The organism is Shewanella sp. UCD-FRSSP16_17 (genome assembly GCF_001675935.1).
Taxonomy (GTDB): Bacteria; Pseudomonadota; Gammaproteobacteria; order Enterobacterales; family Shewanellaceae; genus Shewanella; species Shewanella japonica.
Genome location: NZ_LZFV01000046.1, coordinates 288,358 through 346,028, shown reverse-complemented (window position 1 = coordinate 346,028; position 57,671 = coordinate 288,358). Strand labels below are relative to the sequence as shown.

48 protein-coding genes and 2 riboswitches (1 of these 50 running past the window's edge) are annotated in these 57,671 nt (G+C 40.3%); of the genes, 25 read left to right on the top strand and 23 right to left on the bottom strand.

What is annotated here, in order from left to right:
• The first annotated feature begins 9 nt into the window (after nt 1–9).
• Both A9267_RS18645 and A9267_RS18640 read left to right on the top strand, forming a co-directional pair.
• Nucleotides 10–1,929 carry an alpha/beta hydrolase family protein gene (locus tag A9267_RS18645; RefSeq protein WP_231919217.1) on the top strand — a complete coding sequence of 640 codons (1,920 nt, stop codon included), beginning with the start codon at nt 10–12 and terminating at the stop codon, nt 1,927–1,929.
• 470 nt (nt 1,930–2,399) lie between these two features.
• Nucleotides 2,400–4,352 (top strand): BCCT family transporter, encoded by a 1,953-nt coding sequence (locus tag A9267_RS18640; RefSeq protein ID WP_065110278.1) that lies wholly within the window; start codon nt 2,400–2,402, stop codon nt 4,350–4,352.
• Nucleotides 4,353–4,467: 115 nt separating this feature from the next.
• On the opposite strand, the gene A9267_RS18635 is transcribed toward A9267_RS18640, so the two are convergent.
• The 6 genes from A9267_RS18635 to A9267_RS18610 form a co-directional block, all read right to left on the bottom strand.
• The gene (locus tag A9267_RS18635) at nt 4,468–5,388 is read right to left on the bottom strand and encodes a helix-turn-helix transcriptional regulator (protein WP_065110277.1); all 921 of its coding nucleotides are present in this window, start codon (nt 5,386–5,388) and stop codon (nt 4,468–4,470) included.
• 505 nt (nt 5,389–5,893) lie between these two features.
• On the bottom strand, nt 5,894–7,519 hold the full coding sequence (locus A9267_RS18630) for a UvrD-helicase domain-containing protein (RefSeq protein ID WP_065110276.1): 1,626 nt from the start codon (nt 7,517–7,519) through the stop codon (nt 5,894–5,896).
• Nucleotides 7,516–9,222 (bottom strand): ATP-dependent nuclease, encoded by a 1,707-nt coding sequence (locus A9267_RS18625; RefSeq protein WP_065110275.1) that lies wholly within the window; start codon nt 9,220–9,222, stop codon nt 7,516–7,518. Before A9267_RS18625 ends, A9267_RS18630 begins: the two co-directional genes overlap by 4 nt.
• 190 nt (nt 9,223–9,412) lie before the next feature.
• Nucleotides 9,413–10,051 carry a hypothetical protein gene (locus tag A9267_RS18620; protein ID WP_065110274.1) on the bottom strand — a complete coding sequence of 213 codons (639 nt, stop codon included), beginning with the start codon at nt 10,049–10,051 and terminating at the stop codon, nt 9,413–9,415.
• A gap of 64 nt (nt 10,052–10,115) precedes the next feature.
• Nucleotides 10,116–11,867 carry a hypothetical protein gene (locus A9267_RS18615; RefSeq protein WP_065110273.1) on the bottom strand — a complete coding sequence of 584 codons (1,752 nt, stop codon included), beginning with the start codon at nt 11,865–11,867 and terminating at the stop codon, nt 10,116–10,118.
• Nucleotides 11,864–13,600, bottom strand: a complete 1,737-nt coding sequence (locus A9267_RS18610) for a hypothetical protein (protein WP_065110272.1) — start codon at nt 13,598–13,600, stop codon at nt 11,864–11,866. The genes A9267_RS18615 and A9267_RS18610 overlap by 4 nt, the downstream gene beginning before the upstream one ends.
• Nucleotides 13,601–14,189: 589 nt before the next feature.
• Between A9267_RS18610 and A9267_RS18605 the strand changes: the two genes are divergently transcribed.
• Both A9267_RS18605 and A9267_RS18600 read left to right on the top strand, forming a co-directional pair.
• Nucleotides 14,190–15,158, top strand: a complete 969-nt coding sequence (locus tag A9267_RS18605; RefSeq protein WP_065110271.1) for a hypothetical protein — start codon at nt 14,190–14,192, stop codon at nt 15,156–15,158.
• Nucleotides 15,155–15,646, top strand: coding sequence for a Panacea domain-containing protein (locus A9267_RS18600; protein WP_065110270.1), 492 nt, complete (start codon nt 15,155–15,157; stop codon nt 15,644–15,646). The genes A9267_RS18605 and A9267_RS18600 overlap by 4 nt, the downstream gene beginning before the upstream one ends.
• A 201-nt stretch (nt 15,647–15,847) precedes the next feature.
• On the opposite strand, the gene A9267_RS18595 is transcribed toward A9267_RS18600, so the two are convergent.
• Nucleotides 15,848–17,266 carry a DEAD/DEAH box helicase gene (locus tag A9267_RS18595; protein ID WP_065110269.1) on the bottom strand — a complete coding sequence of 473 codons (1,419 nt, stop codon included), beginning with the start codon at nt 17,264–17,266 and terminating at the stop codon, nt 15,848–15,850.
• A 5-nt stretch (nt 17,267–17,271) separates the two neighbouring features.
• Nucleotides 17,272–17,811 carry a response regulator gene (locus A9267_RS18590; RefSeq protein WP_065110268.1) on the bottom strand — a complete coding sequence of 180 codons (540 nt, stop codon included), beginning with the start codon at nt 17,809–17,811 and terminating at the stop codon, nt 17,272–17,274.
• 128 nt (nt 17,812–17,939) lie between these two features.
• Here A9267_RS18590 and A9267_RS18585 point away from each other — a divergent pair, with 128 nt between their 5' ends.
• Nucleotides 17,940–18,146 carry a helix-turn-helix domain-containing protein gene (locus tag A9267_RS18585; protein ID WP_065110267.1) on the top strand — a complete coding sequence of 69 codons (207 nt, stop codon included), beginning with the start codon at nt 17,940–17,942 and terminating at the stop codon, nt 18,144–18,146.
• Between the two features lie 304 nt (nt 18,147–18,450).
• Here A9267_RS18585 and A9267_RS18575 read toward each other — a convergent pair whose 3' ends face one another.
• Nucleotides 18,451–18,765, bottom strand: a complete 315-nt coding sequence (locus tag A9267_RS18575) for a hypothetical protein (RefSeq protein ID WP_065110265.1) — start codon at nt 18,763–18,765, stop codon at nt 18,451–18,453.
• A gap of 332 nt (nt 18,766–19,097) precedes the next feature.
• Between A9267_RS18575 and A9267_RS18570 the strand changes: the two genes are divergently transcribed.
• The 5 genes from A9267_RS18570 (at nt 19,098) to A9267_RS18550 (ending at nt 22,994) form a co-directional block, all read left to right on the top strand.
• Nucleotides 19,098–20,060, top strand: coding sequence for a hypothetical protein (locus tag A9267_RS18570; protein WP_065110264.1), 963 nt, complete (start codon nt 19,098–19,100; stop codon nt 20,058–20,060).
• Between the two features lie 32 nt (nt 20,061–20,092).
• Nucleotides 20,093–20,659: a hypothetical protein gene (locus A9267_RS18565; RefSeq protein WP_065110263.1), complete on the top strand. Its 567-nt coding sequence runs from the start codon at nt 20,093–20,095 to the stop codon at nt 20,657–20,659.
• A gap of 200 nt (nt 20,660–20,859) precedes the next feature.
• Nucleotides 20,860–21,453 (top strand): multiubiquitin domain-containing protein, encoded by a 594-nt coding sequence (locus tag A9267_RS22285; protein WP_065110262.1) that lies wholly within the window; start codon nt 20,860–20,862, stop codon nt 21,451–21,453.
• Nucleotides 21,428–22,603 carry a ThiF family adenylyltransferase gene (locus A9267_RS18555; protein ID WP_065110261.1) on the top strand — a complete coding sequence of 392 codons (1,176 nt, stop codon included), beginning with the start codon at nt 21,428–21,430 and terminating at the stop codon, nt 22,601–22,603. The genes A9267_RS22285 and A9267_RS18555 overlap by 26 nt, the downstream gene beginning before the upstream one ends.
• A complete protein-coding gene (locus A9267_RS18550; protein WP_197495563.1) occupies nt 22,593–22,994 on the top strand; it encodes a DUF6527 family protein in 402 nt (133 codons plus the stop codon). The genes A9267_RS18555 and A9267_RS18550 overlap by 11 nt, the downstream gene beginning before the upstream one ends.
• Before the next feature lies 1 nt (nt 22,995).
• On the opposite strand, the gene A9267_RS18545 is transcribed toward A9267_RS18550, so the two are convergent.
• From A9267_RS18545 to A9267_RS18510, 8 genes are all read right to left on the bottom strand, one after another.
• On the bottom strand, nt 22,996–23,901 hold the full coding sequence (locus A9267_RS18545; RefSeq protein ID WP_197495562.1) for a DUF2971 domain-containing protein: 906 nt from the start codon (nt 23,899–23,901) through the stop codon (nt 22,996–22,998).
• Between the two features lie 271 nt (nt 23,902–24,172).
• Nucleotides 24,173–24,598: a hypothetical protein gene (locus tag A9267_RS18540; protein WP_065110258.1), complete on the bottom strand. Its 426-nt coding sequence runs from the start codon at nt 24,596–24,598 to the stop codon at nt 24,173–24,175.
• Nucleotides 24,591–26,675, bottom strand: coding sequence for an integrase (locus A9267_RS18535; protein ID WP_065110257.1), 2,085 nt, complete (start codon nt 26,673–26,675; stop codon nt 24,591–24,593). Before A9267_RS18535 ends, A9267_RS18540 begins: the two co-directional genes overlap by 8 nt.
• An 8-nt stretch (nt 26,676–26,683) precedes the next feature.
• Nucleotides 26,684–28,354, bottom strand: coding sequence for a hypothetical protein (locus A9267_RS18530; RefSeq protein ID WP_231919213.1), 1,671 nt, complete (start codon nt 28,352–28,354; stop codon nt 26,684–26,686).
• Between the two features lie 25 nt (nt 28,355–28,379).
• Complete coding sequence (locus A9267_RS18525; RefSeq protein ID WP_065110255.1) at nt 28,380–29,579, bottom strand: site-specific integrase; 1,200 nt, start codon at nt 29,577–29,579, stop codon at nt 28,380–28,382.
• A 94-nt stretch (nt 29,580–29,673) separates the two neighbouring features.
• Nucleotides 29,674–31,026 (bottom strand): glutathione-disulfide reductase, encoded by a 1,353-nt coding sequence (gene gorA / locus A9267_RS18520; protein ID WP_065110254.1) that lies wholly within the window; start codon nt 31,024–31,026, stop codon nt 29,674–29,676.
• Nucleotides 31,027–31,299: 273 nt separating this feature from the next.
• Nucleotides 31,300–31,863, bottom strand: a complete 564-nt coding sequence (locus tag A9267_RS18515; protein ID WP_065110253.1) for a hypothetical protein — start codon at nt 31,861–31,863, stop codon at nt 31,300–31,302.
• A 141-nt stretch (nt 31,864–32,004) separates the two neighbouring features.
• Entirely contained in the window at nt 32,005–32,739 is a 735-nt protein-coding gene (locus A9267_RS18510; RefSeq protein WP_156669198.1) for a hypothetical protein, read from the bottom strand.
• A gap of 296 nt (nt 32,740–33,035) precedes the next feature.
• On the opposite strand from A9267_RS18510, the gene prlC reads away from it, so the two are divergent.
• Nucleotides 33,036–35,090: an oligopeptidase A gene (prlC, locus tag A9267_RS18505; protein ID WP_065110251.1), complete on the top strand. Its 2,055-nt coding sequence runs from the start codon at nt 33,036–33,038 to the stop codon at nt 35,088–35,090.
• 196 nt (nt 35,091–35,286) lie between these two features.
• Nucleotides 35,287–35,958 (top strand): flagellar brake protein, encoded by a 672-nt coding sequence (locus tag A9267_RS18500; protein ID WP_082972452.1) that lies wholly within the window; start codon nt 35,287–35,289, stop codon nt 35,956–35,958.
• A gap of 81 nt (nt 35,959–36,039) precedes the next feature.
• Here A9267_RS18500 and ribB read toward each other — a convergent pair whose 3' ends face one another.
• Nucleotides 36,040–36,696, bottom strand: coding sequence for a 3,4-dihydroxy-2-butanone-4-phosphate synthase (ribB, locus tag A9267_RS18495; RefSeq protein ID WP_055026400.1), 657 nt, complete (start codon nt 36,694–36,696; stop codon nt 36,040–36,042).
• Between the two features lie 93 nt (nt 36,697–36,789).
• Nucleotides 36,790–36,965: riboswitch (FMN riboswitch) on the bottom strand.
• Nucleotides 36,966–37,204: 239 nt separating this feature from the next.
• Here ribB and A9267_RS18490 point away from each other — a divergent pair.
• Nucleotides 37,205–37,759, top strand: coding sequence for a thioesterase family protein (locus A9267_RS18490; RefSeq protein ID WP_055026398.1), 555 nt, complete (start codon nt 37,205–37,207; stop codon nt 37,757–37,759).
• A gap of 46 nt (nt 37,760–37,805) precedes the next feature.
• Nucleotides 37,806–38,495 (top strand): DNA-3-methyladenine glycosylase I, encoded by a 690-nt coding sequence (locus A9267_RS18485; protein ID WP_065110249.1) that lies wholly within the window; start codon nt 37,806–37,808, stop codon nt 38,493–38,495.
• 7 nt (nt 38,496–38,502) lie between these two features.
• Here A9267_RS18485 and A9267_RS18480 read toward each other — a convergent pair whose 3' ends face one another.
• On the bottom strand, nt 38,503–39,123 hold the full coding sequence (locus tag A9267_RS18480; protein ID WP_065110248.1) for a TetR/AcrR family transcriptional regulator: 621 nt from the start codon (nt 39,121–39,123) through the stop codon (nt 38,503–38,505).
• Between the two features lie 105 nt (nt 39,124–39,228).
• Between A9267_RS18480 and A9267_RS18475 the strand changes: the two genes are divergently transcribed.
• The 4 genes from A9267_RS18475 (at nt 39,229) to A9267_RS18460 (ending at nt 45,753) form a co-directional block, all read left to right on the top strand.
• A complete protein-coding gene (locus A9267_RS18475; protein ID WP_065110247.1) occupies nt 39,229–40,320 on the top strand; it encodes an MBL fold metallo-hydrolase in 1,092 nt (363 codons plus the stop codon).
• A gap of 378 nt (nt 40,321–40,698) precedes the next feature.
• Complete coding sequence (locus A9267_RS18470) at nt 40,699–41,844, top strand: efflux RND transporter periplasmic adaptor subunit (protein ID WP_055026394.1); 1,146 nt, start codon at nt 40,699–40,701, stop codon at nt 41,842–41,844.
• Between the two features lie 9 nt (nt 41,845–41,853).
• Nucleotides 41,854–45,015 carry an efflux RND transporter permease subunit gene (locus A9267_RS18465; protein WP_065110246.1) on the top strand — a complete coding sequence of 1,054 codons (3,162 nt, stop codon included), beginning with the start codon at nt 41,854–41,856 and terminating at the stop codon, nt 45,013–45,015.
• Nucleotides 45,016–45,291: 276 nt separating this feature from the next.
• A complete protein-coding gene (locus A9267_RS18460) occupies nt 45,292–45,753 on the top strand; it encodes a TlpA disulfide reductase family protein (protein ID WP_156669203.1) in 462 nt (153 codons plus the stop codon).
• 83 nt (nt 45,754–45,836) lie between these two features.
• Here A9267_RS18460 and A9267_RS18455 read toward each other — a convergent pair whose 3' ends face one another.
• Nucleotides 45,837–47,465: an AbgT family transporter gene (locus A9267_RS18455; protein ID WP_065110245.1), complete on the bottom strand. Its 1,629-nt coding sequence runs from the start codon at nt 47,463–47,465 to the stop codon at nt 45,837–45,839.
• Between the two features lie 588 nt (nt 47,466–48,053).
• On the opposite strand from A9267_RS18455, the gene A9267_RS22280 reads away from it, so the two are divergent.
• Genes A9267_RS22280 through A9267_RS18440 form a run of 3 tightly spaced genes read left to right on the top strand, consistent with a single transcriptional unit; the run spans nt 48,054 to nt 50,935 of the window.
• Complete coding sequence (locus tag A9267_RS22280; RefSeq protein ID WP_443018808.1) at nt 48,054–49,250, top strand: lytic transglycosylase domain-containing protein; 1,197 nt, start codon at nt 48,054–48,056, stop codon at nt 49,248–49,250.
• Nucleotides 49,251–49,258: 8 nt separating this feature from the next.
• Nucleotides 49,259–50,638, top strand: a complete 1,380-nt coding sequence (locus A9267_RS18445) for a M28 family metallopeptidase (protein WP_065110244.1) — start codon at nt 49,259–49,261, stop codon at nt 50,636–50,638.
• Between the two features lie 36 nt (nt 50,639–50,674).
• A complete protein-coding gene (locus A9267_RS18440; protein WP_082972451.1) occupies nt 50,675–50,935 on the top strand; it encodes a hypothetical protein in 261 nt (86 codons plus the stop codon).
• 210 nt (nt 50,936–51,145) lie between these two features.
• Here A9267_RS18440 and A9267_RS18435 read toward each other — a convergent pair whose 3' ends face one another.
• Complete coding sequence (locus A9267_RS18435) at nt 51,146–51,988, bottom strand: 23S rRNA (adenine(2030)-N(6))-methyltransferase RlmJ (RefSeq protein WP_065110243.1); 843 nt, start codon at nt 51,986–51,988, stop codon at nt 51,146–51,148.
• Between the two features lie 150 nt (nt 51,989–52,138).
• Between A9267_RS18435 and A9267_RS18430 the strand changes: the two genes are divergently transcribed.
• Nucleotides 52,139–52,894 carry a class I SAM-dependent methyltransferase gene (locus A9267_RS18430; RefSeq protein WP_055026389.1) on the top strand — a complete coding sequence of 252 codons (756 nt, stop codon included), beginning with the start codon at nt 52,139–52,141 and terminating at the stop codon, nt 52,892–52,894.
• A gap of 150 nt (nt 52,895–53,044) precedes the next feature.
• Here A9267_RS18430 and A9267_RS18425 read toward each other — a convergent pair whose 3' ends face one another.
• Nucleotides 53,045–53,602 carry a TMEM165/GDT1 family protein gene (locus tag A9267_RS18425; RefSeq protein WP_065110242.1) on the bottom strand — a complete coding sequence of 186 codons (558 nt, stop codon included), beginning with the start codon at nt 53,600–53,602 and terminating at the stop codon, nt 53,045–53,047.
• Nucleotides 53,603–53,693: 91 nt separating this feature from the next.
• A riboswitch (yybP-ykoY riboswitch) is annotated at nt 53,694–53,814 on the bottom strand.
• Nucleotides 53,815–54,015: 201 nt separating this feature from the next.
• On the opposite strand from A9267_RS18425, the gene dmeF reads away from it, so the two are divergent.
• From dmeF to A9267_RS18410, 3 genes are all read left to right on the top strand, one after another.
• Nucleotides 54,016–55,011: a CDF family Co(II)/Ni(II) efflux transporter DmeF gene (gene dmeF, locus A9267_RS18420; protein ID WP_065110330.1), complete on the top strand. Its 996-nt coding sequence runs from the start codon at nt 54,016–54,018 to the stop codon at nt 55,009–55,011.
• 3 nt (nt 55,012–55,014) lie between these two features.
• Nucleotides 55,015–55,431: a MarR family winged helix-turn-helix transcriptional regulator gene (locus tag A9267_RS18415; RefSeq protein ID WP_055026387.1), complete on the top strand. Its 417-nt coding sequence runs from the start codon at nt 55,015–55,017 to the stop codon at nt 55,429–55,431.
• Between the two features lie 195 nt (nt 55,432–55,626).
• Nucleotides 55,627–57,456, top strand: a complete 1,830-nt coding sequence (locus A9267_RS18410; RefSeq protein WP_231919211.1) for a tetratricopeptide repeat-containing diguanylate cyclase — start codon at nt 55,627–55,629, stop codon at nt 57,454–57,456.
• A 195-nt stretch (nt 57,457–57,651) separates the two neighbouring features.
• Here the strand turns inward: A9267_RS18410 and A9267_RS18405 are convergent, their stop codons facing one another.
• On the bottom strand, nt 57,652–57,671 hold the end of the coding sequence (locus A9267_RS18405) for a hypothetical protein (protein WP_065110240.1). 436 nt of this gene lie beyond the right edge of the window; only the last 20 of its 456 coding nucleotides appear in the window; its start codon lies off the right edge, out of view; it ends in the stop codon at nt 57,652–57,654.

The window sequence follows — 57,671 nt, the reverse complement described above, 5'->3', positions numbered from 1 at the left end:
GGAGTTTCCATGATGTACATCAAATTGATGATATGGGGAATGCTATTGTGTATTTCAAATATTTGTCTCGCCGCTTCTGTCGAAGACTATTCACGCCATAGTGATTACTACAATGTAAAAATATCCCCTGACGGCAAGCATTTAGCTGTTTTAATGAATGATGAAGGTCGAAAGAGACTTGCCTTTTTACGCACCGACAACTTTGAAGTTACTTTTGCGCTCAATTCCAGTGGTCGGGATCAACCTGCAGAATATTACTGGGTCAATAATGAACGTGTCATCGTTCAAGTGGTACAGAGCCGTGGCAGATTAGAATTACCGATTAATTTAGGTGAAATCTTTGCCGTTAATTATGACGGCAGTAAGCGTAAAATGATTTTCGGTATCCGATCTCAACCAGGTATTGTGCTGTCGGGATACGGTGGTTTTTTATTGGATAAACTTGAAGGTGATAACAAGCACGTCTTAATTACCAAACGTTTGCTAAGTCGAAATGGCGATGTGCTTCCAGAAGTGACTAGACTTAATGTCTATACAGGCAAGGAGCGTAAAGTTAAACGTGCGCCAATCTCTTACAGTCAGTTTTTAGTTGATAATGATAGTGTGCCTAGGTTTGTTGTGGGAGTAGATAAAAACCATGACACTAAAATGTACTACTCAGAGGGTAAAGGAGAAGATTGGCAAGTGTTTAATACAAAGTTTGACGGTGAGTTTACTCCGCTGACTTTTAGTAGTGATAATAAGTCAGTTTACGCATTAAAAACTGAAGAAAATAAACCGAAAGGCCTGTATCGCTACGATTTAGATACTCAAAAAGAAACGTTTTTGTACCGCAGTGATATTGCAGATCCTACCTATGCTATTAGCTCTGATTTAAACGAAGTGTATGGTTTGAGAGTAGATGAAGATTATTCTAGCTATATCTTTATCAAACCTGATACCCAAGAAGCCAAACTCCATAAAGCATTAATTCAAGCGTTCAATGGCGACAGTGTCGAAATTACCAGTAAAACAAAAGACGGTAAGCAAATGGTGGTGCGTGTTTCTAGTGACCGCAATCCCGGCTCATTTTATATATTCGATACAGACACAATGAGTGCACGTTATTTATTGTCGAGCAAACAATGGATTAAAAAAGAGCAGCAAGCTGAAACGGAACCTTTTCGAATTAAATCTTCTGATGGTTTAGTGCTAAACGGTTACCTAACCCTTCCTATCGGTAAAAAACAAAATTTACCCACGGTGGTATTGCCTCATGGAGGCCCGCATCTTCGAGATTATTGGCGATTCGATCCCCAAGCTCAAATGCTCGCAAACGCCGGTTATGCTGTCATTAAAGTGAACTTTCGAGGCTCAGATGGTTACGGAAAACACTTTATGGAAGCTGGCTACGGCGAGTGGGGAACGGGTATTCAAGATGATATAACTCAGGCATTAAATTACGCTATTCAAACCGGTGTGACCGATAAAAATCGTGTATGCATCTTTGGTGCGAGTTTTGGTGGTTATAGCGCTTTACAAAGTGCAATCCGAGAGCCGGATATGTATCAGTGCGCAATTGGCTACGTAGGGGTTTATGACCTACCTATGATGTTTGATGAAGGGGATATTAAGACATTAACTTGGGGAGGGTCTTACCTGAATAAAACTCTCGGTACTAACCCTGCTGAACTTATTGCCCAGTCTCCAAGTCGTAATGTCGATAAACTTAACGCGCCAGTACTTATTATTCATGGTGAGGATGATCAACGTGCTCACTTTGAGCATGCGTTAGCACTTAAAGAGGCGTTAGATGAAAAAGGCCATCCCTATGAATGGTTAGTGAAAGATAAAGAAGGACACGGTTTTTATAATGAAGAAAATATTCTAGAGGCCAACAAAGCGATTTTAGCTTTCTTAGAAAAGCACATTGGTGATTCGGCAAAGTAATCCATCGCTGATGACACAATAAGCCCGGTAAGCGCCGCAATCTGTGGTGAGTTTATCGGGCTTTATTATTCTCAATATGTTGAGCTTATTGTGCTATTGATTAGCAAGTCTATGACTCTCTTTACCTGCTAGATAACCAAATGCCAGCCAAAATCTTGTAGGTTGTTGTACAGGAAATAACCCTGCTAAATCAGCACATGGTTACCCTTAAACCTTGGTGAGATCTCGCTCACAATATGAATCGATTGTTAATATAAGTTAGTCGACAGTTTACGTGATTAACATTATTTTAGCGTGCCTGTGTTGCCGTTAATGTCACAAACATTAAACGACCTGGCGTTTTATAGAAAACGGTTCACGCACAGTATTCCAACTCTTCAAACAGTAAACCAACCTGGCTGTCTCGCAGCACGGGGAAGCACTTGTGGTGTGGACTCTCTTAATCAGTTTTATTGTTTCGGACAAATAAAATGAACAAACACTTCGAACTTATTGATAAACCGACTTTTTTCGGTGCGTTGATATTACTTTTTGCTGTGGTTATCCCTTTACTTATTTTCCCAGTTGAAGGGGCACAGTGGGTTGCTATCGCTAAAACATTTATGACAGATAAACTGGGCTTTGCCTATTTAGGTCTAGGTATTGCTGCTTTTTTCTTTATGATTTATATCGTTTTTTCAGATATAGGTCAGATTAAACTAGGAGACCCTGATGAGTCACCTGAGTTTGGGTTAGCCTCATGGGCAGCCATGCTGTTTTGTGGTGGTATTGGCGCAAGCATTTTGTATTGGGGCACCATTGAGTGGGCCTATTACTACCAGAACCCACCTTTTCAATTAGCGGCGGGAAGTGAAGAGGCAATTCGCTGGGCTGCAACTTATGGCTTGTTCCATTGGGGACCTATCGCTTGGTGTATTTATATGATCCCAGCTATTCCAATTGCGTATTTTTTCTATGTGCGCAAGCAGCCAGTATTAAAGGTGTCAGCTGCATTAATGCCTGTAATTGGTGAAGCCAATAGCTTTGGTAAGCTTGGTAAAGTGATTGATGTATTGTTTATTTTTGGTTTATTAGGTGGTGCAGCGACAACATTAGGTTTAGCTGCGCCATTAATTAACGAAGGCATTAGTTATTTGTTTGGCATCCCTGCAACAACGGGTAGTCAAATTTGTGTGTTGATGTTGTGTACGGCTATTTTTGCCTATTCAGCTTATATGGGCATGGATAAAGGCATCAAAATTCTCAGTAATATTAACTTTTGGGGCGCATTAGGCTTGTTAGTCTTTGTATTGGTTTGTGGCCCAACAATTTTTATGCTGGAAACCGGTCTAGACTCCATTGGCCGAATGCTATCTAACTTTTTTGTTATGGCAACATGGGCTGAGCCGTTTGGTGGCCTTGGCACCTTTGAAGATACTCACTTCCCACAAGATTGGACAATTTTTTATTGGGCTTGGTGGCTGGTATTTGCGCCGAGTATGGGCTTGTTTATTGCCCGAATTTCTCGTGGCAGAACCATTAAGCAAATGATCACCGGAGCAGTTTTTTTTGGCTCTTTGGGTTGCTCAATGTACTTCATTATATTGGGTAACTATGGCTTGTCTTTGCAGTTATCTGGACAACTTGATGTAGTCGCCCTGTTGAATAGCGAAGGGGCAACTAGGGCCATTTTCGCTATTTTAGAACAGCTGCCATTTAGCACTGTGGTCATCGCAGTCTTTACTTTGTTGTGCATCATTTTTACTGCGACAACGTTCGATTCGATTTCCTACATTTTAGCCTCAGTAGTACAAACCAATGTGACCGAAGATCCGATGCGTTGGAACCGATTATTTTGGGCGTTTACCTTATCCTTTATGCCTTCTGCTTTGATGTTCATGGGGGGCTTAGCTACCTTGCAAACCGCCGCAATTGTTGGTGGTTTACCGCTCCTTGTTATTGCTGTGATGTTGATGATTTCAGGTGTTAAAGCCGCGTCATTGGATTTAAGCCATCAAGATGACTATGTCGATCCTGTGATTAATATTTCTGATTTACCCGATGTTGATCCTTGGAGCAAAGAAGGCCAAGCCTTAGCACGCTTTGAATTGTTACGTGACAATGCTATTGATGCTGCCAATGCCGAACGAGAAGCTAATGAGGCAATATGGTTGCTGAAAAAGCAGTTACGTCGAGAAGCATTATCACGTGGTGAGTCGAGTGTAGAATTAGGCAATGCACCCGATGATATTATCGAGCAACTACAACAATTAACCGCTGATGCGGCAAAAGCCAAAGAGTCTAAACTTGCAGCTTCAACACTGGCGCAAGAAGCCAGAACATCATTTAATGATTTGATGCGCAGCAAAGAAGAACAAGAGTTGCTACTCGAACAAGAGGAAGTGAAGTTAGCGATTCAAGCCAGATTAAACTCATCTAATTAAGGATAAGTAACGACTAATAAGATGGCTAACACAGGATGAGTTAGTCATCTCTTTTTAGTTTTGCTGTTTGCGTTGTGCATTGATTAGTAGAAGTCTTACATAGCCAAGCAGCAAGTTACTCTTGGCCGTTCCACAATAATTTGCCTGTATTGGTGAGGTCGTATCCGCCTAAAGTGGCAGCGAGTCTGATGGATTCAGGTTGTTGCAGTAAATCTAGCAACTGCTGCAATTGGCGTCTAAAGTAAATGCCCTGTGGCATCACTAAATCAAAGGATTCCGTTAAAATCGGCACAAAGCTTAATCCGCTTTCAAGCGCTACAGATTGGCAACCAAAACCGATATCGGCATTATGTCGTGCGATATAACCTGCTAATTCCCGTTCGCTTTGCGCCACCAAGGTAGAGTTAAGGTATTTGAAGTTAAAACCTTGTTTTAACAACCATTGCTCTAGGTGTTGTTGGCTACCAGACCCTGCTTGACGAGCGACCCAACGCCATGATTTAAATGAGGTATTGGTGGCAGCGTTTGCTAATGCTTCGTATTGCTCAAACGTCTCTGAGCGCATCATTAACCCTTGTTTGCGGTTATAGCCATGCACCAACAACCATTGTTTATGATTTGGGTAACTGGTTAATAATTCATGATAACTCAGGCTATCGTCTTCAAGGCTTCCCCAATGCAATGCACAGATATCAGCATACCCTTGAGATAATACATCTAACCCTAAGCCTGAACCTGTTGAACTATAGCTAATGAGTTCAGTGGTACCTACCTGTGACATGGTCTTAGCAACCAACATAGACAGTAGTGGATCGTCGCTGCCCGTGATGTGCATTCGATCAGATAGCATTCCGCTATGACAAGATTCCATCAGCCATCGATCTACCAGTATTTTGGGAAATAGCCATTTCCCCGTGGCTTTTGTGGCAGGTAAAATACGCTCATTGGCCATTGAGCTGACCGAGTCTTCATCGAGCGACAAGTACTCTGCAACCTGAGTCAAACTCATGTAGGTCAATTCGTTAGCTTGGGTCATGCAATATCCTTAAAGAGCGTATTTCTGTTTAAACAATATGTGTTAAACGTATTTGTCGATTATAAAAAATGTGCGGCCAAATAGCACTGCTTGTATATCAAGAACCGTGAATAGATATCGTGAATAGTGACTTTGTCTATAAAACTGCGGTTTGAGTCACAACGGCTTAGCTTTTTTAGGTAAAGCAATTCAGTGAGTTCTGTGGAAATTAGGCACAAAAAAGGCGAGAAATTATTCTCGCCTTTTGATGAATTGAATCCGTCAAATGATTCAGTGCTTAGCGCATAGTTATGTGCTTACTCTTTATATCTGCATCTGGAAAAACTCTGGAAAGCCATGCCCACTCTATCTTTGTAGCGCTTTTCCAGAAAAGTAAAAAAATATTAAAGAATTTTGAAGAAATTAAAGTCTGGAAAATCAGTTTTCCAGACTCTATGTTACTAAATTTTGGTAAGCCTTTTTAGCAGAACTTAGCTTTCTACAGTAAAAAATGGGGTCTCTTATATTACTGTTGGTAAAGCCCCTCAAGCTGAGGAAGTGTTAAGAAGTATGATGGTTTGGAGACTTTGAATTCATTCATACTATTTCTTCTCAATCCTGCTTGAATTAGCACACAGTCATTTTCTGCCCTTGTTATGCCGACATAATGTAAGTTTTTTTCTTGTATTAATTCAGGGTAAATTGGGTTGTCCCAATCACCATTATCAACCCTTTTATAAGGGAAGACCCAGTCTTCAAGATCAAGATGGAAAACTATTTTAAATTCTAGTCCTTTGCATTTATGTAGGGACATGACTTGAACTTCACTTTTATCTACTGGCTTGAAGAGTTTTAGGTGTTCGTCGCACTCTAATATCTCTCTTAAAACACGATCAGAATCACAGGTGTCGTCTATATCTATACTAAAAGCAAAGTTACGACATTCATCGACAAATTCATCAATACTAAGCTCGCTTCTTAAATGCAGTAATTGTTTTCTAAAGTTGGCAACTTGATACTTTTTTGAATTGGAAAATTGAAATTGCTTGTCTATTAAATCTTGGGCTGTGGGGATTGTTCTGAAAGTAAATGCAAGTAGATCGGAGTATAGATCTGCACAGACTGTTCCTAGCTTATCAAGTGGGGAGTCAATGTAAATTCGATGGGGCACTTTAAGACCTGTAGAGAATAGTTTTATTGAGTTTGTCTTTCTAGCCAAGATAGCTATTTCAGATGGAGTGTTTATTTCACCACTACTTAATAGTTCGTTGACCCATTCTGAAATTTGTTCTCCTACCTTTTTAAGGTTTCCATCTATCTTAGCTCTATGTACTCGAGTATCACCTTCATACTCCAATAGTTGAAAATCAGGATTTAGTAGCCTAGAAGCATAGTTCATTATTGATGGATGACAGCGATGATTTAGAGTCATTTCAAAATGTTTGAAATCATGTTTAATATCAATAAGTTGCTCAAGTAATTCTGATGAACCTCCGCGAAACTCAAAAATAGATTGCTGTGTGTCACCAACAGCTGTAGAAGTTAGTCCGAGTTTACATAACATCAAAAATAATTGATGTTGGGATGCGGAGGTATCTTGATATTCATCTATGAAAATATGCGAGTACTTTGCCTTTATGTATCGTCGTGCAGAGGAGGACTCATTTAAAACCTTTAAGGCAATAGCAGCAAAAGAGCTCATCCATAAAATGCCATCGCCAAATAAACGTTCAAATCCGCTGTCATTATTCAAGTCTTCAATATTTGGTGATTTCATATATTGATCAGCAAGATAGTCCTGATAAGGTGTTGGTAGGCTTTTAACTACTTCACAATCCTTCATTGAACCTTTCCAAACTCTTGATAGGAAAGGAGCAATTAGCTCTTTATAGCAAAAACTATCAATGGTGCCAAAAAAACTTTGTTTTGTGTTATGTGCATTTTGTTTGCATTTATTCTTTAATTCCAGACTCGCTTTTCTAGTAAAAGTAATAGCTATAACGCCTTTATAGATTGGTAATTCAGGAGTTATTTGCCGGATTTTCTCTTTCATCACCGTTGTTTTACCACTTCCAGGGCAAGCAGTAATGACCATATTTCCCTTATAGCTTATGGCGTCATTTTGTTGGTCGGTTGGTGTGAAACCACTCATACACTTACCTCTTTGCTCACTTCCAGAAGCTTGTTAAGAGGTTTAGCTAATTCTCCATCAACGAGTTGATTCAAGTTGCTCTTAATATTTTTCAATAGAGTGCGCATCCGAAGTGCTTTGCTCTTTTGAAGATATTCAATTGCAGTAGGTATAGTTGTTTTCCCTAACGCTAAAAGGATTGGTTCAGGTAGTTCATCTAAAAGGTCAGTTTCTAAATCAACTTGAGATAAAAAGATTCCTTTATCATTTACATTACTTGAAACAGATTCCCAGTCACCATTTTCAATTGTTTGCTGGGGAGGGAGCTTGATGTCACTATGTAAAAATGGATCAAGACCAACCAGTTTTAAACAGCGATTAATGCCTGCAAACTGCCATTGATCTTTGTTGGGGATTTTTGAGATATCATTATCGGTGCGCATAACCCAAGGTATCTCTAAGGCATTCAAAATTTTGACATAAACTTTAAAAGAAATACCATCCACTGATAAAATAGAAAGGTTTTCAAAATCTAGATCAATGTCTAGCTGTTCGGCTAGTTCATGGTAAAAAAGAATTTCTGATGGTCCTTCAACTAAAAACACACCGTTTGAGAAGAAGGCTTCAGCTGGCAAAATGCTCATGCGGTAACTCATATCTTCCCAACCTTCAGCAATGCAATCTGAGCACCCTTCATTAGCAGCAACAGTTGCACCGTTTTTAGTACGGAGTCGTACAATTGAGTCGGGCGTGAAATTTACAGTAATCTGAGGTGAGTGTGACGAAATAATAGTTTGGCCAGGAAGCTCTTTGGTTAGGTAGCTAGCAAGCTTTCTTTGCTGATGCGGGTGCAAATGGGCCTCAGGCTCTTCAATCACATAGAAAACGACTTCATTATCCAGATCATGTTCAATAGCACTTTTAGCTTTCCATAAAGCTAAAAGTATTTGATTATTTCTACCATCCCCACCAAGCATAACATTTGAGCCATTCGTTTTTGCTCCTAATTGAAGTTTGTCAATAAAATCATTTACTTCAATAGCTCCCGTGTCTAGTTGGACTTCATAGTCAGTATAATGATGAGCTAGCTTCTTTAACTCTTCGTTCACGTCGTGGGTAGCAGATGTTACATATTTAAGTTGTGATACTTTCCCATTAAGTGTCGAGAGGTCTTGACTGATTTCTGAAAAAAGAGCCTCATCGGCTTCAATATCTTCTTCACTCAATAACTGTTGTGCAATACGTAATAATTGCTTTTTTTCCTTACGAATAAAGCGTTCAAGATCTCGTTGGGATTGGATATACTTCAAATTTACATATTTAAGATAAAATCTACTTGATACCTCTTGTAGTTCTTCTAACGAGTGCCCCACAAATAACTTGTAGCTTAAGTCTGATTTTTGAGCGCTATATCTTATGTATGTTTCACCGTCATCACTAACATTGCCTTTCAAGACCGATATGACAGCATCTTCAGTGATCTGATCAAATTTGATAGTGATTTCTGCAGTATCACTAATTTCATTAGCCTTGATATGAAAATCTAGTTCAGATGGCTCTATATCTGCTTCAGACAAGCTTTTATCAAGAAGTATCCGTAATGCATGAAGCATATTACTTTTGCCAATATCGTTTGAGCCAATAACAAGGCTGCTAGCTTTGAAGTTAATATGAGCATCTTTGAAATTTCTAAAACCCTTCAAATGTAGTGATGAAACTTTCACGTTGTTATCCTTCAAGTTATTAAAGTTACTTTAGAGTTCATCTCATTTACTTTTTAAAAAAGGAATATGAGGGGCACATGTATAAGCTGCGTATGTCTGTGCAAGCTGCTGAAATCAAAGTTCTTTTGTTAAGGTTGTATTGCAGTTAACGCACTTCGATGTAGTATTAAAGCGACATTTGATAAACTTGCTAATCAGCAAACTTTGTAGCTATAGGCTGAGGTGGCTTTAAAGGTTCAGGTGAACTAAACAATAAGGTTGTAATAAAAAATAGAGATAATGCCATTATTAATGGCATTACCCAGTTTTTAGCTACTTGAAATGATTTTTCACCACGTTTAACCCTTTCCCATTCGCTTTTCAAAATTCTTTGAGAATGAGTGGAAGCGAATTCGATCGCTTCAATGGCTTTGGAGTAATCTTGACCTTTATTTATATTTATTTCATTCTGTATTGCTGTTGCTGTATTCAGTAAACGGTTCAACTCAATATGTTCAGCTTCACTAGTGTTCAGTCTTAGCTTTATACGATACATCGCTTCAGCGCCATCAAATCGCATTTTACTAACTTGGTCTTTACTGAACCTAAAGCACTGAACATCATCATCTGAGCTATTCGGACTTCGAGCTTCTTGCATAACCCGACAAAGAGCGCGTGCAGATGAAAAAAAGATAGCTAAATCAGCTCGCATTCCATCTATCCATGCTTGTCTGAATTCTGAAGTTTTTTGTTCCTTACTGAGAGTAAGGTTTACAAAGGCAATCAGTGCTGTTATTAATGCTGCAACCACCGTAGCTATGGGGGCCAGCGGCACGTTTGAATAGTCCATGAACCTTACCCTTAAATAGAAAAAGTACCGTGAATCAGTCGATTTTATACTTAGAACCATCCGTTTATTCAGCCACGCTCACTGTTGAGTCTCCTGTGCTAACTTCCTCAGCATTTTGAGTATGCTTATAGAGGTCAAGAATAAAGTGCATTGGTACTGGTAATCGGTAGTGCCTACACCCCATAAGGATTAATGGCCAAAGCGAATATTTGTACGCACTAAGATCATATACTTTATCGGATTGTTGGCATTCATTATTAAGTTGTCTAATTAATTCTTCAGGTGACTCTGTTACACACACGTCAGACAAGGTTGCCCCGTGCACTTTATCGAATCGGTAAAAGTGTTTTTCTGATTCCTCATCGAAAAAGAAAACTTGAAAATTACAGTGGGACAAGAACTGTTCTTTTATTTCTTTTACTGTTTCATATGGTTCCTCAAATCCCATAACGGCGGAAAAAACAGATATGTAAGGGTATAATATTGAGCCTTTTGTTACACTTTCTCTGTAGTCTTCCGTTCTTTCCACTGGATGTTCAATTAATTCGGCATAACTTTGAATTGTAGTGGGATACTTATCATGTTGCCTAAGCATTTGAGAGGTATTTTGGGTTATGTTCACTAGCCATGCATGAATATCTCCCCAGTGAACCTTATTTAAAGATAAAAACCATATAGCTAAAACAAGGTCAATTGCTTGTTCATCTTTATGGATAGTAAACAAAGTTGGATTATTAACTATTAATTTTTTTATTGATTCTTGATATTCAGATACTTTATTTGAGAAGTATTCAAAAGCTTGTGCATCCTCCTCACTTGTTTGGGCTAAGTACCAATAGGCCCAACTACCACCTAATGCTAATCGGCCGAGAACATCAAAAAGCTTCAGGTTTACATCCACTGCACAGGAAGGTCTTACTGCATGAGATAATGCATATAAACTACCAGCATGAGGTATTATTTTTTCTTTTAGGTAACTATCTGAAACTTGGAGGTTTAACAATTGAATTGAATGTAATGTTTCTAGCGTAGCTACTGCGATTTGGTTCTTTTTGTCAAATGCAAATTTTGATGCTTCCCAAGCATTCAACAATGCAACTTCTGTAGATAAATATACACTTTCTAGGTTGTCTTCGTCTCGACACCACGAATATAAAATCCACAGGCACAAATATAGTTGACGCATAGCGGTTAAAGTTTGTTTAGGATTTCTGCCCTCTGTGTCAGTAAGAAGCTGAGTGAGCTGACAAAAGTGCTTAAATGAAATATCTGGTTCATCAATCATTGCTAATGATTTTCTGAGTAAGCTCCGACAGTTTTCAGGTAATAACTCTTCTTTTAATAAGTGCTTCTCTATAAGCGCTGCTAAGCGGTCACCATTCCACTCAGAAAAACATAATTCATTAGATTTATGTTTTTCCAAAAAACCACTAACATTAGATCTAACTTCCTCTTTTACTTCACCACCAAAGCATAAACATATTTCAATGGGTTTAGATTTGTACTCAACGGGGATTCTAGTAGGTATAAAAACGTCAATTATTTCTTCTATCGATGGCCTTAGGTCCTGTGGATTACCGCTGCTCCAATCTTTTCTATTTAAGTCCCCTGACTTGACTGAAAACAGGTAAACTTTATTTTCTGAGTCTTCTGAGAGCTTCCCGTAAGCGCCGACATCAACACCGTACTGTCTGCTTCCAATACCAGGTTTGAGAAATACTTCGAACCCTATTTGAGATAGCAAGTCTGGCAATAACGCATCTAGTTCACCGCGTTCCTTAAGTGACGCTAGATATTGTCTAATAACTAATTTCATGAATGACACCCCTCTACTCTGAATTGGCGTATCATATTTTCAAGGCTATGTGGGTCTAAGTTATGCATTGAGGCTATTTCAAAAGAATGACTTAGTTCTTGAAGCGGAATTTCTTGTCGGTTTTTTTCATCACCATGATGAATGTAATGTATAGACTTATTGCCATACAGCAGCACTGACTCATTTCCGAATAATAATGAAGAGAAAACTGACTTGCTCCTTGCTTGCTTCATCGATGTATCCATAATCCTTTGATGGTGTTTCCAATAAGTATGTCTATCTTGTTCACTCGGCCTTAATTCATGAATACCTGATGCAGCTTTTAAAGCTTTTTGATAAGAACCAAACTGGACTAATACATCTTCTGCTAACCTTAAGGCTTTTGCATTTTCTGAGATCCTTAGTCCTTCTAGGTGTTTATAGATACTACCTGGATAGCTGATGAGCAAAGGGTTGAATACTAGATGCTGAATGTCTTTTAATTCTTTATCCGGGGCATCATCTAATAGTGATTCGATCAAACTTATTGCCGTTTTTGGCTGTACAAAAAACCAACCACACGCTTTTCTAGCAAGAAATAAATAAACACCTTTTTCTTGGTTAGTTAAGTAAGTTTTGTCAAAGCTTAAACAAATTCCTTCATCTGAGTTTTTAAGTAAGTGGGTGCAATACTTCCCTAATTTAACGTTTTTAGATAGCAGCCACCTAGTTACTAGCGATGAAAGGTAGTTTTCTTTATGTTGATGGATCTCTCTAATAAAACTGTCAAAATATTTCATAGGTGCTTCATAACGACATTTCGAAAAAAACTTTTCTAAAAAGCTTACGCAAGTATTAAACTTCCCACTTTTAACTAGTCGCGCTAATGCATAATCAATTTTATCAATTGTGCCTTTGTTCTCAGGCTTGGTATGACAACAAATATCAAGTAAATAAGACTCAATCCTCTCGGTGATTTTACCTCCTTCCTGAAACAAAATTTCTGCTGAAGTATGCACATATCGTTCACCAAAAAAATCTTTTTGATCTTCCAGAACGTCGACAAAATGGCACTCTAGCGATGGTTCTTGAAGTACTAAGGAAGATAGAGCATTCATTGATGTTGCTAAGAGCAAGTCTGAGCTATTGTTTTTTGATGCTTGTTTTATTGTTAGTACAGCATCCTTTGCTAAAATTTGGTCAATATACTGAATACGTCCCAAAGCGAAAGTTGCACGCTGCCTCACTAATTCATTGCTGTGAGTTACCAAATCGATAGCTTTTTTTGCGTAAAGTGATTCATTTAACTGAGCTCCAGATATAAGGGCTACAGATAAGTGGTCAAAACTCTCGTCAATATCAGTTAATGAAATATCTAATAGTTGTTTAGGACGTTTAGAGTCTTTTTTACAATATTCTTGAAATGGTCCTAAAAGCCAATAAGCTGCTCCATCTGTCTCCGCTTCAAGAGTTAAGTGCTTCACACTGTCTGCTACGCTCTCAACTGGCGCATTTATTTGTGGTAAAACATCTCCGAATACCTGCCGAACAGAGAAAAAGTTATGTTTTTCTTGAGAGTTGTCTAAACGTCTAAAAATCTGAACTAAATCGAAGATTCCTTCGTTATGTAATTTGGATAAAATACTAGGAAGCAGTTTATCGTTTTTATGATCTTGGTAGTATTCTTTGCTGATGAGCTCAAAAAAAGTACCGTCCTTAGTAGCTTTTATTATCTTTTCCTTTAGATCATCCACAGTCGTTCCTCACTTGTAAGCTAAGCATGCCGTTATCAGGTTTTCTAAACGCAATGTAATAACTATTCCGGATACTGCATTCATTAATGTATCACTGCTAAACACTTGTTGCAAAATGAATTTTTCAATTATTTGAGGTTGATTGAAAGGAATCTAAGTGCATAGTGCTTTATGACATTTCTATCCAATATTTAGTGTGTTTATATACCGTCGAAGACAGTGCATAGGGTCCTAAAATGACTAGGTTGCATTGGTTAATGGGTTCTCTAATTTCAGTTTTTTACCTAGAAACGGGGTATCGACCCCTAGTATTATCTCGAAGTTTTAATCTCAATTTTGTCCTTGCTTTTTCATTGAGATAAGTAAAATCAATTGATTATGTTTTACTATATTTAGATAATAGCCGCAGAAACTATGCATTCGCGCTTTGACTAATGGCATATGACTAATTTTCAAGTGTTTAAGTGTGTTATTGAGGCTGTAACCAGCTGAATACGTTTTGTGCTATACAAACGTTTTAGTTCGTGAGTATGGTTTCAATACTCGAGCTCTGGTACTGTATATTTGAACATGTAAAAGGAGCCTATCTTTGTTCAAAAAATTTGGTTTTAGTGGAAGCTCTGACTTTTTCAAAGAGCTTGGCGATGGAGTTGGGAAAGGTTTATTCATTTTGTGTGCGGCTATAGGAACTGTATTGTTAACGGTCGGTAGCGCATTTGCTGGTAGTTACACTTTTTCCACCAATTGGGGGACCGCTTCGGGTTTTTTCACGTGTGCTTGGCTAATTATATATAACCCCAACACAGCCTTGATATCTGGTGGGGCTCTATTTTTATTGGGGGCGACGGGAACATACAAAGACCAAGATCGTCAAAAGCAACAGATGGTTGAGTTGCAGACTGAAAATGAAGAGTTAAATGATGCTAAAAGTGCTTTGAATTCAAATCAAGAGGAGTTACAGGAGCGCCAGTCAAGAATAATTGGGCTTCATGGTGAACTGGTACAAACGTGGCTGAAAGGGATGTCAAAATTTTTAGGACTTGATAGTAACTCTAGGGTAACCATTTATTATGAACATGCTGAAGAGTTTTATCTTTTAGAAAGATACTCTAAGAATCCTACCTACTCCAAAGTTCATAGGCAGAAATTCCCTCTTAATCAGGGTGTTATAAGTAGGGCGTGGGAGCATGAGCATCATGTCGAGAGGAATTGTCCACATTCAACTAAGGGTGATTATGTCAGCTACCTTTCAGACGCATATGGTTATGAACAAGAAAAAATTCACTCTTTAACTATGAAAAGTTGTAGGTATTACGCTAAAGCCATTATTGATGCTGATATTCATATTGGCGTTATTGTTTTTGAAGGAACAGAAACTGATTTTCTTGATAATGAACTTAGTAAGAACATAGATTCCTATTGCAAAGACCATCAAGGGCAATTATCAAAATTTGTTCGAGACAGTTTATTATTTGACAAGGAAGTTAATATTAAGAGAGAAGGTAAAACCATCTCTGTTGAAGATGAATTTTTTCAAATAATGGAGGCTGAAGAATGAAAAAGCTGCAACGAATTATAGCTTTTCTATGTTTGGAGTACCCTCATAAGTCAGAAATAACTAAAGCTAGATTGACTAAAATGGTGTATTTGGCGGATTGGTTTTCTGCATTACTAGATGGAAAGCAATTAACAAGTATTAAGTGGGTTTTTAACCATTACGGGCCATATGTTGATGATGTTGTTGATGCAGCACATAGTGCACATGGCTTTAAAATTGAGCATCAAAATACTATGTATGGGACATCAAAATATGTGATTTCTTACAAAGGTGATGTTGAAGATATTGATTTAAAAAAGCGTGAAAAAGAGATTTTGAGTGCAGTAGTTAACAAGACTAAATCTATGTATTTTAATGACTTTGTTGATTATGTGTACTCAACTTATCCTGTCAAAACGAAAGAAAGATATTCGACATTTGATTTAGTATCTTTGGCAAATAAATATAACGAAGAAAGTCATAAAAAGGCTGGTAAGTCAGGCGTATAAGTGAGAAGCGAGCTCTAGCACCTTAATTTGGTCTATAACTTTATAACAAACATATGTCTTAGTTAAAACTTAGGCTCTAACCAGTTTAGGCTGATAGCTTGTTAGTGAGTCGAGCTTACTCTTCTTAGAAGGTAAAACATTGAGCATTCTAAAAGAGCTGCTTTTTAGTTTTATGGTGACACCATATTCTAGTGTATAGCTTTAAAATGGTGAATCAAAAGTAGAAACAACCTTCTCTCTGAACCTTCCTAAAATCTCCATTGATTGGTTGGTTAAACTGGGAAAATGAACATCTTCAATGGTTTGAGTTGGGAGTGAATTTGCCTGTTTTTTATCGAACATGTCTCTAAGACTTAGCGCAAAACTGTATGATTTATTTGGAAGCAGGCTTGCTCTTTTATCATAGATAGAAGCTTTAAGATCTGGGCGATTGCTAGGTTTAGACTCTCTAATCACAACATTATTATCAGGAAGTTCAAGCTCAATTCGATGTGCAAATTCGACTAGTTTGGGTTCTGCAAAAGTGAAGAGCCAGGCTTGTTGATCAATAGCTCTTGTAGTACGCAAAATACGCCCTAAGATTTGTCTAAAGTACAATTCAGTTTTCACTCTACTGAGATGGCAACAAACCTGTAATCTGGGGATGTCAGTACCTTCACTAATCATTCCAACACTCACGATCCACTGTGTATTGTCATGTTTAAATTTGTTGATAGTGTCCGATGGAGCTGCTTCTTGATAAGTAACAATTGTTGCTGTTTGATTGAATGTATTTTTGAGTGTTTCTAAGATATGGGACGCATGTGCAATTGAGGACGCGACGACTAGTCCAGCTGCATCAGGATTTACTTGTCTGATACCTTCTAGTTTATCTATTGCTAGGTTTAAAACATGATGGATCGCTAAGTCATTATTGACGACCGATTGGTATGAAATTGATGAGCCTTTAAACAAATCATCAAAACTGCTGAAAGTTTGGATCTCATTGTCTTGGTTTGTAACTGATAGTTCTTCGTTATCAATCAATACAATTTTGGGGTTCCTGCAAACACCATCTCTTACAGCTTCCTTTAAACCGTAAATATAGTCACATTGAATTTTGTTATCAGGGTCTAGATATCGAGATAAGACAATAGGGGCTTGATCTGAACGCCAAGGAGTACCAGTCAACGCCAAGGTGTAAGCTGCTTGATCTTGTATGTTGAGTAAGATCTCTTCCCCCCAAGCATTGGCATCTTCAAGAGTACTACCAGAGCAATGATGGATCTCATCAAAGATTACCAATACCCGATTTCTTTTTAGTAACTGCCAGAAGTCTTCTTTAAAAGACAGCATGCCTTGGTAAGTATAAGAGCAACCAACAGAACCAATTACACCATCAAAGCGGCATTCCAGCCGGTGTGAAAATGTTTTCTGAATGCCTTGCGAGATGTTTACTGAAGGTGAAAAGCACAATACAAAATCGATAAGGTCTTGTTCAAACAATTCTGCTGCGACCTCTACCGCCATAATCGTCTTACCAGCCCCAGGAGTTGCTAGACAGAGGAAGTGCCTTTGATTGGCATGAAAGTGCTTTAGAGCGCGATTGACGCACTCTGATTGCCATTGTCTTAATTGCATTGGAGTTACTTCTGCTGATGCGCGATTACGGACTTGATAGCTTTGATCTGCCCAAGTAATTTTGAGCTGTTTTCACGAGCAAGCATGTATTGAGACTCAAGGTGTTCCTTCATCTCAGGGAAGGATTTGTATAGCCGCATATATTCTTCTGACTCTCCAATGCAGGCTAGCAGATCAACTTCAGATTGCTTGAGGCGTTCTTTTAACTGTTGGAGTGCATCCTGTTCAGTATTCTCTAGCAATTTTTCTGGGTGCCGGTCATCGTCACTACGCTCATTTATGACGAAGTTGGTTTGATAGAATTGCTGCGCCTTTTGATATGTTGCGTTTTTTGAGTCCTCACTCTTATTCTTTTGTAAGACTCCTTTCTTAACGAGTCTACTGACCTGTCTATAGATAAATTTATATGCTTCGCTAACACTCTGCTTGTTAGTCGAGGCAGCCAAAAATCTATCGCGTAACTGCACTACTTGGAAATTATTAAAGTTCTCATCCTGGAGAATAGTATGCAACGTAGTGCATATTTTGATTGAAACTTTCGGCATGACTTTCTCACAAGGTGTTAATCACTAGCTCTAAGGAGTAGAAAAACGTTACAAACTAAATGCGGATTATAATCCGTGGCTTTATAAGCCGCAACTTTGGATAGTCTTTATCTTTAACGAGATGAAAAATGAAAGACTTAGCAATCCAATTTGGCCTAAATTTACGGAACAAACGCAAAGAGTTGGGGATATCTCAAGATAAATTGGCGCTTTTAGCTGAGATTGATCGCAGCTATGCGGGAAGGATTGAGCGCGGTGAAGTGAATATCACGCTCGAAAAAGCATATCAGCTGGCCGAAGTTTTGGAATGTGATGTAAGGGAGTTGTTACCTTAAACTTTTAGATATCGAAATGAGTTTAGTTGGTTGTTCTTTGCAAAATCCCGAGCTTCATCTTGTGTCCTGAAAGGGTGTATATCTAGCTCTCGTAACTGTTCAATTGCTTTTCTTGGGCAAGAAACCATCCAATCATTTTCACCACTCATGAAGCTTGTGGATGATAGTTTTACCGTACGAACTTCACCATTATGAATGAACGTTCTTGTGAGCGAGTCAATATAGTCTAATTCTGGAAGAATCTGCTGGCATGTAAGATCGTAGAATCTAGGTTCTGAGTGCATGGTAATCAAGAAGTACATTATTAATTCTCGCTTACTATATCGTTATCCAATGGTCCTACTGCGATTTGCTTACCCAAATCGAACCCTATCATTATTTCGCAGATACCGGGATCTAGCTCAAGCTGTTGGCATGCTCGGTTGGCTTCGAGTACTTTTTTGAATGGTTTCGCTTGGTCGGGGAATTTATGCCATCCCTTGAGTATACGCTCGGATGAAATGTCGAGTTTGGCTAAAAATTCATCTGAGTCTGCGCGGTAAATCAAGTAACCAAAGAATGGAATATGTTCTTCCACTCCCAAGTTCTTTCGTATAGCTTCTAGTTTTGGTTCATCCATAAACGCCTCTAAATAATTCAAAAATTTAAGTTAACAAAGTTACATTAATTGGTTGATGTAAATGAGGCAAGCTTTAAGGCTAACTATGAAGTGGTAAGTGTCACTTTTGCTCAGCTGTTTTAAAGCGCGACGATACGATGATTTTAGCTAACTTCCTAGTTACTGTACTTAGTAATAGATTAACAAGTCAGATTGAACTAGTGGATATTTGTGAGTTACAACTTTTATAAATTTAGCAGCGTTAGCTTAGTGAAAAACATTTAAATATCATACTAGTTATCCTTGAATTTTGGATATAAGCCCCCCATGTCATAAGAACTATTGGTAACTTTATGAACTTAATGACTAAACGTATCGACCTTATTCCATCTCCAGGGAAATGGCTCAGTGCATACTGTTTTGAGCAAATTCTTCTAGAGCAAGACTTTTCCAATGGTAAATCAAAGGTTGATATTTGCTTTGTTATACCTGAAGGTGTGAATTTTCCAATAGAAACGATCATCAGGCTACTCAATGTTTGCAATCAGTTTGCGGATAAAGGCCACAAGGTTCAGCTTGAGTTTGCTAATAGCGGTTGCGGTCTAATGGAGTACTGCAAATACATGCGTTTCTTTGATAACCTAGACAACCGCATTTCAGTCACACCATGCCCTACTACCGTCGAATGTGATAATGCTGACCATCCGATTGTTGTTAAAATGGAGGTTCTCAATTGTAAGTGTGACGTCAGAGGACTTGCTGAACGATTAGCTAAAAGCATTCGATATGGAATTGAGCAGGACTTAGGTATAGGGTTTTCAGATAAAGAGAAAACTACGCTAGAAAGCCTTCATCGTACCATTATTACAGAGCTTATCAATAACGTGCAGGAACACAGCGAGACCAAGCTTAACGGTTTTGTTGCTATGCAAGTATATGGAGGCCAAAGACCACGAGCTTCTCTAGTGATCTGCGATTCTGGTTTAGGGCTGTTCAATACTCTAAAGTCTTCACAAGAGGTTGAAAATGCCCACTATAAAAATGAAAGCTGCGAAAGTATTATCAAGAGAATATTTGATGAGGGAGTGACTAGGAAAAAGCATGATGATGGTGGCTCCGGTCTGCAAACTTGTTTTAAAAAAGCGTTGAAAATGAACTCCGATATCACTATCCGAACGGACTGTAATCAATTCCGTCTGTTTAAGCTGGCCGAACATAACCACCCTATTGAGGCTCTTAGAATTAATGATAACTTTATGGATATCAAAGGCACTTTTCTTTGCTTTGAGGTTCCATTACGAAACAAAGTTTGTTGACACTTTAAGGTACAGCTGCTTCAATATAATTTATGAAGCGTATAAATGATAAAATCAAACTATCTGAAATAATGGATACTCTTGGTCTTGATGGCTCTACTTCAAAACAAGGTATTCAATTATTTAGGCGTCTTGTTGATCTAATTAACAATGAACCTACCCAAGACATCTTTTATCTCTCGATAAATGATGCTTTTTTTGCATCCTCGTTTGGTAGAGAGGGGATCGTTAAAGTTGCAAAGCACTTTCGTAAAACCAAAGGGCTTTGCCTTGTTGATATTGAAGATGAAGAAGTATTAGAAAATCTCATAAGTGGTGTCGCAAGGCTCGAGCAACCAATTCCTTACTATGTCGAAGATGAACTTAACTTGGTTCATGCAAATAAAATTGGTACTCCTTCCAAGAGTAACGCTCAAGTATATGAATATACACTGAAGCGAGAGCTAACTAATGCCCACGATATATCAGAAGCTTTCGAGCTTAAGATCAATAATGCCAGCAACAAACTAAAAATCTTGTTTGAAGAGGGTTTTTTGTTGCGAAAAGAAGATAAATCATCTTCTGGCGGTATTGAATATTTTTATTATCCTATCAAATAAGTTATTGAGCCGTAAGTTATCACTAACAAGCTTGCGGCTCAGATAACTCCTCACCCGTTCATAAAAAAAAATGACTTGACGTTGTTTCGACTTATCATGTAACCTACAACCGTTCACAAATAAAAATGAGCGGTAACTTGGCAACCTGTTCATTTTATTTTGTGAATCGATACTTGTGAAACACATAGAGGAAACAGTTTATGAACGGTAAGTTTGAAATTTTTCAAAGCAGTAAAAATGATCAGTACTACTTCCGACTAAAGGCAGCTGGAAATTGGGAGATCATCCTTGATAGCGAAGGCTATACCACCAAAAGTAGCTGCCAAAACGGCATTGAGTCAGTAAAGGAAAATTCCCAGCACGATGAACGCTATGAGCGACTTGAAGCAAGAAACGGGGAGCACTACTTCAACTTAAAAGCAGGCAATGGTGAAATCATCGGTAGCAGTGAAACCTATACCCGTCGCCAAGCTATGGAGAACGGTATTAGCTCTGTTATGAAAAATGCGCCTGATGCAATCATTGTTGATCTAACCAAAGATGAGCCTGAAGAAGAGAAGGAGTTCCTGATCATCATTAATGGTCAACAAAAAACGGTTACTTCGAAGAAATTGAGCTTTGAAGACATTGTTTTATTGGCATTCAGTCACATTAAGCCAGGAGATAACACCATTTACACCATGACCTATAAAAAGGCTGTGGGGAATAAGCCAGAAGGAACTCTGGTTGCAGGTGAAGTTATCAAAATCAAATCAGGAGTAATCATCAATGTTACAGCAACTGATAAATCATAGTTCGGATCTTAAAAAGCTACAGGAGGAGGGCTACGAGCTCTCTATTCTTGCTAACCATCTAGTGGTTTCACATGTTCCATATGTTAACGCTCATGGTAAAGTGGCCTACGGGCGCTTAATTTCTGAGTTAACGCTATCTGGTAACAGAGCTATTCAGCCAAGCACTCATATAGCCTTATTTGATGGTGAGTTTCCGTGTGATAAACATGGCCAACCATTAAATGCTTTGCGACATGTCAGTCAAACACAGAAGTTAGCTCCTAACTTGTCCGTACAGCATTCTTTCTCGAACAAACCGTCTGGCGGATATAGTGACTATCACCATAAAATGACACGCTATGTTGAGATGCTCAGTCATCCGGCAAAGGCACTTGAGCCTAGCTGCACTGCGCAGACCTTTCTAGTACCTCAATTGGAAGAGGAAGATAGTGTATTTAGGTATGCGGATACTAATTCCAGCCGTGCAGGTATTGGCATGATCAACCATAAGCTGGAGCACCAAAAAATCGCAGTTATTGGATTGGGAGGCACGGGTGCCTATATTTTAGATCTTGTGGCCAAGAGTCCTGTTAAGGAAATTCATCTGTTCGATGGCGATGATTTCATTCAGCACAACGCATTTCGCTCACCAGGTGCTGCTCCACAGCACGTACTCGATGCAATACCCAAGAAAGTAGACTACCTAAAAGCACTGTACTCCAACATGCGCAAAGGGATCTTTGCTAATGCCTACAATATCACCCCAAACAATATTCAAGCGTTGCAGGATTTTGACTTTGTTTTTATCAGTATCGATAAAGGTGAAATCAAGCGAGAGATCTTTAATTACCTTTTCAACAACAGCATTGCTTTTGTAGATGTGGGTATAGGTGTTGAAGCCGTTAATGAGCAATTGATTGGTATGGTAAGAACCACCGCTAGCAGTTCGAAGCAGCATTCGCATACAGATTCTAAGGTATCATTTGAAGATGCTGAGGATGCGGCCTACTCAACCAATATTCAGATTGCAGAGCTGAACGCCTTAAATGCTAGCCTAGCGGTGATTAAGTGGAAAAAGCTCTCAGGTTTCTATCAAGACCTTAACCAAGAACACCATAGTGTTTATACCATTAACGTCGACATGTTAACGGATGAAGATCATGCAGCATAAGTTTGTTGAGTTTATTCCTGAGGATATAGAGCATGGAATACTCTATATCTCAATGCATTACGCAACCGCTATGCACAAGTGTGCCTGCGGTTGTGGTAGTGTTGTTGTGACTCCTTTTTCTCCAACGGACTGGAAGCTTTTTTTCAATGGTGATTCAGTTTCTCTTAGTCCTTCTATAGGTAACTGGTCATTTCCCTGCCGCTCCCACTATTTTATCCGTAACGATCGGGTGGATTGGTGCAGCTCATGGAGTAAAAAGCAAATCGAAGCTGGTCGAGAGGCAGATAAAAAACATAAAAACCAGTATTTTAATAGTAACCAAAAAAACGAAAAGGACTCATTTATTATAAAGTTATGGGTAAAGTTGAAACAGCTGTTAAAGCTTTCATGATTTACGGAATCGATTGTTTTACAGAGCCAAATATCTCTATGCCAGAACGAGCAACTTTAGGATAAGCAATTCTATACTCGTTCGGCTCTACTTCTACTCTGCTTAGTGTATAGCTGCCCCGTACCTGACGCATGAGATAAAAGTTGATATTGCTGGCTCTATTTTCAAGTGCTTTTATAACGATATGAATAATTGATGAAGGGCAGCGTAGCCCAAAAGTGATGTCAACCATTGCCAGTGGTGAATCGTTTAAACCTACATTGTCAAAAAGCCTCCATTCCGATTCGTACTTCCATGGGGATGCTTTTCTCAATAGTACATTTTCATCTAGCTCTTTCTTGGCCATTGTATCGTTTTGAAGCATAGCTCTTGAAATCAAGCTAGTGTACAAAGTTCGATTGTCGTCATAATTGACTTTGTGTAAAAGCGGTTTAGGGGTTCTATCTAATGAGTATCCAATGCATAATCCTCGATGTTGGTCACCATAATGGCTCCAGAGCAAAGAGCAATCTGGTACAGAAGAAAAGCAGCAAACTCCCTTATCGTATTGTTTCAACAGTTCAGATTGGATGTTGCTAGTTAAAATATTACATTCAACTTCTTCTACTGACATGTTGTAGTTTTCATACTCAGGGTCTGTTGCATTATAGGCAATGTTGGCCAAGGCTCGTGCAGCTGTATCACGGGCAAGTTCGTTACTATGGTTGTGCGCTTTTTCTCCATCCAGCTTAGCTTTTTTTAATGATGCTAAAGATTCCGATTTTACTCGTCGCTTTATAAGTTCATCCAAAGTAGCTCGAAGCTCCTGCCTGTTTGAGTCTGTAGCAACCGTTGGTTGGCAGTCCATCGGATCATTAAATGTGCTCGGAGGTGCGAAATATAATTGGTCTAGGCATAGTGAATCCATTGTTAACTCACTGAAACTACGATATCTGTATATCTTGTTTGGTTGTTTTATTGGCATTGAATTTTTCTCTAAATATCCTTGAGTTAAGCGTAACGATGCACTGAACCGAGTCACAAATTAATAGAAACTCTGTAGCTTTATAGAAATGAGATAAACAGGTTAACATCTCTTGCGCCGACAGCTCCGTATCTTAAACATATTTAGACGCAATCTAGTAATGGACTTTACTACGCTAAAATCAATAAATGGAGTTGCCTTCTGGTATCAGTATTTAGCGTTTAATCGAAAGAGCGTTGCTCGTCTCTAACTCAGCAACTTGGTACTGGTATTGCTGAATTGTAAGAGCGAGCTCATTATGTTGACTTGCCATATTTGCTAGCTGTGTTTTCAATTCATTCACTTGATTTCGGTACTTTTCCTTTAGGCGAGTTTCGTTGTTCAGGCGTTCTCGTAAATTAGCTATTTTTTCTTCGTACGCATTCTGAACATTAGCTCTCGGCGAATTTTTTACCGCGCAATCCTTAACTTTTTTAACGAAATCTTTGTAGTAGTAAGCCGAACCATCGCCAAGTCCAGCTTCTTCTTCGACAGCCTTTACCGATAGTTTTTGAGTTGAAGGTATTACTCGAGTTTGCTTCGTTAAAATGCGGTTTAAGGCTTCTTCAAGGTTTGTAAGGGTGACTTGTGCTTTACTCATAGTTGTTACCTTTTGAGTCAAATTTGTCATGAGGAATTTTAAAGAAGTGCATTACCTTTTCAGCTGCCCTAATTTGAGTAATGTAATGGCTAAACATTGAAGATGTTAAGCTGCCAACACTGTCCAAATAGAGTACTTGATCAGAGACCCATTTGTGTCTTTCGATCCAGCTTTGAGCTTTATCTTCGTCAATTAACTGGTTTTCACACTTAAAGCAGTTTGCTGGGGAAGTGACTTTATCCATCCTGCAATCATAGCCAGCAAGGCAATATGAGTGAAGCGTTCCAACTAAAGTTAACCTACCTGCTTTTACATGTTCGTTAATTTGCTTCCAAGATTTTAAATCTTTTGGAATACTAGCTCGCTCCTTTAAAATCTCTAGGCCTCTTTTTCCATAAAGTACTTCGCTAGAGTTATACCATTTGTAAAAAGTATCGGTGGTAATCTCGTTGGCTACGTTGAGTATTAGATTTTTAAGCTCTCTGTCTGAATCTATTCCCTGAAGGTGCGCAGCAGAACTTCCTTCTCCATACCAGTCTGTTGTAGGTATATCTAAGTGCTTGAATTGATCTTTAACTGCGACAACTGAGCACAAGTTATGGCGTCTTACAAAAACAGCAAAAGTTCGTCTAAACTGATGACTTGTTATTGGCCAGATTTTTCCTACTTGGATTCGTTTATCTGCATTCAGAGGGTTGCGATTAGGATTAATCAATTTAAATTCTTTTAGGGATTTATTGTCAACAATTGCACCAGCCTCTGTAGCTAAAGCATTGAAATGAAAGCGGAGGTTACCCTCAAACCTAATATTTGGCAGTTTTTGCTTGTTAGATTGAATTAACCAAAGACAACTAGCTTCTTGGTTCTTCATAAGGTTATCACTGCTAAGCAATTGGTTTCTCATATCCCGTGATAGTGCTTCTGCTAATTCGATTGCTTTTTTAGTTATCGGTGAGGTTACCCATTCTGTTTTCTGGCCTCTGCTCTGCGTCATTTTGTGTTGGAAAGACTGTACGCTATAAATTGTTTTTCCATTAAATTCACGTCTTATAAAGCTGTCACCATGCAGCCCATAAAGCTCACTTTTACGCATACCTGTAAATGCTGCACAAGCGATATAACAAGCTGTTTGGATTTTAATGAGCCAAGCTGTGAATTTGTTAACATTATTGAGGATATACTTTTCTAAAGGTGTTCCAGTTAGGAAGGACTTTATTATTGATTGATATTGTTGAGGTCGGTGCTTACTGACTTCAACTCTATAATTTGGTGAATCTTTGTGTATCCAGTTCCAAGTTCCGGAGTCAATTTTTTTATCGACAAAAAGTTTGCCTAGTTCATAATTTCTTTTCAGCTCTGTAGATAATTCACTGAGAAGCTCTTTGTGAGGGTGAAGCTCCTCAATATAGTTAATTGCTCTACCGTAAATTTTTTCCATTAGTCCCGCTGGTATAGCGTAAAATTGATCTGCTTTATTTTTATTAGGGCAGCAGTACTCTTTTGCTAATGCCAATGAGGTTTGATCTGTTGGTAAAGTCAAATAAATGGGCAAATACTCATAGGATAATTCAACTTTTTTCAGCACCGAAAAGGAATGTTCGGCACTACCAAGACTGTATTTTTGTTCTTCGATATGGTTACAGAATTCATAGAATGAAACGGGATGTGATAAGGTTGCTATGCTATCCCACTTCATTTTGTCGAGAAATTTATAAACCTGAGTTAGCCTACTATGAAGAGCAATTAAAGATGTTGGTTTTAATGGCGCATTTCTTCTCTGTGCCGCAGGTGTATACATCCATGAGAAGCAAATGAGCTTGAATTCATTTACAAGTTTATCTGAACTGATTTCAGTAAAAAACAGTTTGAATTTGTTTGTTATTTTTTTATCAACATATGCAGTCATGTCCCATTCATCATCTGCGAAATAGCTCTTATTGGCACCAATATGATCTTTGGTTACAGGTATAGATGAAAGCCCGTGGAGATCGTTACTCTCGTAGAGCTCTATTACATTCTGCAAGCCATCTAAGTTTTCTTGTAATACCTCTCCTGGTAGGTTTAGTAAGATTCTCATTTCTCTCCTTAAAACAAGTAATTGATACCTTCTGGCCAGATCGGATGACGACCTTCTCTCTTTAATTTTTTAGTTGCTTTGCGTCTTACTGCGGGATCTACTGAAAATATAGCGAAGTCTATTTTGTCTATTAGATCTTTGAAGTTCCTAACGAATTGAGTGCTATTTAGATGATCACGGATTGACTCATTAACTGCTTCTTTGAAGCTAAGTAAGCACCAAATATCCTCAACTTCTTCTATGATGACTTGGTTTGGGCAACTAAAACACTTGAGAATATCGGAGCAAGCTAGATGATCTACATCTAGTGTTTTAGGGCTGAAATTCATTTTTTTACGATAGATATCGGCTTCAGGTCCAAATGGCTTTTTACAACCGGAACCGATTACTGTTGTTTGAGGCTTATTGTTTACTCGAGAGTATTTCTCTAAGAATGCTTCATGTGGTAATACTTCGACATCAAGCTGCTTTTTTGCATATTCTTTGGATTCAGATAAATCTGAGCATTTAACCATTGCTTCCATAGTATGTGCTGCGGCTTGCAATTGTTTTTGATTTTCAATCGGACTGCCTTTGGTGTAGTGACGACTAAGTGTTTGTGGAGTATTTCCCATTAAGAAAGCTGTACCAACATTATCACCAGTGACATCTAGATAGCGTGCGCTGCCAGATACTCGAAACCTTTTAGCTAATGGACGTAATGGCTGGTTTCTTTCATCTAAAGGGTTAAAACACTCCAAAAGCCAATTGGTAACAGAGCGCAAATGAGATGGTTCTACCGGAGCAGCTCTTCCTCTGCTGACTTGAAAAAATAGATGATCGTCGCTTGAATTGACTACTCTGCTTAATTGCAACAATTTTTCTATAAATGATAGGGCGTGCTTAGGTACATGCTGAGTGTTGTTATCACCAATGGAGATGGTGACATATTTGTTTGCTCTGGATTTAAAAACACTTTGAGAATAAACGAGTCCTTTACTTAGGTTCTCCTCATTAAACTTCTTCATTTTAAGTAAGGTCGTCATATTTCCCCATGTAAAATAAGACATGAGAAAGTATCCAAGCGCAAAGCATTTCGTTAGGGCGCCAGCGACTTCAATCTTTTTTCCTTGGAGACTGACTATAGCCGTATGCTCTCTTGGTTGCGCATTTATGTGTACTTCTGGTGCTTCCATTATTTGGCGATGAAGTTGGCGAAATAATGGGTGGAGTAACCTGAGAAGTGTTTTAAGTTCCTTATCTGAGTATCCTTCAGTTGGATTTACTTCACTACGAAATAGGCCGCGTGATGAAAACCATTTTTTAACCGGTAGCTCCAGTAATTTGAACAAGCACTTGATTGAGCTATTGAGCTTTCTGGCAGTATTTACATGCATGCTTCCTAATCTAACTTTCTCAATGAGATTTTGTTCCCATCGTGATGCTGTCTCTTTAGATTCAAGCTGTAATTTATGGAGATCAGCAAAACGAACATACTTAGCCAAGTCGTTAACGTAACCATGTTTTGTATTGTCGGACTGGTCATGACTATTGTTTAATACCCTAAACCAACGTACAACGATTTCATCTCTATCAGCAAAGTGGCCTTTAGCTAGCGCTGATTTATTTGGAACGTTAAAGTACCGGTAGCGATTAAAATCAAAATATTGATATTTGGCTATACCAACTTTTAACTTCATGACGATTCCATCTATTGGGGCTCGTTCACTCATATACAGCCTCTTCCAGTATTTGGTCTAGCAAACTGACAGCTTTTTGAATGTTGTTATCTCGTTCGAGGAAATCTACATACTTCCACAAGGTGGCTTCATTGTTATGCCCCATCCATGCCATCATTTGAGTGACAGCATCTTTTTGAAGTCCATTTTCTAGCAATGATGCAAGTCTATATGTGCAGTATGAAGCTCTGAGATCATGGGTTTTATGCTTGAACAAAATTTTGTTTTGGCTTTGAATTTTTAGTTTTAACCTACGAAAAGACTGATGGACATTGTTAGATGAAAATGGCGTTCCATTTTTTGTGACAAGGAGGTATGGGCTTTGTTTTCCTTTTAGTCTTTTCTGCCTACGTATCGAGTTGGCATATGAGTTCATCATTGCTGCTAGCCTACTTGATAGTTCAACTTTGCGTTCTTTTCCATACTTGGTTTTTACACCATTGCTTGGACCAATAGTTACTTCGATATTTGTATTCTGGCTGTATGCTTCTAAAGCTAATGAAAGAGGAAAAGTGCATGCTTCCTCTATTCGTAGGCCTGAATGGATCTGTAGAAGTTGCTGGATTACAAACTCAATGCCAAATGCGGAGAGCTCCTTAGCATACAATTCAACTTCAATTTTAGTTAATGGATTAAGAGATTGAATTTCACTTTTCTTAGGAACTTTGATACGCAAGTCAGTACTAGTCACCACAAAATGGGGATTTAAGTGGTTCATCATTCCTCTGTTACGAACTTGGATCATCTCATATTCAAAAGGTTTAGATCTTTCGTCTATGAGCAACATTCTGTTTGCTATGCACCATTCATAGAACTTAATAACATGCAGCATGTATAGAGATGCAGTTGAGAATTGTATATCGCCACTTCTAGCTTTAGCTAACAAGTCATCATTCCTGAAGCGGTAAGTTGGTCTAAGAAACTTACTTGGCGGAAATACATCCCAATCTAGATCATGTTCTTCTAGAAATGCCCAATATCGCTTTATTGCTCTCACTGCTGAGTTTAGGTTCTTAGATCTTCGGATATTAACTAGGTAGTTGAACCATAGGTTTACTGGAAGCAGGTATTGATTGTCTGCACTGTAGAAAGTTGGGAAACCATCTAACTCTATAGGCTTATTTAATGAGGACTTGGGGTGTATACGTGGAACACTAATTGAAGATGAAACAACAACGTATGCCATAAAATTTACCCTCATTAAAAGTAAGCTATTTAATGAGGGTATTACAATTTTTCCAGAGTATCAAAAACTACAGTTTAGTTTTCCAGAAAAAGATCTACATAGTAACAAACTCTTCTGCGCCAGTTGGGTGAATTGCTACAACTGCATCAAAGTCTGCTTTTGTTGCGCCCATTTTCATGGCAACACCAAAGCCTTGGAGGATTTCATCCATACCAAAACCAATGCCGTGAATACCAACAACCACTTCATTTTCACCTGCGCAAATCAGCTTCATTTTACACGCTTGTCGGTGAGCTGTAATAGCGGTGTACATTGAAGTAAAACCAGAGGTATACACTTTAATGTTGTCTTCGCCGAACTGTTCAACAGCTTCTGGTTCAGTTAACCCCATAGTACCAATTGGTGGGTGACTGAAAACAACAGTTGGAATAACACTGTAGTCCATTTTAGCGTTTGGCATATTACCAAATAAACGCTCTGATAATAAGCGACCCGCTTTAACGGCAACTGGTGTTAATTCAACACCGCCTTCCATGATGTCACCGACACAATAAATACCTTTTGCTGTCGTATTTTGTTGCTCATCAGTGACCACGTAGCCTTTGTCATTCAGTTTCACATCAGTGTTTTCAAGGCCAATGTTTCCTGTAGAAGGAGAGCGCCCAATAGCCCAAATTAAGCTATCAACAGTGATGCTTTCACCATTTTCAAGTTCAAGGGTTAGGCTGTCATCTGCATTTTTAACCACAGCTTTTGGAATGCTGTGAGTGTGCAGGGTTGGGCCATCTGTCGCCATCGCTTCTACAAGCGTGTCGGTCAAAATAGGATCAAAATTACGTAGTGGAGCATGTTTACGTACTAATAAATGGGTTTCGCTACCGAGTGCATGTAATACGCCAGCAAGCTCAACGGCAATGTAGCCTGCACCCACAACAGCAACACGTTTAGGTTGCTCACGTAATGCAAAGAAGCCATCTGAATCAATACCGTATTCAGCGCCAGGAATATTTGGAATAGTTGGCGCACCACCAGTGGCGATAAGGATATGATCAGCCGTGTAATGCTCGCCATTGACTTCAATGGTATTACCGTCAACAAACTTACCGTAACCGTTCAATAGGGTGACATTATTACTGGCAAATCCGCGGCCATATGCCTCATGAATACGGCCAATATAGGCTTCACGGTTATCGACTAACGTATTCCAATTAAAGTCGTTCACTGTAACGTCAAAACCGTAATCTTTGGCGTATAAATGCATGGATTCAGCAACATGAGCGCCATACCACATGACTTTTTTCGGTACACAACCCACGTTGACGCATGTTCCGCCAACATGTTTTGCTTCAATAACTAAAACTTTTGCGCCACGCATTGCCGCGCGATTACCTGAAGCGATACCACCACTACCTGCACCAAGGCAGATATAGTCATAATGTTGAGCCATGTTAACCCTCTCTATTATTGATACTTGAATCAGATTGCTAATACGGCAACCTGACTTTTATTAAGCGTTTATGTGAGTTTGACAATTTTTATTGCAGCCATTGTAGGGGGGAATGTCATCACAAGCTAGTTTCTAAGACCGTAAAGTCGGCTAATTTATTGCAGCGAAAAGCTGACACTGTACCTGCAAACGCTCAATCAATGGTGCTTAAACTTGAGAAAGTAACGCATTATTAATTCAAGTACGCTCACTCAGTATGACCAAGTACTAGGTTTATCGGCGATATTGACATTCAGCCTGTTGGCCTTGAGCTGGGCCTGAACCTTGGCAGTCCATACATTGCCACTCATCTTGTCGATGGGATAATTCTGTTTGCAAATAGCTGGCATCTTTATTGTGCTTGAGCTGTGTTGATAATTGTTTGATGCGATTAGCCAACCAGCGGCAGCTCGGGTCGTTGGCAACCACCATCTTGGGAGAAGCCTTGGCAGCAGAGGCATCGCGCATTGAAACTGGGTTTGATGACACTTTTATGGTGTCCGCTCTATCTAACTGCATTTCATCTGCAGCATATTCAAGCGCACTTTGTGACTGTGGTATGGCGATGGGTTGACCTTGGCTGTCTAGCACGCTGCCAATGGGAAGCGCATTTGTGGGGTTTTGTTGATTGATATTTTTTGATTGACGCAGCTGGGTTAAATCACTTGCTTGCGTTTGAAGACTAAACAATAGCAATACAGTGATAATAAAAGGGGTAACCAGTATATGAATATGATGGGGAAATTGGCGGATAAACCAATAGCATAATAGGCGATATGATCCCAGAGTGTGTTTCATCAGCATTCCTTTGCTTTAGTTAAACGAGTACCACATCGTGTGGTACGACTCATTTAGCTTAGAAGGGAATAGGGGGATTTGCCAAACACAGAGATGTTTTAGTCTGAGTTAAGTGTCAGGCACTTTAGGTATTACTGATAATTAAAAGTGCCAAGTTAAGTAAATGCCGCCAAAGCTTTCGTCTAAACTCCCTGTATAACCTTCGGCTTTGGCCTCTTGTTTAATATCATCCATAGCGATGACATGGCTGAATTGAGCACTAAGAGCAAGGTTATCTGAAATTTCATAATTGGCTTCAATTCCCATTTGGAAATGGTTTGCCCCATTATGCTCTTCAGTTGCATATTGAAAATCAAATCCTTGGGTAATATATGGCGTGACAGTAAATCGCTCGCTGAGTTGCCAAGGGCTATGAAGGCTCACTTCAACAAAGTAGCCGCCAGCTTGCGTTGAATAGGTATAAGCAACAGAAGGGACTAACCATTCAACGGCGGTATAAGTCATCTCAGCAAACAACTCGTTGTCGTTAGCGCGTTCATCGCCGTAAAACTCAAGACGTTGATAACCTATAATGGTTTCTAGATTGTCATGGAGGTGAAGTTCATACTCAAGCCCCCAATTATATTCAATGTAATGCGTTGAATCGCCTCTGATTACAGCTGCATATGCTGTTAAATCACCTGTTGATACTGCAGCAGCACCAGAATATATGCCACCACTTTCTAGGTTGTTGCGCCCTTCCGAGATGTATTTTGAATCCCAACCTAAAGCAACGCCAAAACTAAGGTCTTCGGCATGGGCATGAAACGATGTGGTTAGGTATGTTGATATCAGGCTTAGCGTTGTCACTAATAAAGGGGATAATTTAGTTCGCATTTCGACAACCTTTCTCAAAGTCATATATTCAATAAAGGAGAATACCTGAAAAACATTTTTGGGAAATGATAACGAGTTAGATTTGCGATCGAGTTGTCAATATCTTCAGTGTAAAGTTTGCGTAAAAAAATCTGGGTGTTTACTCACATTTTTTAAGCTTATTTTAATATACGTGTTTAGTGTATAGACAATACCAAATCGGTGAGCTCAAAACTGCTATAGACTTGAATTTAAAGCTTGTTGCCCTTATTAATGGGTAAAGGCCACAATTACCCTATTTCCCCGAGGAATCACCTATGAGCAATACATTGCTAGATAATCCTTTACTCGAGCAGAGCGAGCTTCCGCAGTTTTCGAAAATTAAAGCGGAGCACATTCAACCAGCTGTAGAACATGCTATTGCTCAATGTCGCAGTAAAATTGATGAAGTCTTAGCTGAAAACAGCACATATTCATGGGAAAACTTAATTGAGCCATTAGAAGAAGTGGACGATCAGCTCAGTAAAATTTGGTCGCCTGTATCACACATGAATTCTGTGACCAGCACTGATGAATGGCGTGAAGCTCATGATGCTTGTCTGCCGTTATTGTCTGAATACGGTACGTTTGTTGGCCAGCACCAAGGCTTGTATCAAGCCTACAAATCCATTCAAGAGTCGGCGGCGTTTGATACGCTGTCTACGGCACAAAAAACATTATTAACTCAAAGCCTTCGTGATTTTGAGTTGTCGGGCATTGGACTCGATGAACAGCAAAAAATCCGATATGGCGAAATTGTAAAACGCCTTTCTGAACTGACTAGCAGTTTTTCTAATCAGTTATTAGATGCCACACAAGCGTGGACTAAATTGATTACTGATGAAACTGAGCTAGCAGGCTTACCAGACTCTGCGATTGCAGCGGCCAAGGCGATGGCTGAAGCGCAAGAAAAACAAGGTTGGTTATTTACGCTAGATTTCCCATCTTACTTACCCGTGATGACCTACAGTGAAAACCGTGAGCTACGTGAAGAGTGCTACCGTGCATTTGTCACTCGAGCGTCAGATCAAGGCCCGAATGCGGGCGAGTTTGATAACAGTGCTAACATGGACGAAATCCTAGCGCTGCGTCATGAGCTTGCTAACCTACTAGGTTTTGATAGCTATGCTGATAAATCTTTAGCAACTAAAATGGCGAATGATCCTAGCCAAGTATTATCGTTTTTAAATGAATTAGCCTTGCGTTCAAAAGAGCAAGGTAAAGCCGAGCTAGCAGAGCTTAAAGCCTTTGCTAAAGCAGAGTTTGACGTGACAGAGATGGCGTCGTGGGACTTGAGTTTTTATGCTGAAAAGCTACAACAGCATAAGTWTGAAGTGTCACAAGAGTTATTACGTCCATACTTCCCAGAAGACAAGGTCTTATCAGGTTTGTTCTACACTGTGTCACGCTTATTTGGTTTAACCATTGAAGAGCAACATGGTTTTGATAAGTGGCATGATGATGTGCGTTTCTTCCATATTTATGATGCGGATAACGTGCATCGTGGTAGCTTCTACTTAGATTTATATGCGCGCACGGGTAAACGAGGTGGGGCATGGATGGATGATTGCCGTGGCCGCCGTGTAACAAGCAATGGTCTGCAAAAGCCAGTTGCCTACTTAACCTGTAACTTCAATGGTCCAGTTGATGGCAAACCAGCACTCTTTACTCATGATGAAGTGACAACCCTATTCCATGAATTTGGCCATGGTATTCACCACATGTTGACTAAAATTGAAGTCGGTGGTGTTGCTGGGATTAACGGTGTGCCTTGGGATGCCGTAGAGTTACCAAGTCAATTTATGGAAAACTGGTGCTGGCAAGAAGAGGCATTAGCTGAGATCTCGGGTCATTTTGAAACGGGCGAGCCTTTGCCTAAAGCCTTATTAGACAAGATGCTAGCGGCTAAGAATTTCCAGTCAGGCATGATGATGCTTCGTCAGTTAGAGTTTTCGTTGTTTGATTTTAGAATGCATCATGAGTTTGATGCTGAGAAAGGCGCTGATATTCAAGGTATCTTAGATGAAGTTCGTAGCCAAGTTGCAGTGAATGTACCGCCTGCTTTTAACCGTTTCCAACATGGTTTTGCACACATTTTTGCTGGTGGCTATGCAGCTGGTTACTACAGCTATAAATGGGCAGAAGTGTTATCAGCAGATGCATTTTCTCGTTTCGAAGATGAAGGGATCTTTAACCCAGAAACAGGCAAAAGTTTCCTTAACAACATCCTTGAAATGGGGGGCAGTGAAGAGCCTATGACCTTATTTGTGCGCTTTATGGGGCGTGAGCCAAATACTGATGCGCTATTACGTCATTCAGGCATTAATACGTAATCTTGTGAGAAATAAACAAGCACACTGTTATAAGTGATTGTTTAGGCACCGCAAAAATTAAATGATAAAAGGCACCTCAAGGGTGCCTTTTTTGTCTTTATGCTACTTAGGTCAATTAATTTTGCTGATGAACTTATTAATTCAGTAAAGTTACATTACTATGTTATCGATAGCATAAATTGAACGGACTCGTACTTTGACAGAGCAAGCATCTCCAGAAGAGCCAGTATTCTTCACCTTAACTCCGGGCAGAACCGTAGATTTACAAATTGATTTCCCAGTCAAATTCAGAATTAAAGCCACTTTGGTAGGCTATGAATTGGGTAAATATATCATTTTAAAACATCCTGCTCCGCAGCAAATGAACAATTATAAAGATGTGTTCGTTGAAGGTAATGGTGTGGTTGTTCGTTACTTGCTAGAAGGTCAGCAAGGCGAATGTTATGCATTTAAATCGATTATTCGCAATATCACTAAAATTCCAGAAAAGTTTATTTTTCTGTCGTACCCTAAGCAGATAGAAAACCGTCAGTTACGCACCCATCAACGTTATACCACCCATTTGCCTGCAATGATTCAAGCCAAAGGTGAAAACGACACCGCTCATGGTTCTCAGCTAAGAGGTATTATTTCTGATATTTCTATAAAAGGTTGCGGTTTCGTCTTTAAAGCTGACAACCCTAAAGTGAAAGTGAGCCAAAAAGACATCACAGTTACCATTCGTAATACCAATAACGAAGATATTTATATTTCTGCCAAGGTGTGCAATAGCCGGTTTGAGCATGGCAAAGTGAATGTTGGTATTCAGTTTGAAAATGATGATGAGCAAGTCAAAACATTACTGACTCAGTTATATATTGATTTGTAATGCAGGGTTGAACTCAGATTTAGATTATAAAAAAGCGACTGATAACAGTCGCTTTATTGTCGATATACTATCGATATAAGCTTACGCCAGTTTCAATTCATATTGCTGACGATACATCACCATATCTTCAATCGTCAGTACTGGCATATTATGCTTAAGGCCGAAGGCGACTATTTCAGGGGCTTTTGCCATAGTGCCATCTTCGTTAGTGACTTCGCATAGTACGCCAGCTGGTTGTAGCCCTGCCATTTGCATTAAATCTACCGTACCTTCAGTGTGACCGCGACGTGACATAACGCCGCCAGCACGTGCACGAAGTGGGAACACATGTCCTGGGCGAGCCAAATCAGATGCTTTAGCGTCAGCTGCCGTGGCAGTTTTAACTGTTGTCACGCGGTCTTGAGCTGAAACGCCCGTGGTCACGCCTTCTTTAGCTTCAATGGATACGGTAAAAGCCGTTTGATTAGCGCTATTGTTATCCGCCACCATTGGCGGCAGTTCTAGCTTGTTGGCTTGCTCATCAGTTAAACATAAACACACAATGCCGCTGCATTCACGGATCATCAATGCCATTTGTTGACTGGTGAGGTGCTCTGCTGAATAAATAATATCGCCTTCATTTTCGCGATCTTCATCATCTAGCAATAATACGCCGTTACCTTCTCGTAAAGCAGATAAGGCTTTTTCGACACGTTCGATAGGATCGCCAAATGGCGAAAGTAGTGATAGCTGATTCATGGTTAACTCCTAAAAAATACCAGAATCAGGGCTTTAAAGAGGGTTTTTACGCCAACCGAAATACACCAGCAAGCACAATGCTCACTGGCGTATTTCTATTCTCTCTCATCCGGACTATAACCGTCGGCTTTGGAATCGTAGACATTACATCTACATCACCAAATCTGCTGACCTCGACGAATCGAGCGCTCGCGGGCTTAGTTAAGATTACATAAAGGTAAGTTAACATCACCGCCGGTGGGGAATTTCGCCCCGCCCTGAGAATTAAAATAATCTGCTTAACACCCTATGTGCTAAACAGCGCCGTCATGGTAAGCCAAAAGTTTGGATTTAAAAAGTGATAAGGCACTCAGAGTTCATAAATATTTTTATCATCAAGGTGGCTGAACTTTGGCGGAGACATTTTCGTATAAGTTGTTCTATTTAATGATTTGTTAATTTAGTGAGTGGACTTGATAGCTGGTATGACCTCTGTTAGCCTGATGCGTTCATAAGGAGTAAGCAGTATATGAATTTATATTTTCGTCTCATTTGGTTGATGTTGTGGCGTAATCGCCAAGCTAAAAAAATTGGTTTTTTAGATACCAGCCGTATTAGTTACCGTGCATTGCCGCTAGATTGCGACATCAATATGCATTTAACCAACTCTCGTTATCCTGCGTTTATGGATCTTGCTCGTACTCATATGATTGCAGAAATGGGTCTAATGCAGAAATTTCTGAAGCTGAAATGGTTGCCCATTGTGAATGCATCAGAGTTTACTTTTTTCCGTGATATCAAACCGATGGAAAAATTTGAAATCGAAACTCGGATTGTTGGGTGGGATGAGAAATATTTTTATATTGAACAACGCTTTGTTACCGCAAGAGGCTTACATTGCATCATGCATGTACGTGGCGTGTTTATTTGTAAGGGTAAACAAGTTCCGATTACTGATTTAGTTGCTGCAGCGGGCTATGAAGGGCCGACACCCGCTATGCCTCCGGAGCTGGTTAAGTGGAAAGAATTTTTACAAGTTAAGAAAGACCAAAACCTTGCTCCTAAATTGAGTTTAGCTTCGTAAACGTTATTATATCCAAAGATAATAATGTACTGAGTAGGTAACCCAAGTGGCCACATTAGAGAAGTTTAGCGATATTTTTGACCGCGCAGCCGAACGTAAAGGTGGTGCTAAAGCGCTAGGCTTATTAATGCCGCAAACATTAGATGCTGATGAGATTGGACAATTTACCGATGCCCAATTGTTATCTGCAATGAGCAAGCAAGTGTTTCAAAGTGGCTTTGTATGGCGAGTGGTTGAGAATAAATGGCCTGCTTATGAAGACGCCTTCTTTAACTTTGAGCCTTTTAAAGTGTTAATGTTGTCTCCTGATCAAATTCAAGAGCGTGCCACAGATGCCACGCTTATCCGTCATCAAAAGAAAACCCAATCCATTGTTGATAATGCTTATATGGTGCAACAATTGGCAGCAGAGCATGGCAGCTTTGCTGAGTTTATTGCTAACTGGCCAGAAGATGACATTACTGGGCTTTGGCAAGTGCTGAAGAAAAAAGGCAGTCGCTTGGGTGGTAATACTGGGCCTTATTTTTTGCGCACGGTTGGTAAAGATACCTTTTTATTGACCAATGATGTGCAATCTTATTTAAAAGCCAACAAGGTCGTTGATGCAGGGTTTACCTCGCAAACTGCGCTAAGACAGGCGCAAGCTGCGTTTAACCATTGGCAACAAGAGTCTGGCTTAAGCCAAGCTCAAATCAGCCGTATCATTTCATTAGGAGTGGGTGACAATCGCGTCTAACGACGGGCTAAGTTGATACGTTTTGATAGCGACACAAAAACATCTTGGCGACTTCATTGGCTATTTCTTGCTGCTCATCATGGTTAAGTCTGTCAGAAAATTGCATGACTTGAGGCCAAAAACAACTTCCTTTAATCAAGCTATGTATTTGCTGTAGCGCCAATTCCTCATTAGTGACTGAAATCTTTTTGTCGGCCATGGCTGCTCTTATCCAGCGCATTGTGGCGCTTTCTTGCTTTTTAACACGTTGAAACTCTTGGTTCATGGACTCTGGAGTATAGAAAAAATGCCCAATAGCCATGCGTGTCAGCTCTATGTATTCATGGCTACTGATAAAATTGATTTCTTTAAATACCACTTCCGATAACTGCTCAAGCAAAGGTGTATTGCTTTGGTATTCTGCAACATTATGTTTGAAAGAGCGGTCCCATAGATCAGCCATTAAGTTCATAACAATCGCTTCTTTCGTGGCAAAGTGATTGTAAACCGTGCGCTTAGACACGCCGGCAACTTCGGCCAGCTTGTCCATACTGGTTGCTGCAACACCAAATTCAGTGAAGGTCACTTTGGCTGCGTTGATGATGGCAGCACGTTTTTTTTGGCTCAAAGTCATTTTTTCAGTCGGCATGGTTTTTACTCGTAATGTAAATCTCGAGACATTCTACACTGGGTAGTTTACTTTTCAATCATATTTTAATAAACTGCACCGTGCAGTTTACTTTTGGGTTTTACAATGAAATATTTTTTGATTTTGGTGGGGGTATTGGTGATGGCTTTTTCAATTAAATCATTTTTTGCAGCTGATAAAACTGACGCTGTTAAATTTGAAAATACCGATATTCAATACCAATCAGGCTTCAGTGATATTTGGAATATCGCTAAAAGCTACATGACCACCAAACGTTTACACCCAGCTCCTGTGGTTGACGTACCTGTACAACCGATAACGGCAACGAGTTTAAGCTTTAGTAATGAAGATCAGCTCTTTCGTCTAGGTCATTCAACGATACTTATTCGTCTTGATGGTGACTATATCCTGTTAGACCCCGTATTCAGTCAGCGTGCTTCGCCAGTACAATGGGCTGGGCCTAAGCGTTTTCATCAATCGCCGATCAGTATTGAGCAATTACCGCCAATCAAAGCGGTTATCTTTAGTCATGATCATTATGATCACCTTGATAAATCAGCCATTACCGAATTAAGCGATAAAGTGGAGCATTTTGTCACGCCAGAAAAGGTTGGCGATTATTTAATTGAATGGGGTGTTGAGCCGAGTAAAGTCAGTCAGCTTTCTTGGTGGCAAGAGCTCACTATTGGAGAGTTAACCTTAGCGGCAACACCTGCACAGCATTTTTCAGGTCGTGGATTACGTGATCGTGATACAACGCTGTGGGCAAGTTGGGTTATTAAAGGTACTAACAGCAATCTATTTTTCAGTGGTGATGGCGGATATTTTTCAGGTTTTAAAGAAATTGGAGAACGTTATGGGCCTTTTGATATCACGATGATTGAAACTGGCGCCTATAATGAAATGTGGAGTCAGATCCACATGATGCCTGAACAAAGCCTGCAGGCGCATATTGATTTAAATGGTTCTGAATTTGAAAGCAGTGTGTTGATGCCAATTCATAATGGCACCTTTGACTTGGCGCTACATGATTGGTTTGAACCTTTAGAGTGGATTAGCGACTTAGGCGAACAGGCCAATGTGTCAGTGATTACTCCCGTTTTCGGAGAGCCGGTTAATGTCGCCTCACCGCAAAAAACACAGGCTTGGTGGCGTGAGATGCTATCGAATGATGAATGGATTTTACAATCTCAATAATTTTTTACTAAGAGATAGAAAAATATCTGGTTTCACCTACAATAAACCAAATAAAATACTATTTCATATGCATTTTTTTTAACGTTATGTTGTATATTGGAGTTTTTTTAACTCATTCAGTTGTAACGTTATAGTAACATTCAAGGCTGTTTAATTTTTGTTAGCACAGCCTTGTTAACAAGCTTGAAACAAAGCCGCAAAACTTATTATTTGTTTACAATTTATAATATTTTAAGTGGTTGTTGAGTTCACATGGGTATGCGATAACAGTGCCCATAAAGTTTAGTCAATTTAAAACGTTAGGATTATCGCTATTTAGCAATCGTTACGTAATGAAGCGTAAGGTTACTGATGATGTCATTAGGAGTAAGAACAGTCATGCATAAAGCACTGAAAATAGCCTCAGTTATCACTGCGGCTTTATGGATTACAGCATGTGGTCAAGCCCAAAAGGCTCAGGCCCCGCAAGAAGCACCACCCGTTCCAGTTGGCGTGTTGAGTGTGACTGAGCAATCTCAAGCTATTCATGTTGAGTTACCTGGTCGTAGTCGTGCATTTTTGGAAGCTGAAGTGCGTCCACAGGTCTCTGGCATTATCACGAACCGTGGTTTTGTTGAAGGTAAGGACGTTGAAGCTGGCCAATCACTATATCAAATCGATTCAGCAACATATAAAGCGGCGCTGATTAGCGCAGAAGCTGATTTAGCAAGTGCAAATGCGTCTTTAGCGTCGGCTAAAGCGACAGCTGATCGTTATGCTGCATTGGTACAAACCAATGCGATTAGTAAACAAGATTTTGATGAAGCAGATGCGGCTTATAAAGAAGCGATTGCCAATGTAACGGTAGCTAAAGCGGCAATTAACACAGCAAACATTAACCTTGAATACACTGAAGTTAAAGCACCAATTTCAGGTCGTATTGGTAAATCAAGTGTAACTCCAGGCGCTTTGGTAACAGCTAACCAGTCTGACACCTTAGCTAAAATTCAGCAGCTTGATCCAATCAATGTTGATATTGCTCAATCAAGCGCGCAATTACTGCGTTTAAAGGCCAAGTTGAAAGCTGGCAAGCTACAGCAAAGCGAGAATGCTGAAGTGAAGTTGATTCTTGAAGATGGGTCGACTTATGAGCAAACAGGTACATTGCAATTCGCCGAAGTGAGTGTGGATGAAGCAACAGGCTCTGTGACACTACGAGCTGAGTTCCCGAATCCAGATGGCGTGTTATTACCTGGTATGTATGTACGTGCAATTCTTAATGCAGGGCAAGATCCAAAAGCGATTTTAGTTCCTCAAAAAGCGCTGACACGAAACACCAAAGGCCAAGCTGTTGCTATGGTAGTTGGTGCAGAAAACAAAGTAGAGACACGCATTGTGACTACTGCTGAAGTCATAAACCACCAATGGCGTGTGACTGACGGATTACAAGCGGGTGATAAACTGATTGTTGATGGCTTGCAAAAAATCCGTCCTGGCGCAGTCGTGACACCACAAGTTTTATCTGCCACTCCAGCAACTAAATAGGGTAACGTTATGGCTCGTTTCTTTATCGATCGCCCTATTTTTGCTTGGGTGATCTCAATCTTAATTATGTTGGCAGGGGTCTTAGCGATTAAAGACCTACCTGTCGCACAGTACCCGACGATTGCGCCGCCAACCGTTGAGATTACTGCGTTTTACCCTGGTGCTTCAGCAAAAACCATGGAAGATACAGTAACTCAGGTTATTGAGCAGCGTATGACAGGTATTGACCACTTACGCTATATTTCGTCTAGCAGTGACAGCTTTGGTAATGCGACTATTACCTTAACTTTCAACGCAGAAGCCGATCCAGATATTGCTCAGGTTCAGGTGCAAAACAAGTTGCAAGCAGCAATGACTTTGTTACCACAAGAAGTACAGTCGCAAGGGGTTAACGTTGTTAAGTCCAGTGCTGGCTTCTTAATGGTTGCAGCGTTCGTATCTGAAGATGACTCGCTACAAAAAACCGATATTGCCGATTATGTTGCAGCTAACATTCAAGACCCGTTAAGTCGTGTTGCTGGTGTTGGTGAGATTCAGCTTTTCGGTGCGCAATATGCGATGCGAATCTGGCTTGACCCGTTAAAACTAACGCAATACAACTTAACTAGTATTGATGTTATGGCGGCAATTCAAGAGCAGAATGCGCAGATTTCTGCTGGTCAATTAGGTGGTGCGCCATCAATTGCAGGTCAAGAATTGAATGCGACAGTGACGGCGCAAAGTCGTTTGCAAACGCCTGAACAATTCCGTGAGATTATCCTTAAGTCTGATTCTTCAGGTGCTAACGTTTATTTGAATGATGTTGCTCGTGTTGAGCTAGGCTCTGAAAGTTATTCGGTTGAGTCTTTCTTCAATGGTAAACCTGCTGCAGGTATTGGTATTCAATTAGCAACAGGTGCTAACGCACTTGAAACTGCTGATAACGTACGTGAAAAACTCGCTGAATTACAAGCTTACTTCCCAGATAGCTTAGAAATTTACTATCCATATGACACCACTCCGTTCGTTGAGAAATCAATTGAAGGTGTGGTTCATACGCTAGTTGAAGCGGTTATCTTAGTGTTCTTGATTATGTATCTGTTCCTACAGAACTTCAGAGCAACACTTATCCCAACAATTGCTGTACCTGTGGTACTGCTGGGTACCTTTGCTATTTTATCGGCCACAGGCTTCTCGATAAACACCTTAACCATGTTTGCGATGGTACTGGCGATTGGTCTACTGGTCGATGACGCCATTGTTGTTGTGGAAAACGTTGAACGGGTTATGTCTGAAGAGGGATTAAGCCCGCTTGAAGCAACCCGTAAGTCGATGGATCAAATTACCGGCGCCTTGATTGGTATTGGTTTAACCTTATCAGCTGTATTCGTTCCAATGGCATTTATGTCAGGTTCTACGGGTGTGATTTATCGTCAGTTCTCAATCACGATTGTGTCAGCGATGGCATTATCTGTATTAGTTGCGATGATCTTAACTCCAGCACTTTGTGCGACCATGCTTAAGCCTATTCCAAAAGGCCATACTCACACGAATAAAGGCTTCTTCGGTTGGTTTAACCGCAGCTTTGACAAGCTAACATCGCGTTATGAAGCGAGTGTTGCGGCTATCTTGAAGCGCACGGTTCGTATGATGGGGGTTTATCTAGTATTAGTGATTGCAACGGCATGGATTTTCATGCGCATGCCAACGGCATTCTTACCAGATGAAGACCAAGGTATCTTATTTACTCAAACTATTTTGCCGACTAACTCAACACAAGAAAGCACCATTAAAGTGCTGGAAGAAGTGAGTGACTATTACCTTAATGAAGAAGGTGACACGGTTAAATCTGTATTCAGTGTTGCGGGCTTCAGTTTCGCAGGTTCTGGTCAGAATATGGGTATTTCATTCGTTGGTCTAGAAGATTGGGCTGACCGTACTGAACCAGGCCAAGATGTTCAATCATTGTCAAATCGTGCAATGGGTCGCTTCATGCAAATTAAAGAAGCCTTCATATTTGCATTTGTACCGCCAGCGGTAATTGAGCTAGGTACCTCGAATGGTTTCGATATGTACCTGCAAGATCGTAGTGGTATGGGCCATGAAGCCTTGATTGATGCTCGTAATCAGTTGTTAGGTATGGCTGCACAAAACCCTAACCTAGTTGGTGTTCGTCCTAATGGACAAGAAGATGCACCAATGTACGAGATCCATGTTGACCAAGCTAAAATTCGTGCTTTAGGTGTTGATATTGATAACGTCAACAGCGTACTGGCTACCGCTTATGGTGGGTCATATGTGAATGACTTTATTGACCGTGGTCGTGTGAAGAAAGTATATGTTCAGGGTGAAGCTGAATACCGTATGCAACCAAGCGACTTAGACACGTGGTATGTACGAAATGCTGAAGGTGAAATGGTACCATTCTCTGCCTTTACAACAGGTACATGGGAATTTGGTTCACCACAGCTACAACGCTTTAATGGCTTACCTGCAATCAATATCCAAGGTGCGACAATGCCTGGCTATAGTACAGGTGATGCAATGCTAGATTTCGAAGAAATGGTGAAGCAATTACCACCAGGATTCGGTATCGAATGGAACGGTTTATCATACGAAGAAAGATTATCAGGTAACCAAGCACCAGCGCTCTATGCCTTATCTATCTTAGTGGTATTCTTAGTACTTGCAGCGCTATATGAAAGTTGGTCTGTACCATTTGCGGTTATTCTAGTCGTACCGTTAGGTGTGATTGGTGCACTGCTTGCGATGAATGGCCGTGGTTTACCTAATGACGTATTCTTCCAAGTGGGTCTCTTGACGACGGTGGGTCTTGCGACCAAGAATGCGATCTTAATTGTAGAATTCGCTAAAGAATTCTACGAAAAAGGTGCTGGCTTGATTGAAGCAACACTGCATGCGGTGCGTGTACGTTTACGTCCAATCCTAATGACTTCGTTAGCGTTTGGTTTAGGTGTTGTGCCACTTGCTATCAGTACCGGCGTAGGTTCAGGTAGTAAGAATGCACTGGGTACAGGTGTACTTGGTGGCATGATGAGCTCAACCTTTATTGGTATCTTCTTAATTCCATTATTCTTTGTTGTGGTAGAGAAAATATTCAGTAAGAAAGAGCGCAAAGGTTACAAGCCGCCAGAAGCGGAAGCACAAACTGAAACATCAGATAAGAGTTAATAAACCCTCTTAACTGGTTCATACTAAAAGCCTGCATCAAGCAGGCTTTTTTATGTCCGAACATAAAATATAGCGATACATTGAGCCGCATTGATCTTTAGCATGGGCTATAAACGTAGTTATCAACAGCGAGTCGTTAACTGATAGAAGTGGCCAATACGAGTAATTGATGCAAGTCGTCATTTTTATGAGGGTTTAACTGAATAGACATCGGCATATAGGGACAGTAAAGATATGACAAACACACAGCCTGTTAAGTTAATGGTCTTTGGTTTTATGCTGATAGCTGCAATAACAGTATCGAATCAAGTTAACGCCGCGCCGTCGTTAACACACATGGTACAAAACGAACTGGGTGAGCAAGTCAGTTTGAATGAGTTTGAAGGTAAAGTTGTTTATGTGGATTTTTGGTCTTCATGGTGCGGACCTTGCCGTAAGTCGTTTCCGTGGATGAATCAAATGCATGCTAAATATCAACAGCAAGGGTTAGCTGTAGTGGCAATTAATTTAGATGTTGAATTGTCGTTAGCACAGCAGTTTTTACAAGGCTTTCCTGCTGAGTTTGCCGTTCGTTACGATCCAGATAGTGAGGTCGCAAGGTTATTTGCACTTAAAGGTATGCCAAGCAGTTTTATCTTCAATCGCCAAGGTGAGTTAGTGCAGCAGCATACAGGGTTTAACTTGGATAAACTCGAGCAATATGAACAAGAATTGGTTGAGCTTTTACAACCTAAATAGCTTATAAAGCGATGAGCGAACATAAAAAAACCAGTAACACGAAATATGTTACTGGTTTTTATTTGTCAGCTTAACCTATGTCATTACGGCGTGTAGTAAGTCGCTGCGCCAGGACCTACAGGGAAACCAAGTACGAATACCCATAGGAAGAAGAATAAAGTCCAGCCGATAAAGAATACAATTGAATAAGGCAGCATAGTTGCTACCAGAGTACCGATACCTAGGTTCTTCTTATATTGAGAAGCGACAGCTAAAATTAGGCCGAAATAGCTCATCATTGGGGTGATTAGGTTTGTGACTGAATCACCGATACGATACGCTGCTTGAATGGTTTCAGGAGCATAACCCACTAACATCAGCATAGGCACAAAAATAGGTGCGGTGACTGCCCATTGCGCCGAAGCACTTCCTAGCATTAAATTAATGAAACCACACATCATGATGAACAATACAAACACGAGTGGGCCAGTTAGGCCGATGGCATTCAAAGCATCAGCACCAGAAACCGCTAATACAGCGCCTAAGTTAGTCCACTTAAAGAACGCCACAAATTGTGAAGCAAAAAAGACTAATACGATATACATACCCATGCTACTCATACTATGAGACATGGCATTGATTACATCGGTGTCTTTTTTCATACTGCCAACGGCTTTACCGTATACCAGTCCTGGGATTGCAAAGCAGATGAAGATAAAGGCAACAATCCCTTTTAAAAATGGTGAACCAGCCACTAGACCAGTATCAGGATTGCGCAGCGCTCCCCATTCAGGAACCACGGTTAATGCCAGTAAGCCGCCTAACACTAAAGTCGCTAAACCTGCTTTTTTCAGTGCTTGTATTTCTAACTGTGTGACTTTATCCATCTTTTGTTCGGATAAATCTGCAGATGCTTCAGATACATCGTACTTACCTAGCTTGGGCTCAACAATTTTTTCAGTAACTAAAGCACCGAGTATAGTGATTAAAAAAGTAGAAACGAACATGAAATACCAGTTTACTTCAGGGCCGACCATGTAATCTGGATCAATCATTTGTGCTGCAGCTTCAGTTATTCCCGATAATAAAGGGTCAACTGTACCTAAAAGCAAGTTAGCGCTGTAGCCACCCGATACCCCTGCGAATGCAGCAGCAAGTCCAGCAAGAGGGTGGCGACCAAGGGAGTGGAAAATCATGGCAGCCATTGGAATTAATACCACATAGCCAAGTTCTGCAGCTGTATTTGAAACGATACCTGCAAAAACAATTGTTAAGGTAACTAAGCGTTTTGAAGTCCCCATAACTAATAAACGCATTGCAGCTGATAGCAAACCAGAGCGCTCAGCAATGCCGACACCTAATAAGGCAACTAATACCGTACCTAGTGGTGTAAAGCCTGTAAAGTTGGTAACTAAGTTAGATACGATCATCCTTAAGCCTTCAGCATTCATTAGGCTGACGACATGAATAAGACCATCTTCGCTACGACCTGAGCTGCCAATAGGTCTTGGATCGACCACTGTTAATTCAAAATATCCGGCAATACCACTGATAGCGATTACAGCTAAACAAAACATGGCAAATAAAGTGATTGGGTGAGGTAATAAGTTACCTAGACGCTCAACGATATTGAGAAATTTTACGAAAGCCCCACTTGAAGCGAGATCTTGTGGCGTGTTGCTTGGTGGCGCCCCGTTGTTAGGCGGCGTGGTATTTGATGGAGTAACGGACATGATCTTCCCTTTAGCTTGGCTTATTTATTATGAGTTTGAGATTTTGCCAACTTACAGACTAGCTGATAAATTTTAAATTAAGCTTAAATTAACGATGAAACAGTTGATAAATAATACTTAACAACAGTTATTCAATCAACGCAACGTAATGACAACTCATTTTAATTGAAATTGGTATTTAAACCATGATTTTTTTGTAAGAGGGTATAAAAAACACCCACTGCTGTTTTGAGTTAGCTTTATGTTTTTAAATAATAAAAAAAACAAACGATATTTTTTGTTCATAATTTTATTGCTTAATCAGTATTTCGTCGTAGCTATTTGTAAAGCATTCATTTTGTAAGGTTTTAACCCTTATTTTTGTCAGGTTTTAGCCAAGGTTGTGAAAAAATGACTAATTAAAAAACACCTTCATTGTATTACTAAGATGAACTTTGTACTGAAATATGGCTATTATGGGGAAGTGATAGCAGTAAGCCTTACGCTTTAGTGGGGCGATTCGATATTAAAAAGTGGCAAGAAATTTACTGCTTAAACAAACTAAAATAATGTGTTTTATTAGATAATTATAAGAAAATGAATAAAATTGTGTGTGTAATTTACAAGGCTGTTGTGACATATGCCATTGCTGCGTTGTGTGGTAGTGCACTGGCTGATCCTAACAGTGCATATCTTCCAGAACCTAAGGCTGTGATAAAAGCCAAAGTGTCAATGCAAGCTAACGATGCCAATGATGAAGTCATTACATTAAAACCGCAAAAAACGCTTTCGCCTTCAGTTGTGGATAACACAGATATTGTTGCTGATATCCAAGATCAAGCTATCGTCAAAACCAAAACCAAAACCAAAGCACAAAAACAATTACAACCATCCCTAGCTCAACATAAGCCGACTCGGGTGTCAGTGCCTCAAGTTGCATTAAGCAATCAAGATAAACCTAAGTCACGACAAGTTTTATTAGCGCCCATTGTGGTGCTGCCAGCAGAAGATGATAATCAAGATGTTGAAAGCCGCTTACACTTAAAACCTAAAAAGCAGCAAGTGCTCCATCCGGCTGTTGTGGCACTGCCTGATGAATCACCTAAACCTATGCTAGTGCTGCAACCTAAAGTTATCGCCCAACCAGCGGTGGTCGTTGCCCCATCCTCGCCCAGTAAATCCGTGAGCAAGCCTAAGTGGGTTAAGCCATCAAAAACCGCTTCTTTTTCCGATCAAAGCCTCAATACCGGTAATAAACCCAAACGTAAAATCTACCAATATGAGCAGGGTGGGATTACGACGTTCTCAAATATTGTGCCTGACTCAGCGGACTTTGAAGTCTTACTTTACGACTGCTTTGCTTGCCAAGTGAACTCACAAGTTGATTGGCATCGTATTCCCTTATTCGCTTCTAAACACAGCGACTTTGTCAGCGATGCTGCCGAGCAGTTTGACTTGGATCCTGCTTTGATACGGGCAGTGATCCATGCGGAATCTGCATTTAATGCCAAAGCGCGCTCAAAAGTGGGGGCGATAGGGTTAATGCAATTGATGCCAGCAACGGCAAAAGAGTTAGGTGTCAGTGATGCCTATGATATTAAACAAAATATTTGGGGAGGCAGTCAGTATTTAGCGTATTTACTTAAACGCTTCGATAACGATATTGATTTAGCCTGTGCTGCCTATAATGCTGGACCGACAACAGTGACGAAATACCAAGGAATACCGCCTTATCCTGAAACCCAAGCCTATGTAGAGCGAGTCAAAATACTCTTAAAACGTTACCGCACTGCACTGCAAAGTTAGAGGAAACTATGACAAAAACATTACAATTAACCCCTATGGCCGCTGCATTGTCTGGGCTCATATCATTATTCAGTTTAGGCGCGAGCGCTACGCCAGCGCCTTCGCAAGAAGACTTACGTTTATATGATATTGCTGAGGCGCCGCAGGCAAGCAGATTACATGACGATGTCGCTAAGCTAGTCAGCTTCGGTACTCGACATACTTTATCTGAAACCGAATCTGATACTCGTGGGATTGGTGCTGCAAGGCGTTGGATTAAATCTGAGTTTGAGCGAATTTCTGCCGACTGTGGCGGTTGTCTTGAAGTCGTTATGGTAGGGGAAACCGTATCTGGAAAACGGATTCCCGAACCGACCGAAGTGGTCAATGTATTTGCCATTCAACGTGGCAAAACTGACCCTAATCGAGTCGTCATGATGAGTGGCGATATTGATTCGAGGGTAACCGATCCGATGAACGCTACCTCAGACTCTCCTGGGGCAAATGATAATGCTTCAGGCGTTGCTGGTGCACTAGAAGCGGCTCGAGTGTTATCAAAGTATCAGTTTAGCGGCACCATTGTTTATGCAGCACTGTCTGGTGAAGAGCAAGGTCTATATGGCGGTGATGTGTTAATCAATTATGCCAATAAGCATGACTGGCAAATTCAGGCTGTTTTGAATAACGACATGATTGGTAATATTGCTGGTATTAACGGGGTGATAAACAATTCAACGGTAAGGGTTTTTTCGGAAGGCGTCAGAATTGCTGAAACGAAAGAAGAAGCCAAAGAGCGTTATTTTAGCGGCGGAGAGAATGATTCTGCGTCGCGCAATTTAGCTCGAAATATTAAAGCCTTGGTTGATCAATACATGACAAATTTAGATGTTATGTTGGTATACCGTCTTGACCGCTTTGGTCGCGGAGGACACCATTTACCGTTTAATAAAGCAGGCTTACCCGCTGTACGTGTAATGGAAACTAACGAGCATTATGATCGCCAAMATCAAGATTTACGCACCGAAAATGGCATTGAATACGGTGATGTGATTGAAGGTGTCGACTTTGATTTTAATGCCAAACTGACCGGATTGAATGCCATTAGTCTAGCCTCTATGGCATGGGCGCCAGCGCCGCCTACAAAGGTGAGTATTAAGGGGCAAGTCTCGGCGAATACGACCCTAAGCTGGGCAAGTGCGGATGATGACACCATTGCGGGATACCGTGTTTTTTGGCGCCTTACCACAGAGCCTGAATGGACTCATAGTCGCTATGTGGGAGACGTTAATGAATTTTTGTTAAAAAACATGGTCATAGATAACTACCTGTACGGTGTTGCCGCTGTGGGTAAAAATGGTAATAGCAGTCCAGTCGTGTTTCCGGGGGCTGCAGGTGCCTATTTTGATTAGTGTGACATGAGCTTGTTAATGTAAATGGAGAGATAGATGCGGAAATGGATGCTGTTTATATGTCTACTAATGCCAATGATGATGACAGGATGTTCGTCTCGTTCTGCGTCAAATGCTGGTTGTGACTTTGTCACTGGAGCATACGGGAATGCTAAAGACAGAGAGGAGAGGGAATCGCGATCTCACCGTGTGTCTTCTAGTGATAACAATAAACAAGATGCGGCAGTCGGCCTTTTTAGTGCCATGTTTGGTGCACTGGGACGCGCATTGAATAATGATGAATCCAGTTGTATTTAGTGCAGGTATTTAGCTTTTGTAAGTAGCTCTTTATATAGCCGCTTTTTATATAGCAGCTTAGTTTAACTGGCTCGAAGTATTAAAAGCCCATGCACTCTCTTTTATCACAAAGAGCGACATGGGCTTTTATATGAAGGCACATCAATTCGCTAAATGAACTGACCTAAATGATTGTTTGCAGGCTTTGTTAATCTAGATTGTTTTAGTGCTCTATTCTGGTACTTCTAGCTTAACCACGGTCTTACCGCCGCTTTGCCCTAAGCATCGCTCTAAGTAATCCAAGGTTTCTTTTGCTGCAATATCTAACTGCCAAGGCGGATTAATAATCCATAATCCAGCAGCAGTCATACCAAAAGCATCGCTGTCAGGGGTAATGGATTGCTCAATTCGCAATTGATTTTTAATGCCACTATCAGCCAATATTTTTAACATGGCCTCTGTTTGCGCTCTATCCACAACAGGATACCAAAGCATGTAAACCCCAGTGGCAAAACGTTTGTGAGCCTTAATGATTGCATTGGCGACATCTTGATAGTCTGTTTTGATTTCATAACTTGGATCAATTAGCGCAACACCACGACGTTCAAGTGGTGGTACAGCCGCTATTAAACCTTTAAGACCATCACCTTTTACAACTCGAATATGGCGGTCATTGGCAAATTGTTCATCAAGGGAAGCGAAGTCAGTACCGTGTAGCTCATGTAATACCATGCGGTCTTTTTCGCGCATATTCATGTCAACAAATGCTGGTGAGCCTGGGTAAAAAGCCAGTTCTTCTTCACCTTGATTAAAATGTTTTACATCATCAACATATTGCAGCAAAGGCTCAGGTAAGTCGTCTTTGCCCCACAGTTTGGCGACACCGTCTAAATACTCGCCCGTTTTTTTTGAAAACTCATCGGTAAGAGCATAGCCGCCAGCACCCGCATGGCTATCAATGTAAGCCATAGGCTTATGTTTTTTGTGCATAAGTTTAAGTACTTGCAGCAACATAGTGTGCTTGAGTACATCAGCATAATTGCCAGCATGGTAACCGTGACGGTAACTTAACATGAGAATGTCCGAATATGAGTAAGCAGTAAAACTGCAAGATGGACACATTATAGGGGCTAAGTCATAGCAGGTATAGGTATTCACTGTTGCAGGCTTTTGGCATAATAGGCTTGAGTCTCATAAATACTGGAAATACTTTTGCACATACCAATGTTTTTTAATCAGCAATATCCGTCACTGGTCGATATTAGTGAACGTTGGGGATTGGAGTGGGATAAAGCCGCGTTATTTGAACTGCGCTTTGAACACAACACCTTAAGTTTGCATAAACGTGATGAGCCAAAGCTAGATGGTATAAGTGTGGATTTTGTTTCTGGTGCCGTCGCACACCGTCGTAAATTTGGTGGTGGCCGCGGGCAAACGATTGCTAAAGCTGTGGGCTTAAAGCAAGGGATTAGTCCCACAGTGGTCGATGGTACGGCGGGCTTAGGTCGTGATGCATTTGTATTAGCCAGTTTGGGCTGTAAAGTGATTATGGTAGAGCGTCACCCCGTAGTGGCTGCGTTACTTGAAGATGGTTTACGCCGAGCGTATGAAGATGCTGAAATTGGTGAATGGATGCAACAACGAATGAGCTTATTTCATGGGTCGAGTATTGAAGCTCTGGCCGATGCGGCGGCGGCATCGGGTGAAGAAATTGATGTAGTTTACCTTGACCCTATGTACCCTCATCGTGAAAAATCAGCATTGGTTAAAAAAGAGATGCGTGTGTTTCAAACCCTTGTTGGCGCAGACTTAGATGCTGATGCTCTATTAACACCTGCGCAAGCGTTGGCGACAAAAAGAGTTGTGGTTAAACGCCCTGATTATGCGGAAGACCTTGATGGGGTGAAACCCAGTATGGTGCTCGCGCAGAAGAAAAATCGCTTTGATGTTTACGTCAAAGCGGCGATGAAGGCAGGGTAACGTGCTTTCTAGCGTGCTCGATGCATTGCCTATTCGCCGTTCAAGATTGACTTAATATCACAGCCTCTGTTAGTCAGTGATGGCATTGACTATCACTGATGTTAAGACTTACCTCTTACCTTTTATTCAGGCTACTAGCCGCCCAGCACATTAAGTAATAGCGATTGCCGACACAGCGAGTATGACAAATAACCCAGCGGTGATTTGGCGTATCAGTTTTAACGGCAGCTTGTCTGCTGACAGTTTACCAATGATCACCACTGGCACATTGGCAAGTAACATACCTATGGTAGTGCCTAGCACCACCATCAATAATGCATCGGCATATTGAGCGCCTAATATTGATGTCGCTATTTGTGTTTTATCACCTATTTCAGCAATAAAAAAAGCGATAAAGCTGGCTACGAATGGCCCTCTATTTGACACTTTCTCATCATCATCGAGCTTATCTGGTACTAAAATCCATCCAGCCATAGCAATAAAACTGGCAAAAAGAACCCATTTAAGCATTGTTGGAGTAATGATATCGGCAATGATGACACCTAAATAGGCAGCCAAGGCATGATTTGCAATAGTGGCTAAAAATATCGCTGCAATTATAGGGATAGGTTTACGGTACCGACTGGCAAGCAGTAATGATAATAGTTGAGTCTTATCACCAATTTCGGCTAATGCGACTGTGGTAATTGATATGGCAAGTACGCTCAAGAGGCTCTCTTTTTAGAGGTGGGGAAAATTAACAACCAAGACAACACTCGCTCCCCACCTCGGGTTGCGATTGTTGTCTATGGTCTCACTCAGCTCTGTGGTGACAAAGCCTTGAACGCCATGATGATTTTGCATCAATTATGTTGACGAACAAACCAACTTATTTAAAGGCTGTTTAAATGAGTGGCAAGTTACTCCCCAAAGACAGCGGCATTGTAAAGATTGTCAGCGTTCTTTTCAAGTTAGCGTTTGCTAAATAACGGCCGAAGTCGCGCCATTATTGGCTTTATCCACTCGGTAGCTTTCTACGTTATGTTATCTATGTCATTGGTTTAAAAGGATGGTGTTGAAATAGTTTGATAATCAAGTTAAATTCTAAAGAATACTTTGATTGTCAAACTATAGGTGCCAGCGTGCGATTTACTACAGAACATCAACATGACTTTTGTGCCCAACAAAGTTCCGGTGAAAAGAGAACCCTCTACGTATTGATATTGACTGTGACGGCGATGGTGGTTGAGATCATTGCTGGCACAGTATATGGCTCTATGGCTTTGTTAGCTGACGGTTGGCATATGGGCACCCATGCCGCCGCTTTTTGCATTACATTATTTGCTTACCGTTATGCTAGGAAACATGCCAATTCTGATAAGTTTTCATTTGGGGCTGGTAAGGTGAGTGTTTTAGGCGGGTACACCAGTGCGATTGTACTTGGTGTGGTGGCACTATTAATGATGGTGGAATCAATTAATCGTTTATTTAACCCACATGATATTCATTTTAATGAAGCTATTATGGTGGCTTTTATTGGTTTAGCGGTTAATGTGGCAAGTATCTTTTTATTAGGTGATCATCACCATCATGATCATTCGCACGGCCATTCGCACGGTCATTCTCATGCCCATGACCACACACCACTTTCTGATTCCCATGAGCACCATCATGAACAGCATGCACACGGTCATCATCACGCATCAGGTGAAAAACACCATGATCATAATCTACGGGCGGCTTACATGCATGTGTTAGCAGATGCATTAACCTCTGTTTTAGCGATAGTGGCGCTGGTGTTCGGTAAGTTTTATGGGTGGCATTGGCTTGATGCCGTGATGGGGATGGTGGGTGCAATTGTGATTACTAAATGGACGCTAGGATTAATGAAGCAAACCAGTCCTGTGTTATTAGATGAGAGTATTGATGCTGAATATAAACAGCAAATTGAACAGGCATTAGCCCCTTATGCAGATGTCAAAGACATGCATGTTTGGAAGGTCAGTGGTCATCATTATTCGGCGGCGATAACATTAGTTGCTAAACAAACAACTTATTCTTTGCATGAATATAAGACCTTATTAAATCAGTTTGATAAAATCCATCACCTGACACTTGAAGTACACCCTATGAGATAAGCGATGCCAAATACTGAACTGCTAAATCAAACTATTACTGAATTTTATGACAAGATGTCCTCTTGGGAGCAATCGGTTGTAAAAGAGACTGGTTACAGTTTAGCTCAGACTCACACTATAGAAGTGTTGGGAAACTTTGGCGCGTTAAGAATGAATGCATTAGCGCAAAAACTGGGGATCACCACAGGTACGTTAACTGTACAAGTCGATAAATTAGTGAAGCTTGGGCTGATGGTACGTTGTGCTGATCCTAAAGATGGTCGAGCTACATTATTGAACTTAACCGAGGAGGGCCTGGCAATTCATCGCCAGCACCATCAGCTACATGTCGAGTTAATGCAAGATTTAACCTTAGAGATGTCTCCGTCAGAGGCTGAAACCTTGATATCTGCTATGCAAAAAATGAATAAATTATTTTAAAAACTGTTAACTAGACACTTCGTTATTAATGTAACTAAAGGTAACATTATCCCCATACAATCAATGCTTTAATATAGACGTATTATCATGTTACCCTGCTGGCAAGCATAATACGAAAGGATGATAAAATTGGGGCGGTATATGGATGTATTGTTATCAAGAGGGTGGATCTTCTGCTTATGCGGATGCCTTCTGATGTTCACTACTGAAGGATTAGCAAACCCCACACTTAATCAGTTAGAAACTGATGTTTATGCCGTTACTCCCGCCGAAGCAATTAACTTGCTGGATCAGTTTGATCTGAACAATCATGATTTTACACCTGAAGAGCAGGCCAAAGTGTACTTCTTGTATGGACAGATACACGAAAAGCTACGCCAGCTCGACCTCGCCATTAGTAGTTATGATAAAGGTATTGCCCTAGTAAAATACCTCTCGATCAGTGAGGTGTTAATCGACAGCCATTTAGAGCGTTCATTTGCTTGGTATCTTAAAGCGAATGACCCCGCAAGCTATTGTCCTGATAGACACCAAGCACTCGAATATGCTCGTAACTATGACAACGCAGAATTATTAGCTAAGGCGATGACGCAAACTGCCTTTTGCTTTATTGAACCTGACAATGTCTATAAGGGCATAGACTTATTAGATGAAGCATTGCTGATTGTGGATAGAAGTGACAGTTTGAATGTCAATCGTAAGGCAATGATATATAACGCCACAGGCAGCTTATATCGTCGAGTAGGCTTACACCAACGCGGCTACGAAAACTTTCAAAAAGCGTATGAAACTTGGAAAACCATTAACGATATTGAAGACATGTTCAATATGCAGCACAACATGGTGAGCCAAGCGATTAAGCTAGGTGACTGGGATAAAGCCGAAGACAATATTCAGCAGCAATTTGAACTTGCCCGTCAGGCCACAAAGCCAAATGATCTGTTATTTTTCTCCCATCTTAATGCTGGCAGAGTGGCGCTAAGAACTTTTGATTTTAATCAAGCGGTATTGCATCTCGAAAAAGCCATATCGTTAAAAGACACCACTAAAGAGCAGTATTTTGTCACAAGTGGGTATTTGTATCTGGCGATTGCGTATGTTCGTAGTGGTAACCTACCTCGCGCTGCGGAAATGGCACAGATATTTAGGCAAAATAAAAACTTCCCAGCCAACATGAAAGCCATGTTTTTAAAAGCGGATGCGATTATCGCCCTTGCAGCAGGCGAGTCGAATAAAGCTGCTAACTTGTTTTTGGAAGTTATTGATGTTGAAAGAGAAGATAATCAAAGCATTATCGATAATAAGGTACTGACAACGTCACTTGATCATAATATAAAACTGGCGAGTTTTGAGAATGAGTTATTAGCCAATCGCTTAGCCATTAATGAACTCAACTGGGCCGCCGTTGCTGATAAAGAACGCATTAGCGATTTAAAGCTAACCTTATTTCTGGTCTTGGCCATTGTATTGTTTAGTGTGATTTTAGTGTTATTGCATTCTCGAAAGACGTTGAAAAAACGTGCTCAAACCGATTATCTCACCGGATTATCAAACAGAGGCTATACCTTCCGAAAAGGCCAGCGCATTATAGAAAGAGCCATCAAAAAACAGCGCCCAGCCTCAGTGATAATTTTTGATATTGATAACTTTAAAGCAATTAATGATCGCTATGGGCATCATATTGGTGATTTAGCGATTAAGGCGGCTGCCAAACGTGCAAGCAGTTGGCTCAAAAAACAAGACTTAGTTGGGCGTATTGGTGGAGAGGAGTTTTTGATTGTATTAGACAACACCACGCTGGACGAAGCCTTTACCATCTCAGATAGGTTGAGAAACGGTATTGCGGCTCAATCATTTCACTTTGATGGGATTGAAGTGGAGTTTACGATTAGTTTAGGCGTCGCGACATTGAGTGCTGGTCAGCCATCAAATTTATCCGATCTTACCAAGCAAGCAGATGATGCATTATACCAAGCGAAGTTTTCTGGTAAAAATAAAGTCTACCTTGCTCCCCAATGTGCTTAAAGCCCAGTTAACGAGGCGAGGGTATATCCAACAGTGCAGAGAAATAGATAAAAAAGCAAGCAACGAAACCCTTGGAGTGGATGCAATGTTTAGTTGAGTTAAACATTCTCGTTGCCTGCCAATGTCTTTCGACGTCAGAATGATAAGTGAAAGCTTGCAAAGGCCAAACTCGCATTTGAAGGATCAGATCCTCACCTACATATCATCCATACGAT

Excerpts from the sequence above, each read along its gene's own strand:
- A9267_RS18465 (WP_065110246.1), top strand. The coding sequence starts at position 41,854 with ATGGCTCGTTTCTTTATCGATCGCCCTATTTTTGCTTGGGTGATCTCA.
- A9267_RS18440 (WP_082972451.1), top strand. The coding sequence starts at position 50,675 with ATGCGGAAATGGATGCTGTTTATATGTCTACTAATGCCAATGATGATG.
- A9267_RS18435 (WP_065110243.1), bottom strand. The coding sequence starts at position 51,988 with ATGTTAAGTTACCGTCACGGTTACCATGCTGGCAATTATGCTGATGTA.
- A9267_RS18430 (WP_055026389.1), top strand. The coding sequence starts at position 52,139 with ATGTTTTTTAATCAGCAATATCCGTCACTGGTCGATATTAGTGAACGT.
- A9267_RS18525 (WP_065110255.1), bottom strand. The coding sequence starts at position 29,579 with ATGGCATACGTTGTTGTTTCATCTTCAATTAGTGTTCCACGTATACAC.
- A9267_RS18555 (WP_065110261.1), top strand. The coding sequence starts at position 21,428 with ATGTTACAGCAACTGATAAATCATAGTTCGGATCTTAAAAAGCTACAG.
- A9267_RS18565 (WP_065110263.1), top strand. The coding sequence starts at position 20,093 with ATGAAGCGTATAAATGATAAAATCAAACTATCTGAAATAATGGATACT.
- A9267_RS18620 (WP_065110274.1), bottom strand. The coding sequence starts at position 10,051 with ATGGACTATTCAAACGTGCCGCTGGCCCCCATAGCTACGGTGGTTGCA.
- A9267_RS18615 (WP_065110273.1), bottom strand. The coding sequence starts at position 11,867 with ATGAAATTAGTTATTAGACAATATCTAGCGTCACTTAAGGAACGCGGT.
- A9267_RS18530 (WP_231919213.1), bottom strand. The coding sequence starts at position 28,354 with ATGAAGTTAAAAGTTGGTATAGCCAAATATCAATATTTTGATTTTAAT.
- A9267_RS18600 (WP_065110270.1), top strand. The coding sequence starts at position 15,155 with ATGAAAAAGCTGCAACGAATTATAGCTTTTCTATGTTTGGAGTACCCT.
- A9267_RS18455 (WP_065110245.1), bottom strand. The coding sequence starts at position 47,465 with ATGTCCGTTACTCCATCAAATACCACGCCGCCTAACAACGGGGCGCCA.
- A9267_RS22285 (WP_065110262.1), top strand. The coding sequence starts at position 20,860 with ATGAACGGTAAGTTTGAAATTTTTCAAAGCAGTAAAAATGATCAGTAC.
- A9267_RS18570 (WP_065110264.1), top strand. The coding sequence starts at position 19,098 with ATGAACTTAATGACTAAACGTATCGACCTTATTCCATCTCCAGGGAAA.
- A9267_RS18475 (WP_065110247.1), top strand. The coding sequence starts at position 39,229 with ATGAAATATTTTTTGATTTTGGTGGGGGTATTGGTGATGGCTTTTTCA.
- A9267_RS18545 (WP_197495562.1), bottom strand. The coding sequence starts at position 23,901 with ATGGATTCACTATGCCTAGACCAATTATATTTCGCACCTCCGAGCACA.
- A9267_RS18595 (WP_065110269.1), bottom strand. The coding sequence starts at position 17,266 with ATGCAATTAAGACAATGGCAATCAGAGTGCGTCAATCGCGCTCTAAAG.
- A9267_RS18645 (WP_231919217.1), top strand. The coding sequence starts at position 10 with ATGATGTACATCAAATTGATGATATGGGGAATGCTATTGTGTATTTCA.
- A9267_RS18415 (WP_055026387.1), top strand. The coding sequence starts at position 55,015 with ATGCCAAATACTGAACTGCTAAATCAAACTATTACTGAATTTTATGAC.
- A9267_RS18635 (WP_065110277.1), bottom strand. The coding sequence starts at position 5,388 with ATGACCCAAGCTAACGAATTGACCTACATGAGTTTGACTCAGGTTGCA.
- A9267_RS18540 (WP_065110258.1), bottom strand. The coding sequence starts at position 24,598 with ATGAGTAAAGCACAAGTCACCCTTACAAACCTTGAAGAAGCCTTAAAC.
- ribB (WP_055026400.1), bottom strand. The coding sequence starts at position 36,696 with ATGAATCAGCTATCACTACTTTCGCCATTTGGCGATCCTATCGAACGT.
- A9267_RS18575 (WP_065110265.1), bottom strand. The coding sequence starts at position 18,765 with ATGGATGAACCAAAACTAGAAGCTATACGAAAGAACTTGGGAGTGGAA.
- A9267_RS18410 (WP_231919211.1), top strand. The coding sequence starts at position 55,627 with ATGTTCACTACTGAAGGATTAGCAAACCCCACACTTAATCAGTTAGAA.
- A9267_RS18490 (WP_055026398.1), top strand. The coding sequence starts at position 37,205 with ATGAATTTATATTTTCGTCTCATTTGGTTGATGTTGTGGCGTAATCGC.
- A9267_RS18630 (WP_065110276.1), bottom strand. The coding sequence starts at position 7,519 with ATGAGTGGTTTCACACCAACCGACCAACAAAATGACGCCATAAGCTAT.
- A9267_RS18535 (WP_065110257.1), bottom strand. The coding sequence starts at position 26,675 with ATGAGAATCTTACTAAACCTACCAGGAGAGGTATTACAAGAAAACTTA.
- A9267_RS18585 (WP_065110267.1), top strand. The coding sequence starts at position 17,940 with ATGAAAGACTTAGCAATCCAATTTGGCCTAAATTTACGGAACAAACGC.
- A9267_RS18480 (WP_065110248.1), bottom strand. The coding sequence starts at position 39,123 with ATGCCGACTGAAAAAATGACTTTGAGCCAAAAAAAACGTGCTGCCATC.
- A9267_RS18515 (WP_065110253.1), bottom strand. The coding sequence starts at position 31,863 with ATGAAACACACTCTGGGATCATATCGCCTATTATGCTATTGGTTTATC.
- A9267_RS18460 (WP_156669203.1), top strand. The coding sequence starts at position 45,292 with ATGCTGATAGCTGCAATAACAGTATCGAATCAAGTTAACGCCGCGCCG.
- A9267_RS18470 (WP_055026394.1), top strand. The coding sequence starts at position 40,699 with ATGCATAAAGCACTGAAAATAGCCTCAGTTATCACTGCGGCTTTATGG.
- gorA (WP_065110254.1), bottom strand. The coding sequence starts at position 31,026 with ATGGCTCAACATTATGACTATATCTGCCTTGGTGCAGGTAGTGGTGGT.
- A9267_RS18590 (WP_065110268.1), bottom strand. The coding sequence starts at position 17,811 with ATGCCGAAAGTTTCAATCAAAATATGCACTACGTTGCATACTATTCTC.
- A9267_RS18550 (WP_197495563.1), top strand. The coding sequence starts at position 22,593 with ATGCAGCATAAGTTTGTTGAGTTTATTCCTGAGGATATAGAGCATGGA.
- A9267_RS18640 (WP_065110278.1), top strand. The coding sequence starts at position 2,400 with ATGAACAAACACTTCGAACTTATTGATAAACCGACTTTTTTCGGTGCG.
- A9267_RS18510 (WP_156669198.1), bottom strand. The coding sequence starts at position 32,739 with ATGCGAACTAAATTATCCCCTTTATTAGTGACAACGCTAAGCCTGATA.